The 57671-nt window shown below is 47.9% G+C and carries 54 protein-coding genes (2 of these 54 only partly in view); 13 read left to right on the plus strand and 41 right to left on the minus strand.

The genetic code is table 11. From position 1 onward, the window contains the following. Positions 1-307 carry the 5' portion of an aldehyde dehydrogenase gene (locus FS628_RS10930; protein ID WP_145321830.1) on the minus strand. 1097 nt of this gene lie to the left of the window's left edge, so only the first 307 of its 1404 coding nucleotides appear in the window; it begins with the start codon at positions 305-307; the stop codon falls past the left edge of the window. 91 nt (positions 308-398) lie between these two features. Beyond that, the gene (locus FS628_RS10935; RefSeq protein WP_076331658.1) at positions 399-701 is read right to left on the minus strand and encodes an ArsR/SmtB family transcription factor; all 303 of its coding nucleotides are present in this window, start codon (positions 699-701) and stop codon (positions 399-401) included. Positions 702-969: 268 nt separating this feature from the next. On the opposite strand from FS628_RS10935, the gene FS628_RS10940 reads away from it, so the two are divergent. The 5 genes from FS628_RS10940 to FS628_RS10960 all read left to right on the plus strand — a co-directional run bounded on the left by FS628_RS10940 (position 970) and on the right by FS628_RS10960 (position 4872). Next, positions 970-1635 carry a GntR family transcriptional regulator gene (locus FS628_RS10940; protein WP_145324081.1) on the plus strand — a complete coding sequence of 222 codons (666 nt, stop codon included), beginning with the start codon at positions 970-972 and terminating at the stop codon, positions 1633-1635. Between the two features lie 40 nt (positions 1636-1675). Next, complete coding sequence (gene uxuA / locus FS628_RS10945; protein ID WP_145321832.1) at positions 1676-2743, plus strand: mannonate dehydratase; 1068 nt, start codon at positions 1676-1678, stop codon at positions 2741-2743. Further along, entirely contained in the window at positions 2740-3603 is an 864-nt protein-coding gene (locus FS628_RS10950; protein WP_145321834.1) for an SDR family oxidoreductase, read from the plus strand. The genes uxuA and FS628_RS10950 overlap by 4 nt, the downstream gene beginning before the upstream one ends. Before the next feature lie 142 nt (positions 3604-3745). Next, the gene (locus FS628_RS10955) at positions 3746-4474 is read left to right on the plus strand and encodes a DUF421 domain-containing protein (RefSeq protein ID WP_145321836.1); all 729 of its coding nucleotides are present in this window, start codon (positions 3746-3748) and stop codon (positions 4472-4474) included. 26 nt (positions 4475-4500) lie between these two features. Beyond that, positions 4501-4872, plus strand: coding sequence for a DUF4363 family protein (locus tag FS628_RS10960; RefSeq protein WP_145321838.1), 372 nt, complete (start codon positions 4501-4503; stop codon positions 4870-4872). A 62-nt stretch (positions 4873-4934) separates the two neighbouring features. Here the strand turns inward: FS628_RS10960 and FS628_RS10965 are convergent, their stop codons facing one another. The 6 genes from FS628_RS10965 to rpmG form a co-directional block, all read right to left on the minus strand. Beyond that, a complete protein-coding gene (locus tag FS628_RS10965) occupies positions 4935-5636 on the minus strand; it encodes a M50 family metallopeptidase (RefSeq protein ID WP_145321840.1) in 702 nt (233 codons plus the stop codon). Positions 5637-5679: 43 nt separating this feature from the next. Further along, on the minus strand, positions 5680-6162 hold the full coding sequence (locus FS628_RS10970; protein ID WP_145321842.1) for a hypothetical protein: 483 nt from the start codon (positions 6160-6162) through the stop codon (positions 5680-5682). Positions 6163-6325: 163 nt separating this feature from the next. Then, entirely contained in the window at positions 6326-7447 is a 1122-nt protein-coding gene (locus FS628_RS10975) for a metal ABC transporter substrate-binding protein (RefSeq protein ID WP_145321844.1), read from the minus strand. Further along, a complete protein-coding gene (locus FS628_RS10980; RefSeq protein WP_145321846.1) occupies positions 7434-8333 on the minus strand; it encodes a metal ABC transporter permease in 900 nt (299 codons plus the stop codon). The genes FS628_RS10975 and FS628_RS10980 overlap by 14 nt, the downstream gene beginning before the upstream one ends. Continuing rightward, a complete protein-coding gene (locus FS628_RS10985; protein WP_145321849.1) occupies positions 8279-8986 on the minus strand; it encodes a metal ABC transporter ATP-binding protein in 708 nt (235 codons plus the stop codon). The genes FS628_RS10980 and FS628_RS10985 overlap by 55 nt, the downstream gene beginning before the upstream one ends. Positions 8987-9035: 49 nt before the next feature. Further along, positions 9036-9185: a 50S ribosomal protein L33 gene (gene rpmG, locus FS628_RS10990; protein WP_036613813.1), complete on the minus strand. Its 150-nt coding sequence runs from the start codon at positions 9183-9185 to the stop codon at positions 9036-9038. Between the two features lie 169 nt (positions 9186-9354). On the opposite strand from rpmG, the gene FS628_RS10995 reads away from it, so the two are divergent. Then, a complete protein-coding gene (locus tag FS628_RS10995) occupies positions 9355-10200 on the plus strand; it encodes a hypothetical protein (RefSeq protein WP_145321850.1) in 846 nt (281 codons plus the stop codon). Between the two features lie 70 nt (positions 10201-10270). Here the strand turns inward: FS628_RS10995 and FS628_RS11000 are convergent, their stop codons facing one another. Further along, positions 10271-11470: a GTP-binding protein gene (locus tag FS628_RS11000; RefSeq protein ID WP_145321852.1), complete on the minus strand. Its 1200-nt coding sequence runs from the start codon at positions 11468-11470 to the stop codon at positions 10271-10273. Between the two features lie 273 nt (positions 11471-11743). Here FS628_RS11000 and FS628_RS11005 point away from each other — a divergent pair, with 273 nt between their 5' ends. Together FS628_RS11005 and FS628_RS11010 are read left to right on the plus strand one after the other, a co-directional pair. Then, on the plus strand, positions 11744-12778 hold the full coding sequence (locus tag FS628_RS11005; RefSeq protein ID WP_145321854.1) for a permease: 1035 nt from the start codon (positions 11744-11746) through the stop codon (positions 12776-12778). Positions 12779-12860: 82 nt separating this feature from the next. Further along, complete coding sequence (locus tag FS628_RS11010; RefSeq protein ID WP_145321856.1) at positions 12861-13844, plus strand: TIGR03943 family putative permease subunit; 984 nt, start codon at positions 12861-12863, stop codon at positions 13842-13844. Between the two features lie 120 nt (positions 13845-13964). Here FS628_RS11010 and FS628_RS11015 read toward each other — a convergent pair whose 3' ends face one another. From FS628_RS11015 to FS628_RS11040, 6 genes are all read right to left on the minus strand, one after another. Then, entirely contained in the window at positions 13965-15266 is a 1302-nt protein-coding gene (locus tag FS628_RS11015; RefSeq protein ID WP_076250401.1) for a pyrimidine-nucleoside phosphorylase, read from the minus strand. A gap of 403 nt (positions 15267-15669) precedes the next feature. Next, a complete protein-coding gene (deoD, locus tag FS628_RS11020) occupies positions 15670-16377 on the minus strand; it encodes a purine-nucleoside phosphorylase (RefSeq protein ID WP_017688193.1) in 708 nt (235 codons plus the stop codon). Positions 16378-16475: 98 nt separating this feature from the next. After that, on the minus strand, positions 16476-17654 hold the full coding sequence (gene deoB, locus FS628_RS11025) for a phosphopentomutase (protein WP_017688192.1): 1179 nt from the start codon (positions 17652-17654) through the stop codon (positions 16476-16478). A gap of 30 nt (positions 17655-17684) precedes the next feature. Further along, positions 17685-18875, minus strand: coding sequence for a NupC/NupG family nucleoside CNT transporter (locus tag FS628_RS11030; RefSeq protein WP_145321858.1), 1191 nt, complete (start codon positions 18873-18875; stop codon positions 17685-17687). 212 nt (positions 18876-19087) lie between these two features. Next, the gene (gene deoC / locus FS628_RS11035; protein ID WP_145324083.1) at positions 19088-19738 is read right to left on the minus strand and encodes a deoxyribose-phosphate aldolase; all 651 of its coding nucleotides are present in this window, start codon (positions 19736-19738) and stop codon (positions 19088-19090) included. A 218-nt stretch (positions 19739-19956) separates the two neighbouring features. After that, entirely contained in the window at positions 19957-20895 is a 939-nt protein-coding gene (locus FS628_RS11040) for a sugar-binding transcriptional regulator (protein WP_062836066.1), read from the minus strand. A gap of 236 nt (positions 20896-21131) precedes the next feature. Here FS628_RS11040 and FS628_RS11045 point away from each other — a divergent pair, with 236 nt between their 5' ends. After that, the gene (locus FS628_RS11045; protein ID WP_145321860.1) at positions 21132-21758 is read left to right on the plus strand and encodes an FMN-dependent NADH-azoreductase; all 627 of its coding nucleotides are present in this window, start codon (positions 21132-21134) and stop codon (positions 21756-21758) included. A gap of 141 nt (positions 21759-21899) precedes the next feature. Here FS628_RS11045 and FS628_RS11050 read toward each other — a convergent pair whose 3' ends face one another. The 4 genes from FS628_RS11050 to FS628_RS11065 form a co-directional block, all read right to left on the minus strand. Beyond that, positions 21900-22250: a hypothetical protein gene (locus FS628_RS11050; RefSeq protein ID WP_145321862.1), complete on the minus strand. Its 351-nt coding sequence runs from the start codon at positions 22248-22250 to the stop codon at positions 21900-21902. A gap of 131 nt (positions 22251-22381) precedes the next feature. Beyond that, complete coding sequence (locus tag FS628_RS11055; RefSeq protein ID WP_145321863.1) at positions 22382-23044, minus strand: class II aldolase/adducin family protein; 663 nt, start codon at positions 23042-23044, stop codon at positions 22382-22384. An 8-nt stretch (positions 23045-23052) separates the two neighbouring features. Further along, a complete protein-coding gene (locus tag FS628_RS11060) occupies positions 23053-24552 on the minus strand; it encodes a rhamnulokinase (protein ID WP_145321865.1) in 1500 nt (499 codons plus the stop codon). A gap of 19 nt (positions 24553-24571) precedes the next feature. After that, the gene (locus FS628_RS11065) at positions 24572-26362 is read right to left on the minus strand and encodes an L-fucose isomerase (protein WP_145321867.1); all 1791 of its coding nucleotides are present in this window, start codon (positions 26360-26362) and stop codon (positions 24572-24574) included. Between the two features lie 413 nt (positions 26363-26775). Here FS628_RS11065 and FS628_RS11070 point away from each other — a divergent pair, with 413 nt between their 5' ends. Further along, entirely contained in the window at positions 26776-27792 is a 1017-nt protein-coding gene (locus FS628_RS11070) for a LacI family DNA-binding transcriptional regulator (protein ID WP_145321869.1), read from the plus strand. 411 nt (positions 27793-28203) lie between these two features. Here the strand turns inward: FS628_RS11070 and FS628_RS11075 are convergent, their stop codons facing one another. Genes FS628_RS11075 through FS628_RS11085 form a run of 3 tightly spaced genes read right to left on the minus strand, consistent with a single transcriptional unit; the run spans position 28204 to position 30891 of the window. Then, a complete protein-coding gene (locus FS628_RS11075; protein WP_145321871.1) occupies positions 28204-29097 on the minus strand; it encodes an NAD-dependent epimerase/dehydratase family protein in 894 nt (297 codons plus the stop codon). A 12-nt stretch (positions 29098-29109) separates the two neighbouring features. After that, positions 29110-29880 (minus strand): SAM-dependent methyltransferase, encoded by a 771-nt coding sequence (locus FS628_RS11080; RefSeq protein ID WP_260871010.1) that lies wholly within the window; start codon positions 29878-29880, stop codon positions 29110-29112. A 30-nt stretch (positions 29881-29910) separates the two neighbouring features. Next, complete coding sequence (locus tag FS628_RS11085) at positions 29911-30891, minus strand: Gfo/Idh/MocA family protein (RefSeq protein WP_145321872.1); 981 nt, start codon at positions 30889-30891, stop codon at positions 29911-29913. Positions 30892-31312: 421 nt separating this feature from the next. Between FS628_RS11085 and FS628_RS11090 the strand changes: the two genes are divergently transcribed. After that, entirely contained in the window at positions 31313-31897 is a 585-nt protein-coding gene (locus FS628_RS11090) for a bifunctional transcriptional activator/DNA repair enzyme AdaA (protein ID WP_145321874.1), read from the plus strand. After that, positions 31894-32712: an SPL family radical SAM protein gene (locus FS628_RS11095; RefSeq protein ID WP_145321876.1), complete on the plus strand. Its 819-nt coding sequence runs from the start codon at positions 31894-31896 to the stop codon at positions 32710-32712. Before FS628_RS11090 ends, FS628_RS11095 begins: the two co-directional genes overlap by 4 nt. Positions 32713-32825: 113 nt before the next feature. Here FS628_RS11095 and FS628_RS11100 read toward each other — a convergent pair whose 3' ends face one another. The 6 genes from FS628_RS11100 to FS628_RS11125 all read right to left on the minus strand — a co-directional run bounded on the left by FS628_RS11100 (position 32826) and on the right by FS628_RS11125 (position 39853). Next, positions 32826-33932 (minus strand): Gfo/Idh/MocA family protein, encoded by a 1107-nt coding sequence (locus FS628_RS11100; protein ID WP_145321878.1) that lies wholly within the window; start codon positions 33930-33932, stop codon positions 32826-32828. Positions 33933-34028: 96 nt separating this feature from the next. After that, complete coding sequence (locus FS628_RS11105; RefSeq protein ID WP_145321880.1) at positions 34029-34754, minus strand: ThuA domain-containing protein; 726 nt, start codon at positions 34752-34754, stop codon at positions 34029-34031. A 62-nt stretch (positions 34755-34816) separates the two neighbouring features. Next, entirely contained in the window at positions 34817-35989 is a 1173-nt protein-coding gene (locus FS628_RS11110) for a Gfo/Idh/MocA family protein (RefSeq protein ID WP_145321882.1), read from the minus strand. Positions 35990-36043: 54 nt separating this feature from the next. Beyond that, a complete protein-coding gene (locus FS628_RS11115) occupies positions 36044-37093 on the minus strand; it encodes a LacI family DNA-binding transcriptional regulator (protein ID WP_440131276.1) in 1050 nt (349 codons plus the stop codon). Between the two features lie 466 nt (positions 37094-37559). After that, positions 37560-38642 carry a class II fructose-bisphosphatase gene (glpX, locus tag FS628_RS11120; RefSeq protein ID WP_145321886.1) on the minus strand — a complete coding sequence of 361 codons (1083 nt, stop codon included), beginning with the start codon at positions 38640-38642 and terminating at the stop codon, positions 37560-37562. Between the two features lie 692 nt (positions 38643-39334). Further along, complete coding sequence (locus tag FS628_RS11125) at positions 39335-39853, minus strand: GNAT family N-acetyltransferase (RefSeq protein ID WP_145321888.1); 519 nt, start codon at positions 39851-39853, stop codon at positions 39335-39337. Positions 39854-39975: 122 nt separating this feature from the next. Between FS628_RS11125 and FS628_RS11130 the strand changes: the two genes are divergently transcribed. Then, complete coding sequence (locus FS628_RS11130; protein WP_145321890.1) at positions 39976-40620, plus strand: YczE/YyaS/YitT family protein; 645 nt, start codon at positions 39976-39978, stop codon at positions 40618-40620. Between the two features lie 81 nt (positions 40621-40701). On the opposite strand, the gene FS628_RS11135 is transcribed toward FS628_RS11130, so the two are convergent. The 13 genes from FS628_RS11135 to pucL all read right to left on the minus strand — a co-directional run. Then, positions 40702-43281, minus strand: a complete 2580-nt coding sequence (locus tag FS628_RS11135; protein ID WP_145321892.1) for a X2-like carbohydrate binding domain-containing protein — start codon at positions 43279-43281, stop codon at positions 40702-40704. A 359-nt stretch (positions 43282-43640) separates the two neighbouring features. Continuing rightward, a complete protein-coding gene (locus tag FS628_RS11140) occupies positions 43641-44159 on the minus strand; it encodes a (2Fe-2S)-binding protein (protein WP_145321894.1) in 519 nt (172 codons plus the stop codon). Then, positions 44156-46588, minus strand: coding sequence for a molybdopterin cofactor-binding domain-containing protein (locus FS628_RS11145; RefSeq protein ID WP_145321896.1), 2433 nt, complete (start codon positions 46586-46588; stop codon positions 44156-44158). The genes FS628_RS11140 and FS628_RS11145 overlap by 4 nt, the downstream gene beginning before the upstream one ends. Before the next feature lie 33 nt (positions 46589-46621). Then, entirely contained in the window at positions 46622-47536 is a 915-nt protein-coding gene (locus FS628_RS11150; RefSeq protein ID WP_145321898.1) for an FAD binding domain-containing protein, read from the minus strand. 287 nt (positions 47537-47823) lie between these two features. Continuing rightward, complete coding sequence (locus FS628_RS11155; protein WP_145321899.1) at positions 47824-48474, minus strand: nucleotidyltransferase family protein; 651 nt, start codon at positions 48472-48474, stop codon at positions 47824-47826. Continuing rightward, the gene (locus FS628_RS11160; protein ID WP_186327794.1) at positions 48440-49714 is read right to left on the minus strand and encodes an XdhC family protein; all 1275 of its coding nucleotides are present in this window, start codon (positions 49712-49714) and stop codon (positions 48440-48442) included. Before FS628_RS11160 ends, FS628_RS11155 begins: the two co-directional genes overlap by 35 nt. A gap of 42 nt (positions 49715-49756) precedes the next feature. Beyond that, entirely contained in the window at positions 49757-51079 is a 1323-nt protein-coding gene (locus FS628_RS11165) for a 5'-deoxyadenosine deaminase (protein ID WP_145321903.1), read from the minus strand. 95 nt (positions 51080-51174) lie between these two features. Beyond that, on the minus strand, positions 51175-52770 hold the full coding sequence (ggt, locus tag FS628_RS11170) for a gamma-glutamyltransferase (RefSeq protein ID WP_145321905.1): 1596 nt from the start codon (positions 52768-52770) through the stop codon (positions 51175-51177). Beyond that, complete coding sequence (locus FS628_RS11175; protein ID WP_145321907.1) at positions 52764-54005, minus strand: pyridoxal-phosphate-dependent aminotransferase family protein; 1242 nt, start codon at positions 54003-54005, stop codon at positions 52764-52766. The genes ggt and FS628_RS11175 overlap by 7 nt, the downstream gene beginning before the upstream one ends. 6 nt (positions 54006-54011) lie before the next feature. Further along, complete coding sequence (locus FS628_RS11180) at positions 54012-55319, minus strand: Zn-dependent hydrolase (RefSeq protein ID WP_145321909.1); 1308 nt, start codon at positions 55317-55319, stop codon at positions 54012-54014. Beyond that, entirely contained in the window at positions 55316-56719 is a 1404-nt protein-coding gene (gene allB / locus FS628_RS11185) for an allantoinase AllB (RefSeq protein ID WP_145321911.1), read from the minus strand. The genes FS628_RS11180 and allB overlap by 4 nt, the downstream gene beginning before the upstream one ends. 42 nt (positions 56720-56761) lie before the next feature. After that, positions 56762-57139 carry a hydroxyisourate hydrolase gene (uraH, locus tag FS628_RS11190; RefSeq protein ID WP_145321913.1) on the minus strand — a complete coding sequence of 126 codons (378 nt, stop codon included), beginning with the start codon at positions 57137-57139 and terminating at the stop codon, positions 56762-56764. Next, on the minus strand, positions 57139-57671 hold the 3' end of the coding sequence (gene pucL / locus FS628_RS11195) for a factor-independent urate hydroxylase (RefSeq protein ID WP_145321915.1). Its footprint extends 973 nt past the window's final position; 533 of the gene's 1506 nt are visible here — the last part of the coding sequence; its start codon lies off the right edge, out of view; it ends in the stop codon at positions 57139-57141. The genes uraH and pucL overlap by 1 nt, the downstream gene beginning before the upstream one ends.

Consider the following 57671-nt stretch of genomic DNA (forward strand, 5'->3'; position numbering starts at 1 on the left):
GGAGTGCCATTTGCGTTTTGACTTTAACGGGTTTTACCCACTTCTTCACTTTACGAATGGTGTGTGTGATGCTGTCCATCATGAATCCGATCTCGGTCGTATACGATTCGAACTCACTTTTCCCCAAATCCTGATAGAGAGCTTCTGTCAGTCGGGTCTCGTACTTTTGAATCGCCTGCTTCAGCTGGGTCAGTCGGGCAATTCGGGCTTCTGCCGATCGTGTGGCCCCCGAACGAAAGAATTGTCGTTGCTGCTCCAAAATCTGTTCAACTTCCTGACGAGTTACTTCCTGCATAGTTGTTATCATATAAGCATACTCCTCTACTTATTATAGATTAAGCGTTTAAACTTACGAACCTATAAGGCACATGCAAAAAGCATGTTGTATCACCATTAATCTACAGACATTCTTCTTCCAAAGCAGCTACCAGCTCCTTCAGCAGTTCCACCGATGCATTCAATGAAGCCGAATAATAGCGCTGTGTGCCCTTCTGTTCGACAGATATGAGCCCCTTCTCTAACAACAGCTTGAGATGATGAGATATGGCTGGCCGGGATAGGCTGGATTGCTCGGTAATTTCATTTACCGTCATTCTTCCCTTCTCGGTGAGTGTCAGCAAAATGGCTTGACGATGGTTGTCACTTAATACTTGAAATAACGGGATACAGGTTTGAAAAACGCTGATCGCTTTTTGTCCCATGGTGTTCACCTCTACACTATTCTTCGTATATTGTTTTCTGTCTGATGTCTGTTGGTTTAAACTTTCGAACCTAATGATTGAATTGTACTCTCTACTCACTAGAACTGCAAGTGAATCATTAAACAAATTCAAAATAATGTTGATAAAGCGCTTCCATACTACCATACAAGTATGGTAGTATGTCAAAGAAGGAGTTGAAGTTGTGGAATATACCCCGAAGTTATCATCCAAATCCGGTTTGTTGCCTGCTGCGAACAGTCTGTCTTCCATGAACAAGCAGTCTTACTCCGCCCGGGACGCGGTGTACGTCACGCTTAAAAAGCTGATTTTGAGTCTGAAGCTGCCTCCGGGAACAGCCATTTCAGAGAAAGAAATTTCGTTGGAATTTCAGGTCAGCCGGACACCCGTTCGAGAAAGTTTCGTAAGACTGGCTCAGGAAGGTCTGCTGGAAGTGTATCCACAGCGTGGTACCTACGTCTCTCTGATCCAGGTCGATCTCGTTGAGGAAGCACGATTCATGCGTGAACAGCTTGAACGTGCTGTAATCAGGCTCGCTTGCGAGACCTTTCCAGACGAACAGATGATTGCACTTGAACAGAATCTTGCGCGTCAACAGGAATGTAAGATCAAACCGGATGATGAACGAATGTTCCAATTGGATGAGGAATTCCATAGCACTCTTTTTGCAGGCTGCAACAAAAGCAACACCTGGACTGTCATCCAGCAGATGAATGTGCATTTGAATCGAAGCCGCATGCTTCGTCTGTCCTCGGATCACCAGTGGGACCATCTGATTGAACAGCACAGGTCCATGGTTCTGGCTATACAGCAGCATGATGCCCAGACGGCAGAACGACTGATGCAGGAACATCTGCATTTAACTGTCACCGATTTGGCTGTCCTGCAGGATACATATCCTTCCTATTTTCAATGACTGAATTCTTCTTACTACTATTCATGATGAGGTGAACGTGATGAGAATGGTTTTTCGCTGGTTCGGCGAAGGCAATGATACGGTAACGCTGGATCATATCCGGCAGATTCCGGGTGTTGAAGGTATTGTGTGGGCACTGCACGATGTTCCTGCTGGCGAGGAATGGCCGATGGACAAAATACTCGCTGTAAAAACAGCAGCGGACAAGGCCGGGTTACATCTGGATGTCGTCGAGAGTGTGAACATCCATGAGGATATCAAATTGGGCCTGCCATCAAGGGATAAATACATTGCGAACTATATTAAAACGATGGAGAAACTGGCTCAGGTGGGTGTGAAGGTCATCTGTTACAACTTTATGCCGATCTTCGACTGGCTTCGCACGGATATGCACAAGGAAATGGAGGATGGCTCAACTGCCCTCTTCTATGAGCACAGTAAACTCGCAGATATAGAACCTCTAGAACTCGTTCGACGCATTACGGAAAACTCCGCACTCACCATGCCAGGTTGGGAACCGGAACGATTGCAGTATTTAACAGGTCTGTTCGAAGCCTACAAGGATGTAACCGAGGATCATATGTGGGAGCACGCACGTTATTTCCTGCAAGAGATTATGCCTACAGCCGAACGGCTGGGGATTCGAATGGCCATCCATCCGGATGACCCGCCATGGCCAATCTTTGGATTACCAAAGATTATTACAAGTCAGGAGAATATTCGGAAATATTTGAATCTTTTTGATAGCCCTTACAACAGCGTGACACTATGCAGTGGCTCTCTGGGAGCGAATGCTGATAATGACATTATCGGGATGATACACGAGTTCAAGGATCGGATTCCATTTGCCCACATTCGTAATGTCAAAATCTACGAAAACGGCGACTTTATTGAAACGTCACACCGCAGTCAAGATGGAAGCGTCGATATTGCGGGGGTTGTTGAGGCTTATCACGATATCGGTTATGAAGGTTATGCAAGACCTGACCACGGTCGTCATCTCTGGGGGGAACAGTGCCGACCTGGTTATGGACTCTATGACCGGGCTTTGGGGATCATGTATCTCTGGGGCGTTTGGGATTCCCTGCAAAGGAGGGCAAAAGCATGATTGAAAACCAACATGAACGCTCATCTCGTCTTGAAGGCAGAACAGCTGTAATCACCGGAGGTGCTGGAGTATTATGCCGCTCCATGGCGGAAGAACTTGCTCGGCACGGTGCAAGTGTAGCCATACTGAACCGCACCGTGTCCAAGGGTCAGGAAGTTGTAGCTGCCATTGAAGCTGCCGGTGGCAGAGCAATTGCTGTAGCCTGTGATGTAACCCAAGCCGATAGCGTGCAAGCGGCAGCAGATGCGGTGCTGGAACAGCTGGGACCCTGTGATATTCTGATTAACGGTGCCGGTGGCAATAATGCCCGTGCCAATACTACGAATGAAATATTCAGACTGGAAGATCTGGAACAGCAGGACGTCACGACGTTTTTTGATGTAAGCGTAGAGGGATTTCGTCAGGTGATGGATCTGAATTTTGTCGGTTCCCTCATTCCTACTCAGATCTTTGCAAGACATATGATTGAACGTGATGTTCCGGCGACTGTCATCAATATTTCTTCCATGAGCGCCCCGTCGCCCATGACCAAAGTTCCAGCGTATAGTGCTGCCAAGGCAGCGATTAACAACTTCACGCAGTGGCTCGCTGTGCATCTGGCTGAATCCGGTATTCGTGTGAATGCCATTGCACCCGGATTCTTCCTGACAGAGCAAAACCGTAATCTGTTGCTGCAACCAGACGGTTCTCCTACGGAACGTTCGAGTAAAATCATTGCGCATACTCCTATGCGCCGCTTCGGCAAACCGGAAGATCTGCTTGGCACATTAATGTGGCTTGCGGATGAAAGACAATCCGGCTTTGTCACAGGTACAGTTATCCCTGTAGATGGCGGGTTTATGGCGTATTCCGGTGTTTAACGATTAGATAGTTTATTGAAACCGAAGCTTGGGACACTTATCCAGGTTTCGGTTTTTTGCGTTCAAGCATAAGATCCTCTAGCCTAGGAAAAGCTTGTTATAGAGAATTGGAGAAGTGAAGTAAAGGAAGGTGATACATATTATGATGGAAGAAACTTTGGTTGTTGCCGTACGGTCTATTATTGCCTTTCTGACTCTGATCATCTACACAAGGGTGCTGGGCAAACAACAGATGGGTAACTTGACGTATTTCGATTACATTAACGGCATCACAATCGGTTCCATTGCGGGGACTTTTGCAACCGATCTCTCCTCCAAGGCGTGGATTCATTTTGTGGCCTTGACCATTTTCACAATCATTACGATCATCTTTCAATATATAACGCTAAAAAATCGCACCATCTCCAAATTAATGGACTCTGATCCCACATTGATCATCCAGAACGGTAAAATTCTTGAACAGAACCTGAGTAAAATGCGAGTCAAATTTGACGAATTGACCATGATGCTACGGCAAAAGGATGTATTTGATATTACGACTCTGGATTATGCGATTCTTGAACCGGACGGCAGCCTCTCGGTTGTTTTGAAACCTGAGAATCAGCCTGTAACCGCGAAAGACATGCATATGCACCCACCCAAGAGCAAGCTGATGACTGAGATTATTATTGATGGCCTTCTGATTAAGCAAAATCTGGAGGAAAGAAACAAAGATATTAACTGGCTCAGTGAACAGCTGAAAAAGCAAAACATCACAATTCAGGATATCGCTTTTGCCGCCATATTACCTAATGACAAATTGTATGTTGACCTGTTCAAGGATAAGATCACCGAAAAAATCGATATGGGCGATTATGAGGGACCTTTCTAAACTCTTTACATGAAGGAGGCGGTTGAATGAAAACGCGTTTCTGGTTGCTGTATGTGCTTCCGATCTTCCTCATTCTTGTATTCGTTGCGATTATGGCCAGCGGATCGTTTCTCAAAAAGCCCTTTGGTACCGAAGATCGCTTGCTCGAATCGGTGCAAACGCTGGAAAAGAACGTTGAGGACAAACAGTGGACGGCAGCCAAGTCACAGATTGATTATGCGATGCAGGCTTGGGAACGAATCGTAGACCGAATTCAATTCAGTGTCGAACGTGAGACGATATACGATATTTTGGGTACTCTCGCCCGAATCAAGGGCGGCGTTGCTGCAGAGGAAGACAAGGAAATTATGGAGGAAATCTATTACTTCTACGCGTTATGGGAAAACTTGGGGGATTGATTGGCCCCATCAAAAAGCACCTCCTTTGTCTAAAAAGGAAGTGCCTTTTAGCGTTCTATCCGTTACGCTCTTCTTACTCGGCGAGCTCTTGGTGCACGTGACGTGCTTTCTTTGCGGAAAAAGAGAGTGAGTGCTCTGTTCGCACACCACAGTGCAAACAGAGCAAACAGCGTGCCCCAGAACAGCGCGGGAAGGAATGTCTGCTGAGCGAGATTCGCTGCATCCCCTGCCCGTGAAGGCTGCGTCCAAGACATCAATCCAACGTATACAGCACTAACAACAGACTCTTCCAACGTAAGAAACGCCAGTATCAGATAATAGAACTTCACGATCTTGGCGCCAAAAATCATAATGACAACGTTCAAAACGATGAACCCGGTCAGCCATAACATGCCGAACTCCCCTCTTACATATAACAGGAGTGACACCAGAGCTACAGCTGTCATGATCCCCAGTCCCCACATATGCAAGCCTTTGCGGTATAAGTAGAACAACAGCCAGGCAAACAATGATGCACTGATATATCCCGCCAGAGAAACCAGGATTGATCTGCCTGGCGTCAGCATGGATGAATACGTTACACCGCTATGATCAGCGTACAATTCAATTCGCAGCACTTTACCGGACAATAACAGCGTCATCAATGCATGACCGAATTCGTGAATCATCGTATCCAGGTTACGGAACAAGGACGAGAATGGGATGAATCGTGTAAGAAAGACGGAGCCTAGTAGAAAAAGTATCGTTTTGACCCACTTATTCAATCGTGTCATACCTCCTTTACCTTCAAGTAAACAAGCCTATCCTTTATACTACGCTTTTTTCACTCGATTCGTTTCGGCTTCCAAACTGTAAGGCGCAGTGCTCCATCCAACAGCAGAAGCTCCGATTGTGTCCAATGAAAAAAGAAGACAGATCATAGCGGCCTTTTTCGGCCTCTAGTGTAACGAGCAGTCGATACCGCATCCGACTAAGCGCGTAGTGCACGAATTGATCAGCAACTTCACTTTGTATCAGAGTAACATAAGCATAAAGGGAATGATCGACAGGTTCATCGAGCGGACTCACCCCTGCACATGAAAATTCCGTCTTGACTCCCGCATTCTGAAGTATAGACAATGCGTTCACGAGCTCGGCATCCACTTCAACGCCATTCCATATCTCCGTTTTCTTCGCAGATACTGTATGTTTGTCACGCTCCGTCCAGTTCATCAGCTCCAGCTTGCGCCGTCTCCACAGATGGGCTGGCTGTTCACTTAACAGCACTTCATGTTCCTCATTTAAATTCATCTACTGCTTCCTCCTGTTCTCCTCAATCCGGTCACCTTAAACGAAGCAGAGAGCACATCACTGTGCTCTCTGCTTCGCAAAAAGGCAAAGGAATGGCACTCCATTCCTCAGCATGTTGTATTATTGTACCTTTTTCGGTGACAGGCATCAAATTGATCTTTTATTATTCGTTCAGTGCCAGTTTCAGTGCCTCCAGATTCTGTCTCATCACGCTAATGTAGTCCATTCCCGCCGCAATTTCTTCCTCGGAGAGTCCCTCAATTGGGTTCAATACAGCCGTCTTGGCTCCCACTTCACTTGCAATCGTCTCAGACACTTTGGATGAAACCAGTGTTTCGAAGAAAATCGTCTTCACCTGATGCTCTTTCGCAAAATCAATGACGGATGCCATCTGTGCTGCCGAAGGTTCCTGCTCAGGGGATAGCCCGGCAATAGGTACCTGCTGCAGATCATATTCTTTCGCCAGATAACCAAATGCAGCGTGTTGTGTGATGAAATCCTTGCGTTTGCTATCTGTCACAGCCGCCTTGAAGTCCTGATCCAGTGACTCCAATTGAGCAATGTAAGCATCTGCATTTTGCTTGAACTGTGCGGCGTGTTCTGGAGCAGCCTGTGCCAATCCCGCTTCAATATTGCGCACTTCCGTTACAGCCAGTGCAGGCGACAGCCATACGTGGGGATCCAGTCCACCGTGATCATGCCCCTGTCCTTCTTCTTCCTCGGCGCCATGATCATGGTCGTGTTCTTCAGTAGTCGCTTTATCTGCATGATCGTGGTCGTGATCATGTTCTTCTGTAGTCGCTTCATTCGCATGGTCATGATCGTGTTCATGTTCTGTTGCCTCTGAATCTTCATGATGGTGATCATGCTCTCCACCTTCAAGCAGGTTGATGCCCTTGCTTGCTTCCACTTGAATGAGTGAAGTGTTACTCAGACTTCCGGTGACCTGATCAATCCATGATTCCATACCCGCACCATTGTATACAAGTACATCCGCTTTCTCAATACTGGCAATGTCCTGTGGTGTTGGTTCCCAATCATGAGGCTCCATACCCGCTGGAACGAGCGTATGTACATCCGCTAGGTCGCCTGCTACATTTTTAGTGAATTCGTACATGGGATAGAAACTAACCTGCACGTTTAATTTTGCGGTTTCCGTCTCGGCTGGAACGGGAGCGCCCGTCGGAGCTGCGCTGGTATCGGAAGCGGATTTCTGTCCGCAACCTGCGACGATAAGTGTCAGACTGAATAACAGTCCGAGTGCTGTTTTTTTACTGAATTTCATGTGATGTATTCCTCCTTGAATGGATAACTAACGTTGCTCGTTGTTCTTGTTGATTTCTCTCTTTACGGTGACGCTTGCGGTTGTATCGTGCAATCAGCTTTTGCGCTGATATTCCAGTCAATAGGAAGACCAACAGGATGAGAGCAATCGTTCCTCCCGGTGGTGTATTTAGATGGTAAGATGTTGTCAGTCCGCTAAAAATACCGATTACCCCCGTGATTACCGCGACGATCATCGCTGCTGTAAAACTGCGAGATACTCGGAGTGCCAAGGCAGCGGGCAATACGATGAGAGCAGACACCAGTAGCACACCGACGATCGGCATGGCTGATGCTACAGTCATTCCTGTCAGAATGGCAAATGCAAACGATAATCCTCTCACTTGAACGCCTCCAATGGAAGCTGTCTCTTCATCAAACGTAAAGCTATAGAGCGGTCTTCGGAGAATGATGAAAAAAAGTAACCCAATGACACATACGCCTGCCATCATCCACAACTGCATATCGCTAACCGCGACAATAGATCCAAATAAGTATGAACTGAACGTCTTGGACAGGTTCGTTTTCAGGCTCATTAACACCACCGCAAGAGCCAGTCCAGAAGTCATAATGATTGCCACGGGTACCTCGCTATAGGTTCGGTAACTTCTACGCAGTTGTTCAACCAGTAATGCACCGATAATGGCAATGGCGAATCCGCAGATGACCGGGTTAAGATTCATGACCGAACCTAGCGCCACCCCTGCGAGTGAGACATGGGATAACGTGTCTGCCATAAGGACCTGCCTTCTGAGCATCAGATAGACACCCAGAATCGGAGCTATGACCCCAATCAGTCCACCTGCCCAGAAGGCACGTTGCATGAATTCGTACTCAAACACTGCCATTCCTCACTTTCTTGCCGCTCCAGGGTAATGGTGCGGTCCAATCGATCTCCCATTTCTTCCAGCCCGTGAGTAACCATAATAATCGTTAATCCATGAACATCCGCATAATGGCGCATCAGATCGTAGAAGCCCTCTCGGCTGCGTCGGTCCATTCCCGTTGTCGGCTCATCCAGTACCAGAACCTGCGGTTGCCCAGCCATGGCTCTGGCAATACAGATCCGCTGTTTCTGTCCACCGGACAGCTCACCAACACGTGTATTCCGATATTCCCACATGCCGACCTCACGCAAACTGCGTTCAACGATGGCATCCTGCTCCGATGTAAATCTGCGAAAAAGTCCCAGTCTGGTATAACATCCGGATCGGACCAGTTCGTTCACCGTGCTGGGAAATCCACTATTAAACGATGCCACCTGCTGGGGCACATAACCGATATTGGATGTGTTCCCACGTTTCAACTGCGGACTCATATGTATCGTGCCGCTCCAGGGCTTCAACAGCCCCAGCAGCAGCTTTAACAGGGTTGTTTTGGCAGAACCATTAGGGCCAGTAATGCCTATGAACTCTCCCACATGGATATCCAGCGACAGTTGATCAATGACCGGCTCTTTGCCATATCCGAATACAACATCACGCATGGAAGATAGTAACATGCCACTCCCTCTTTTCGTAAATATTACGATTTAAAATGAACAAAAAAATTTAGCGTGTTTCCCGGTGAATCGTCATCTTCTTCAAACGAGGTGAGTACTTCTTCATCTCCAGACGCTCTGGATGGTTACGCTTGTTCTTGGTTGTTGTGTAGTTGCGGTCCCCGCACTCGGTGCAGGCTAAGGTTACAATGACTCTCATGATTGTTGCCTCCTCTTATTTAATCGTAATTATTACTATTTAATGATATTAGCCTATGCTTTTTCTTTTGTCAACTCCGTATCTGCTACAGTAATAATTGTATGCACATTATAATTTCATATGATATACTGCTTTGGTATCATTATACTTTTACCTACGGAGGAACTAGATGAAGATCAAAAAATCAACTTTTATTGGGTCATTGGTAGCATGCAGTTTGGCTTTCGGTGCCCTGGGTGTAGCAGCTTCAAACGGAATTCAGGATATTGAAGCAGCACTCGACAGTAATATTAGCTTCAAAGTGAATGGTTTGTCCTGGACGCCTAAAAGCGAAGCTGGAGACAAACTGACTGCACTGGTGTATGAAGGTGATGTGTACTTGCCTGTCAGTACCACAGCAGAAGCATTGGGAGCCAATGTATCTCTGAATGTTAGCAACAAAGTTGTAAGTATCACCAATTCAGGTGGCGGTAAGTCTAGCAGTTCAAATAGTAATAGTAGTACGGGTACCAAAAGTTCTGAAGATTCAAGTAGTTCAAGTAACTCAAGCACTTCAGGTTCAATCAAAATGACTGGAACTGACGCTCAGATGATAGTCAAATTGCAAAAAGAATCTATAGCACTGATTAAAATGTATGGTAAAGCACTTAAAACAGGCAGCACTAGTGAATTTGATAAATACATAGATGCCAAAGTTATTGAAAATGCTGAGATCGACTTCTTTGATCGTGGCAAACAATATCAAAAAGATAAATTCAAGACCAAAGTCAAAGGTCTAATTGCAGCAAATGATAAAAAAACATTGACTAAATATGCGGATCAATTGATTAACATCAAATCAGCTGATTTTAAAGTTATTTCAATGAATGACAAAACTAAAATAAGTAAAAGCTACAAAGCTGTTTATTATCCTCAAGGATGGACGGGTTCCTTTGGAGTGAACCTTTCGTTTGTGTTTAGTCCACAAAAAGACGGCAACGGCGATTTTTATCTCGGTGATTTGTACTTTAACTAAGATGCTTTAAGCAGTACTATCTTTATCTTCAGGTGCATACGTGCACTTGAAGATTTTTTTTATTTAACTGTCAACTCCATGCCGGAAAAGGATCTTTCAGTTCACGCCAGTTCATCAACATCTCTTCTTCCGTAAGAAGGGTCTCATCCAGCGTACGTTCAATCTCTGCCCGGTCCATGTCAATGCCGATAAATACCAATTTCGTCACCCGATCGCCCCACTTATCATCCCAATCCGGTATGCTTGGCAATGTATCACCAAAGTGAAGTTGTCTTTCCTCCTCACTCATCGCACCTACCCATATTCCTGCTGGCGCAAGCTGCTTGGATGTACCTGCATGACTGAAAGAAATCGCCATATGGTTTCTTGTCGCCAGCCACATCAGACCTTTGGATCGCACGATGCTATCTGGATATTTCGCAATCCAACGCAGCAACCGTTCCGGGTGGAATGGACGTTTTCGATGATAGACAAATGAATGAATTCCATATTCTTCAGTCTCCGGGGTATGTTCTTCTTTCATCAATTCGCGGATCCAACCCGCGGACTGGCTTGCTTTTTCAAAATCAAAACGTCCTGTATTCAATACCTCTCTTGGATCAATCTGCCCATGTGTTGTTCGAATAAGCTTGGCTTCCGGTTGCATGGCGTGCAGGGCCTTCTCAAGCTTCGTCAGTTCTTCCTCTGACACCAGATCACATTTATTCAGAATCAGCACATCACAGAATTCCACCTGATCCGTCAGCAGATGAACGATTCCGCGAACATCGTCTTCCCCCGCTTGCTGTCCACGGTCCTTCAATGTTTCTTTGGAATAAAAGTCACGCCAGAACTGAGCAGCATCGACTACCGTAACCATCGTGTCGAGTCGGGTGAATTTCGTCAAATCAATGCCAAGTTCCTCGTCGATATACGTAAACGTCTGCGCAACAGGTACCGGCTCACCAATACCCGTCGATTCAATCAATATGTAGTCAAAAGAACCATCCAGCGCCAGCCGCTCGACTTCTTTCAGCAGATCCTCCCGTAAGGTGCAGCAGATGCAACCATTGGACATCTCTACCAACTTCTCATCAATACGCGATAATCCTCCACCATCTCGTATTAAGCCTGCATCGATATTAACCTCACTGAGATCATTGACGATGACAGCAACACGCATCCCCTCACGGTTATGAAGCACATGATTAAGCAGTGTGGTTTTGCCTGCACCCAAATATCCACTAAGTACGGTTACCGGAACCCGATGTTGAACCTGTTGATCTGACATTTCTGCTTCCTCCATTCTGCTTAAGTTGGATTGACTAATCTTATTTCTGAGCCTATGAGAGAGCAAAAATAGACTCCCTTTCCTTAATCGTAATAATTACTATTAAGGATGATCAATCCGAACTATACCGCAGTTTTCTTTGGGTTGTCAACTCTAATATGATGAAGAATCTTGATTAATCGTAAAAATGTTGATTAGAACATAGGAATGATGTATGTTGCTGCACGTACAAGCATATATTTTAGCAAAGTCCTAGTTGTGGAGGTCTGTTTCATGAAAATGGCAGCCAATCTGAAGCTCCTTTCCTTCCTGATCCCTTGTGCATTTCTTGTTCCCGTGTTGATCACGATGGCTCCAGACCTGAAGGAAGCATGGAACAGTGAAGCTTTGCAAAATATGAAAACGGTATTCATAGGTATCTTTCTTGAAGCTGCACCTTTTCTGCTCATGGGTGTGCTATTGTCCTCGCTCATGCAGTGGTTCGTATCCGAAGAAATGGTCCGCAAACTCACGCCCAAGAATCCGATCGGCGGTGTGCTGGTTGCAGGGTTGCTCGGTATTATTTTTCCCATCTGCGAATGTGGCATGATCCCGGTAGTGAGACGGTTAATGCACAAAGGCATGCCTGCCTATATCGCAGTGACGTTCATCTTGAGTGGTCCCGTAGTCAATCCCATCGTATTTACCGCAACCTTGCTCGCCTTTCCCTCCCATCCTGAGATTACCATTGCCCGAATGGGACTGGCCTTTGCCGTAGCAGCTTCCATAGGCATGCTTGTGTATGTGTTCGTTCGTCGAAATCCCCTTCGGATGCCGAAAGTCGCAGTGACAGAGGTCAAAACACATCCTGGTTTTAAAATGGCGAAACCTCACGCGCACGCAAATGCACATGATCATAACCATGTAAAAAACTGGCGTAGCTTCTTCATTCATGCCGGAGATGAATTTGTCGATATGAGCAAATATCTGGTGATCGGTGCCCTGATTACAGCCTGCATCCAGACATTCATTAGCCGCAGCGATCTGATCTCACTTGGCAATGGTCCTGTCGCCTCCTATGTGTTCATGATGGGATTTGCTTATGTATTGTCCCTCTGCTCCACTTCTGATGCTTTTGTGGCTTCTGCGTTCTCACATACGTTTGCACTGGGGCCGCTGGTATCCTTCCTTGTGCTTGGTCCAATGCTGGATTTCAAAAGCACTCTGATGCTGCTCTCGACCTTCCGTACTCGGTTTGTTATTGGTTTAAGTCTAGCCATTATTACGCTCGTCTTCGCTGGCTCCTGGTTGATTAACCTGCTGGTATAAAGGTTGAGCCAAATACTTCATGACCTGAATGGTTAATCCCATGAACTTCCATACTGACTATGAATAGAGATGAGGTGATGATATGAATCACACGGTCTATACGATGACCAAACCTCCCGTTCCAAGATCACACATCATTCAATGGCATAATCTGATCCGTGCGGGCTGGGTCGGCGGGGTGGCAGTGTACATTATTCACTTGAATTCAAGTGATTCGCTTCATTATTATCTGGCACCCACGATGCAAAAACTGCTGCTATGCTGTCCTGTTCCCTTATTGTTTATTGCTGTTATCATGGCCTGGCATGGACTGTTCAGTAGTAACGAGGTTCATTGCGATTGTGAACATCCACCTCCTTCCGGTTTCCTACGCAGCACGTTGGTATATGGTCTGATTGCCATACCCTTATTGCTGGGGTTTCTGTTACCTGACCGGGCTCTCGGCAGCTCCATGGCTAGCCAAAAAGGCATGTCTCTCACCTATGCCCCTCCCGAGATTCGTCGCAAAGAACCCTTACCAGATCCTGTAACGCAATTAAATGTACAAGATCTCACACAACAAACAACGTCTGTTCAGTCTGCATCAGCTACCAAAGTACAATTCGTCCCTCCAGATGAGTACAGCCGCGAATTCGCTGAGTTGGCAGAGAAATTGTATGTTGAGCCCGTCATTAAAGTTTATCCCGAGATTTTCTCTGAAACACTCGGCACAATCGACATGTTCCAGCGACAATTTGCAGGCAAAGATATCTCGTTAACCGGGTTTGTCTACCGTGACAAAAGCATGGATCATGAATCACATTTTGCACTGGGACGATTTCTCGTCATGTGCTGCCCCGCTGATGCGGCCCCCTTCGGTGTAATGATTCACATGCCCGACGCGGATAGCATTCCTACAGACAGTTGGGTACAAATCGATGGCAGCATAGGCTCTGCACAGGTGAACGGTAAGGATACGATTGAGATTCGGGCCACAAAGGTGACACCTGTATCTGAGCCATCCACGCCTTATATTTATACCAATGCAGACTCGTTGATGGCGTATGAGAAAATAAAGAGCCAGTAGTTGCTAGTAGTAGTAACAACGTGCACCTCAACGACAAAAAGCCCCAAAGCGATGGATTACATCGCTTCGGGGCTTTCATATTCAGTCAGACATGAGATTACATCTCGTCTGCTCGATTTATTATTCCGTTACGATATCATGAACCAATACAGGAGCATCGGCATGATCCGCAATCGTAATGTTTTCTTTGATCTTCGCGATGACATCTGCTACGTCTTCACGATTGGCATGGATCGTAACGAGGGACTCACCAGCTTTGACTGGATCACCGACTTTTTTGTTCAGCATCAGACCAACCGCGAGATCGATCTCGGACTCTTTCGTTGCACGGCCTGCTCCGAGTAGCATTGCTGCAGTTCCGATTTCGTCAGCGACGATTCCGGCAACATAGCCGTCTTTATCTGCTGGAACTTCAACCAGATACTGTGCTTGAGGCAAGCGCTCTGGATGATCCACAACCGAAGCGTCTCCGCCTTGGTTTGCCAGGAAATCTTTGAATTTCTCCAGGGCTTTACCGTTCTGGATCACTTCTTTCAATTTCTCCTCAGCGTGCTCCAAGGAATCTGCCTTGCCAGCAAGGAATACCATCTGACGTCCAAGTGCCAGACACAGTTCTTCCAGATCTTTTGGACCTTTACCTTGCAGTGTGAGGATGGCTTCTTTCACTTCAAGTGCGTTACCAATCGCCAGACCCAGTGGTTGGGACATATCGGAGATAACAGCCATCGTTTTACGGCCAACATTGTTACCGATGCTTACCATGGCATGCGCCAATTCTTTGGCATCTTCTGTTGTTTTCATGAATGCACCAGCACCCGTTTTAACATCCAAAACGATTGCATCTGCACCTGCTGCAATTTTCTTGCTCATGATGGAGCTGGCGATCAGTGGAATGGAGTTAACGGTAGCTGTTACGTCACGCAGTGCATAGAGCTTTTTGTCTGCAGGCGTAAGATTACCACTTTGTCCAATAACTGCAACCTTGTGTTCGTTTACGAGACGAATGAACTCTTCTTTTTCAAGTTCTACGTGGAAGCCAGCAACGGATTCCAGCTTGTCTGTTGTGCCGCCCGTATGTCCAAGTCCACGTCCGGACATTTTGGCAACAGGAACATCCAGCGCAGCAACGAGCGGAGCAAGTACCAATGTCGTCGTATCGCCCACACCTCCTGTGGAGTGCTTGTCTACTTTGATGCCTTCGATAGCGGACAGGTCGATCGTTTCACCGGAATTCACCATCGACATCGTCAGATCAGCGCGTTCCTTGTCTGTCATATCTTTGAAGAATACCGCCATCGCCCATGCGCTGACTTGATAGTCCGGGATTTCTCCTTGTGTGTATCCTTGAACAACAAAATCAATCTCAGCCGTTGTCAGTTCTTTTCCGTCGCGTTTCTTGGCAATAATGTCTACCATTCTCATGATGATCTCTCCTTGTGTGTGTATTGATTGTATAGAACACTTTGTGCGGCATTCGTTCCGGCTCCGGATCGTTCTTTTGATCGCTGTTGTCTCCAAGTTTTTTTGATCCATTTTGCAATGGGGAAAACTCGGAGACAAAGGCGAACGCTAACGCTTCTTCAGAATCGATTCCGGTTCCTTCACTCCGTGCTTAAAACAAAAGTTTCGATTAAAATCAAATGATTATGAATATAAAATGCAACAGCATCTTGTTGTCATCTTATAGAACACTTTGTGCAACATTCGTTCGGGCTCCGGATCGTTCCTGCGATCGCTTCGCTTCTTCAGAATCGTTTCCGGTTCCTTCACTTCATGCTTGAAACAAAAGTTTCGATCCAAATCAATTGATTATTGAATAACAAAATTACAGTGTGATTGCTGTATCCAGGGCAACTACCATCATGTCATTGAACGTTTTTTGACGCTCTTCGGCAGATGTTTCTTCGCCTGTCAGCAAGTGGTCACTTACCGTCAGGATGGTCAGTGCGTTAACACCAAACTTGGCAGCGATGGTGTATAGTGCTGTTGTTTCCATCTCTACGCCCAGTACACCGTGCTTCATCAACTTCTCGGTTACGGAACGGTCATCGCGATAGAAAGAATCGGAGCTGAATACGTTACCTACGTGAATCTTCATGCCTTTGGCTGTTGCACGGTCATACGCTTCTTTCAGCAGGGAGAAGGTAGCGATTGGCGAGAAGTCATAACCACCGAATACGTGTTTGTTCATGCTGGAATCTGTACATGCTGCTTGTGCAAGGATGACGTCACGTACACGTACATGCTCCTGCATACCGCCACAAGTTCCTACACGAATCAGGTTTTTTACGCCATATTCGCTGATCAATTCGTTAGCATAGATGGCGAAGGACGGGATACCCATCCCTGAACCTTGCACCGAAATCCGGTGTCCTTGATATGTACCTGTGTAACCGAGCATTCCACGAACCTCGTTGTAACATACAACATCTTCAAGGTACGTATCTGCGATATACTTCGCGCGCAAAGGGTCTCCTGGCAATAGGATCGTTTCTGCGATATCCCCGGGTTTTGCTCCAATATGTGTACTCATGAATGAATCTCCTCCAGTTATACAAATTAGTCTATTATGATGGCAGGACCGGAGCAGCCCAAACTACTCCGACCTCCCCTATCCAGTTTTTGAAAAACTTATTTCAAATCCTTCAGGAAGCTGGTACCATATTCCGGCATTTTTACTCCAAAGTTCTCAGCTACGGTTGCGCCAAGGTCAGCAAATGTGCTGCGCAGATCAAGCTTTTTACCCTCGCTGAAGCGCGGAGAGTAGGCAAGCAGTGGTACATATTCACGTGTATGATCTGTACCACGATAGGTTGGATCGTTACCATGGTCAGCTGTGATCAGCAGCAGGTCATCATTGGTCATTTTGGCAAAAATCTCTGGCAGCCGTGCATCATAGTCTTCAAGTGCCTGAGCGTAACCTTGCGGATCACGACGGTGACCATATAGCGCATCAAAATCAACCAGGTTCAGGAAGCTGAGTCCAGTGAACTCTTCATCCATCGTTTCAGACAACTTGTCCATGCCATCCATGTTGGAGACGGTACGAACGGCCTTGGTTACCCCTTCGCCATCGTAGATATCCGCGATTTTACCCAAGGCGATCACATCAAATCCACCATCTTGCAGTTCATTCATGACCGTACGACCAAAAGGTTTGAGTGCATAGTCATGACGATTCGCAGTACGTTTCCAGTTACCCGCTTCACCTACAAATGGACGTGCAATAATGCGGCCCAGCATGTATGGATCTTCAAGTGTAATTTCACGGCAGAACTCACAGATCTCATACAGTTCTTTCAGTGGAACAACGTCCTCATGTGCTGCAATTTGTAGAACCGAATCCGCGGATGTATAGACGATGAGCGCGCCAGTTTCGACATGCTCTGCACCCAGCTCATCCAGAATTTCCGTACCGCTGGCCGGTTTGTTACCGATCACCTTGCGGCCCGTTTTCTCTTCAATGCGCTGAATCAACTCATCGGGAAAACCGTTCTCGAACACACGGAAAGGTGTATCAATGTAAAGACCCATCAGCTCCCAGTGACCTGTCATCGTGTCTTTGCCTCTGGATGCTTCCTGCATCTTGGTGTAATACGCTTTGGGTGCATCTGCTACAGGAACACCCTCGATTTCTTTGATGTTGGACAGTCCGAGACTGGCCATATGAGGCATTTTCAAACCTCCACGTTCACGTGCAATGTGACCAAAAGTATCCACATCAAAGTCATCAAATTCTGCTGCATCCGGCGCCTCGCCGATTCCTACAGAATCCATAACGATCAGATGTACTCTTTTAAATGTTGACATAATCTAAGCACTCCTTCCAATAATCCGGTTTTACAAGAACAGTCCGGCGATGATCGCAGACAATACACTGACAAGCGATGCACCGTAAAGCAGTTTCAGACCGAAGCGGGCTACCACATTACCTTGTTTCTCATGAAGTCCCTTCACCGCACCGGCAATGATACCAATGGAGGAGAAGTTAGCGAACGATACGAGGAAGACGGATACGATCCCTGTTGTTCTGGCAGACAATAAGGTCTCCTTCGCTAGAGCAAGCATGGCAACGAATTCGTTGGATACCATTTTGGTTGCCATAATACTTCCCGCCTGAATCGCTTCCTTCCAAGGAACACCCATAATAAAGGCTAATGGTGCAAACACATAACCAAGCAGCTCCTGGAACGAAATGCCAAGCACCGCGCTGAAAATTCCGTTAACAAGTGCAATCAAAGCAACAAAACCGATTAACATCGCAGCTACGATGATGGCGACTTTGAATCCATCCAGAATGTATTCGCCGAGCATTTCGAAGAAGGACTGTTTCTCCTCTTCCTGTACTTCCAATATATCTTCTTCCTCTGTAACCTCATAAGGATTCACAATGGAAGCAATGATAAAACCGCCAAACAGGTTCAGCACAAGTGCCGTAACCACATATTTCGGATCAATCATGGACATATAGGCACCGACAATCGACATCGATACCGTGGACATCGCCGAAGCACACAAGGTGTACAGCCGATGTTTTGGCAACAACCCAATTTGTTTTTTCACTGAAATGAACACTTCAGATTGCCCCAATACAGCCGAAGCAACCGCGTTATATGATTCCAGTTTGCCCATTCCGTTGATTTTGCTTAATACCAGACCAATATATTTTATAACAAAAGGTAAGATTCGGATATACTGCAATATCCCAATGAGGGCAGAGATGACAACAATCGGCATCAGGACGTTCAGGAAGAACGGAACACCGCCAGTTGCGTCTTCAACCTTCGTCAAATCACCAAATACAAACGCAATCCCTTCATTTGCATAATCAAGCAAACTTTTAAATACGGTCGCGAATCCACCAATCAGCCATGTCCCGACCCCTGTATTCAGCAAGGCATACGCCAGGATCACCTGTAAAACAATCATAACGACGAGCGGTCGGTAGCGAATCTTCTTTTTACCATTGCTTGCGATGTAAGCCAGTCCAAAAACAACGAGCAAGCCAATAAGGGCAATTAAAAATTTCATTTGATCTCTCCTTTGAAGGTAGTTAAGCCGGATGTAAAATTCAGCTCAAAGGGTTCTTAAGGATTCTAAATCAGTATCCTTTCAGAAAACTTATGAAGCGCTTACAATAAGTTCAGTTATTTAAATTCTAAGTGTAAGAGTATCCTCTGTACCTGAGTTGAATACCCAAGTACAGAGAATATACCACTACATTTTAATGCATAAGCTTTTGCTTAATACGAAGATGTAGACTGACCGCCCTGCATGATCTTAACACCGGAGCTTGCACCGATCCGAGTCGCACCCGCTTCGATCATTTTCTGCATATCTTCCAGGCTACGTACGCCACCGGAAGCTTTAACGCCAATATCAGGGCCTACAGTACGACGCATCAAAGCGATATCTTCTGGCGTTGCTCCACCTGTGGAGAAACCTGTAGAAGTTTTAACAAAATCAGCTCCAGCTCGCACAACTGCCTGACAAGCACGTACTTTCTCTTCATCCGTCAACAGACAAGTTTCAATAATGACTTTCACCAAAGCTTTACCCGCAGCCGCTTCAACAACAGCACGAATATCTTGTTCAACGTAATCATCTTTGCCATCTTTCAAAGCACTGATGTTGATGACCATATCGACTTCAGTTGCACCTTTAGCAATCGCATCTTTAGTTTCGAAAGCTTTTGTCTCCGATGTGGACGCTCCCAGAGGGAAACCAATAACGGTGCAGATATCTACGCCAGAACCCTGCAACTGCTCAGCAGCATAAGCAACCCAGCCGGGGTTAACACATACAGAAGCAAACTGGTATTGTTTCGCTTCTTCGGTTAACTTGGCCATTTCACTTTGTGTTGCGTCCGCACGAAGCAACGTATGATCGATCATTTTAGCTAATTGTGGTGTAGTCAATTGAATCTCTCCCTTATCTGAACTAGTTATTTTCTATACCCTTACACTAACATGAACATATGTAAAAATCAACTTGAACTTTTGTTCAAAAGTCCATTTGTCGTTCTTGCTTCGTTATATTATATTTTCTGCCTAAAAAAGCAAAACATCCGCCTTTTTGTCGTGGCAGATGTTGTCATCATTTTCATTTGAAATTAGAATCGCAGTAATGCCTGAGCTGTGTACTGATCCGTAACCAGAATATTCGCATAATGACCTTTAAGCGCGGCGTGAATAGCTTCAATTTTACGTTGTCCACCGGCGACCAGGATTGATTTTTCCTTATTTCTCAATTCAGCCAGATCAATCCCGACGGTTCTGCTGTTAATCTCTTCACTGATCAACTGACCTTCCGCATCGAAAAAGCGTGAACAAATGTCGCCTGCACCTGAGTTCATCAGCAATTGTTGCTCTTCTTCATTGAAGTAACCGAGCCTGAATAATAATGCATCTTCCTTCACAGTACCTACGGTAAATAAGGCGATATTCGCCTGTCTGCCCAGTTCCACGATTCTGCCGATATGCCGATCCGCTTCCACCATGTTTTTTACTTCAATGTTGTCGAAAATAACAGGCAGCGGCAGATACCTTGGTACCGTGTGGAATGCCTCAGCGAACAAATGTACAATCTCAGCGGCATACGTGTTGACATGGGAGTGGCTTACGCCCCCCTTCAATTGCACGACTTCGACACCTTTGACCTGCTTGGGACGAAGCTGGCGTGCTACGGCATGCATGGTTGTTCCCCAGGTCACTCCGATGATATCTGCATCCTGAACCGTCTCCTGAAGATAATCCGCTGCTCGTTTGCTGATATGTTTCTGGATTTCCTCATCACTCTTCAAAGGGGCAAAACACACTAGTGCCGTATCGAGATCATATTTCGACTTGAGCTCTCCGGCAATGATGTCGATATCCTCGAGCGGGTCCATAATCTCAATGCGGACATACCCTCGATCCTTGGCGTACTGAAGTAATCGGGACACCGTTGGACGCGATACGCCCAACCTTGCGGCAATATCCTGTTGGCTGTAATCGGACTGATAATACAATTTCGCTGCTTCAATGCTTAATCGTTGCTTCTCCAGGTCCATTCCCATGTGCGCTCATCTCACTCATCCTATTGTCTTTGGAAAATAAATACTCGTCCTGTATATTATACATGGATTGAGTATCTGTCACTATATAGCATCCAATTCAGTATCAAGATCATTCCATATGGTTCCCTTTCTAACGTATAAGATGGGGCAAACGGTGCATACTACTGCGGTCGCTTCATTACTACCAACATCGGTTCACCCCCATGAATTGCATAGAGAGGAAGAACAACATGTCTACCTTATTGTATATTACTGCCCATCCTCATGATCATGAAACCTCATTTAGCATGGCTACAGGTAAAGCATTTATTGACGCGTATCGTGAAAGTCACCCTTCTGATGAAGTTGTTCACCTCGATCTGTATCGCTCGGACATTCCCCATATCGATGCGGATGTCTTCAGTGGATGGGGCAAACTGCAATCGGGCAGTGACCTGACTGCCGAAGAGCAGACGAAAGTAAGTCGTTTGAATGAACTGTCGGATCAATTTGCCGCAGCAGATAAATATGTTTTTGTAACCCCGATGTGGAACTTCTCGTTCCCTCCGATCCTAAAGGCTTATGTTGACTCCATCTGCGTAGCTGGCAAAACATTTCGTTATACCGAACAAGGTCCAGTTGGACTGCTGTCTGACAAAAAAGCGCTGCATATTCAGGCCCGCGGTGGCATTTATTCCGAAGGCCCAGCGGCCCAGATGGAATCCGGTCACCGTTACCTGAGCATTATCATGTCTTTCCTCGGAGTGCCTAAGCTTGATGGCATTTTTGTAGAGGGGCATAATCAATATAAAGATCGTGCGGATGAGATCAAGCAACAAGCTATAGATCAAGCACGCACTTTCGCAGAACAATTTTAAGAGAAGTAGTTCAAAAAGTCCGATTTTGAACATACACTTTAAGGTAGCATAACAAACACAGCAAAAAACAAAACCCGCGTGCGACCCAGGGATTACTCCCAGGAAACACGCGGGTTTTCGATGTATGATTAACCTTAGAGCTTATTGATGTCCAGCGCTGGCACGGCTCATGGTTTCAAGTTTACGTGTGATGGCATGACGGTCCACTTTCAATCCCCAGATCATTTCAATAATCTGCTCTTTCTCTTCTGGATTGTCAGCATGCTTCAGCTGCATTAACAGATCATGCATCTGTTCATTAATCCCTTCAAATTGACTCCATAAATCCTGTCTTACTTCCTTTGAATCCAGATGATGATTCGCATCGACTTCTTCCTTCAATGCTTGGAGAATAGCATCTTTCCATTCCTCATCACCTAGCTGTTTCGCTATGTTCAGGAGATCCAGATAATCGTCAACAAGAAGTGAGTTCAATTCAGCATGTGTTTTCATCGTTTATTGCATCCCCTTTTCATCTATTTACCCAGTATTATACTCGGTATTTCAGGTTATGCAATAGTTGTCGAGAAAAATAGTGGATTATCCGGTTTCGTGTCAGGTTTTGACGAATGATTAATCTTCGTTTAAGACTTGAGTTGTTGCAACAGCTGCACACGGTAAGCTTCACTTTCAAGGGACTGAATTTCCTTGTATTCTTCAGCAGTAAGCACTTTGGGTTCCCCGGCCGCCTTTGCAATCATATACACCTTGGCGCTTTCTTCCACTACCTGGGTGCGATAATAGGCTTCACGGAGGTTTTTGCCCGTCGTGACCAATCCGTGATTGACGAGAATAAGTGCCGTATGTTCTTCTACCTTTGCAGAGACTGCATCGGCAAGTAGTTTCGTCGTTGGCAGAACATAGGGAACGAACCCAATATCGCCCACCAATGCCGACTGATCAGGGAACAAATGTGGCAACTCATCGAAAACGAGACTGAGTGCAATGGTGTATGCCGGATGCGTATGCACAATAGCCTGAATATCCGGATTCACACGATAGCTGTACAGATGCATCAATACTTCAGAAGAAGGACGGGGCGAGCCGGCACGAGTCTCCCCTGTCTCGATATCAATCGCGATCCACTCTTCTGGCTCCAGATCCTCAAGTGCATAACCACTTGGAGACAACAGCATCGTCCCCTCGGATCGGGCGCTCAGATTCCCACCAGGTCCTACCACAAGCCCTTGAGCAACCGCTCTGCGTGCATATTTCGTTAACTCTTCCCTTACTTGCTGTTCAGACACGTGCCTCATCACTCCTTTAATGCGTTAGTTTGATTCATACGTTGGTACGTATCGTAAGCTTCCTGCCACTGCTCTGTATCCTCAGGCACATAGGTTTCGGGGGAAAAGGAAGCAGCCATGACCTCTCGAACCTCAGTTAAGCTGTTCACTTCACCATGCGCCATATATTGCAGCATGCAATTTCCGGCTGAAGTCGCCTCGGTTGGACCCGCAATTACCGGAACCCCAGCCGCATTTGCTGTGAATTGGCATAATAGTCGATTGTGCACACCGCCACCGACCATATGAATTACACGAGGTCTTGTACCTGTGATCAACTGCAATTCATCCAGCGTCTGCCTGAATTCCAGCGCCAGGCTTTCCAGAATACAACGCACAATCGCTCCAGTCGTTTCCGGTACAATCTGTCCGCTGGCACTGCACTGTTGCCGTATTCGTTCAGCCATATTCCCTGGCGCCAAGTACACTCCATCCCCAGGAGATACGTAACATTGATGTGCTTTTGAGGCAGCGGCCAGCAGAACCAGTTCTTCGTGTGTGTGCATATGATTCTCCCGCTCCCATTGCCGCTTGCATTCCTGCAGCAGCCACAGGCCTGAACGATTTTTCAAGGTGCGGACTTTGCCGCTGACCGTCCCTTCATTCGTGAATCCCAATGCACGGCTTCGTTCATCCAACACAGGTGCATCACGCTCTACACCCATAAGAGACCAGGTTCCACAGCTTATAAACGCGAAATTTGAATCCATCGCAGGGATCGCTGCCAAGGCAGAGGCGGTATCATGTGATCCCACTGAGATTATCTGCATCGGTCCAGTCCGTAGTTCCGCGCACAAGTCATCCGTTAACTGCCCCAACACGGTACCGGGCTGAACGAGCATTGGAAATAATGTTTCCGGTATACCGAGACGCCCGATCAGTTGTTCATTCCAACGGGCCTCGCCTGCATGCAACAGCCCGCTGGTACTGGCAATCGTATACTCACAAGCCTGCTGACCGGATAGATAATAATGAAATAAGTCAGACATGAATAACATGCGCACTTCCGGACGTATACCTTCAGCATGCTCTCGTACACTGCCTAGTAATTGAAATACCGTATTGATCTGCTGTGGCAGGACGCCGGACATGGAGTACAGTTCTTCTTCATTTACAATGTGCAGAACTTCTCTCATCCACTGCGCATTGCGTGCCTCCCGATAATGGCGCGGGTTTCCGCATAATCTTCCCGTCCCATCCACCAGTCCGAAGTCAACTCCCCACGTATCTACCGCAATGGAACGGATCGCATACGCGTCGCCTTGCGTCCCTTTCACAATGCCTTGTTTTAGTTCATGAAAAAGTCGCAGGAAATCCCAGTACAATCCATCCCCCAGCTGCACGGGTTCATTGCTGAAACGGTGCACTTCTTGTAAAGACAGTCTGTTGCCATCAAAAGAACCCCGGACTACCCGCCCACTTCCAGCGCCGTAATCTGCAGCAAGTACATGTGTTGCTTGATTTCCCATTCTCCCATGCCTCCTTGCTTTAACGATACAGCGGGCCGAACACACTGCAAGCACGGTAGTCTGCGCTCTCTGGCTCACTTGTGCCGAATAATCCCCATGCACGTGGACGGAAAATCTCCGATTCAGGGACATTATGCATGTTGACCGGGATGCGAAGCATGGAAGCCAGCGTAATCAGATCAGCACCGATATGACCATACGAAATGGAGCCATGGTTCGCACCCCATTGGTTCATGACCTCGTATACCGAAGTAAACGCTCCCGATCCGGTTAGAACAGGTGCAAACCAGGTGGATGGCCAGGTTGGATCTGTCCGCTGATCCAGCGTATCATGTACATCTTCAGGCAGATCGACCGTGTAACCCTGAGCGATTTGCAACACTGGACCCAGTCCTTTGACCAGATTCAGACGTGTCATCGTTACAGGCATGCCACCTTTGGTCAGGAAATCCGCTGAATAGCCGCCCCCGCGGAAATACTCTACGGATGCCGGTCTCCACGATGTTGCTTTCAGGCAGTCCTGAACTTCCTCATCTGTAATTTCCCAGAATGGCTTGAGTACAGGCTTACCATCTCTGGACTGTTGCCCAGTGCCATCCAAAGCTGCGGAACCGGAGTTAATCAGATGAAGGATGCCATCTTTCGCGTTTCCTTCCAACTGGTGCCCCGTCACACGCTGTACCGAATCCGGACTCCAATACGTGCGCACATCAGCGAAGATCTGAGCCGTATGCGTGAGTAACGAACCAAATAACATGGACACACCGTTCAAGCTATCATTCTCCGTTGCAACGAGATAAGGCGCACGTTTGCCATTCCAGTCAAAGGAAGAATTCAGTATCGACTCCAGAAAATCTCCGTTAGGTGAATGGTCTGTCCATTGCCGTTGTCCCTGAAAGCCGGATACAATCGCGTGATGGCCCATCGATTCTTCTGTAAACCCAAGCTCTGCCAACCTTGGATTGCCCGCCATCAAGTCACGCACGATTTGTGTCATTTTCACAACCGTTTCCCATTCGTACTCTTTACGTTTACGAGCCGTTTGCAGATGGGCAGCGTTGTTGTCCGGACCTTCGCTACAATTCTCCTTCACCCAGGCCAGCGCGAGCTTATACTCCTCCGGGTCGTAGATTTCTTCTTCAATACGGCGAGTGAGTTCGCTCATATCCACATATTCATTCCGCATGCCCAGATACTCCTGGAAAAATGAGTCGTTCACAATCGAGCCAGCAATCCCCATGGATACCGATCCAATCGACAGATAGGCTTGCCCTTTCAAGGTAGCGGCTGCAAGACCCGCGCGGCTGAAACGGAGCAACTTCTCACGTACGTCATCGGGAATCGTTGTATCTCCTCCATCCTGAACATCCTCTCCATAGATCCCAAAGGCAGGAATGCCCTTCTGTGCATGGGCTGAGAGAACTGCCGCCAGATATACAGCACCCGGACGTTCAGTTCCGTTAAAACCCCAGATGGCTGTTGGAGTGGATGGCGTCATATCCATCGTTTCCGTACCGTAACACCAGCACGGTGTCACCGTAATTGTTACACCCACGTTCGAACGGCTGAACAGTTCCGCTGCTGCGGCCGCTTCAGCTACCCCTCCAATGCAGGTCTCAGCAACAACACACTCTACCGCGGAGCCGTCAGGATACCGTAGTTCGGCTGCAAGCAGCTCGGCCACAGACGTCGCCATCCGCATCGTTTGTTCTTCCAGTGACTCCCGAACGCCTTTGCGTCTTCCATCAATCGTGGGACGAATACCAATCTTGGGAAAAGCCTGCTTATAACGATAATCCTGATGTGTCATACGAGAATGTCCTCCTTCAATTCGCTTCATAGAATTTGGTATGAATTGAGAAACCTTCTGTCTGATCCATATGCATTGATTAGAATGAGATAATGACGGAATTACAACCGATACCCGAGTTACACGCAAGACCTGCCTACACAAATGAACAAGAGCAGCTCTTCGCTATTTGAATACGTTTACATAATTTTAAAAAAACAATAAATCATTTCATTAATCAGCCTTGTATGTAGTTCCTCTATTCAAGAAGATGGAACATGCATGAGCGAATTTAACGAAATGGTTTATGTAGTAAGGACGTTCAGAACCCATTAGGGTTATCGGTAACCCTAACATAGCATGAGCCTATCTTGCTGTCAATTGGCATTATCCTATAGAATGGTAAGACTATGTTGCGGAAAGGTTAGATTCTATTGATTACGATTTACGATATTGCCAAAAAAGCCAACGTCTCCGCCATGACGGTATCCAAGGTTATTAATCATACAGGCCGCATAAGTTCTGCGACACGCGAACGTGTGCAACAGGTGATCGACGAACTTGGATATATTCCAAACTCCAATGCACGCAGCCTTGTGCTTCAACGAACCCAGATGCTGTCATTACTCATTACGGATATTACCAACCCCTTTTATACAACACTGGCCCGTGGTGCTGAAGATGCAGCCCATCTTCGTGGGTACCGTCTCTTATTCGGCAACAGTGACGAGGATTACGACAAGGAAAAGGATTACGTGGATGCTATTCTGTCTACTCGCGTGGATGGTGTACTATATGCCCCAGCGGGAGATCGTTCTCTCACTCATCTGAAACAGTTGCAGGAACGTAACATTCCATTTGTCTTTCTGGATCGGACGGTACCTGGCATTATGTCAGATATCATTGCTGGAGATAGCCGGGAAGGTGCAATTGAATTGATCCGTTACTTGGTGAAATTAGGGCATCGGCGCATTGCACTGGTCAATGGTTCTTCTGAGGTCTCTACTGCCAGACTGCGGGAGGAAGGTTATGTAGAGGGCTTGCGTGAGGCTGGAGCTGCTATCGATCCCGAACTTGTTCTTCGAACCGGGTACCGAGATTTTAGTGATGTAGAGGGACTGGATCGACTGCTCTCTCAACCGGAGCCACCAACAGCCATTTTTGCAGCTAATAATATGTTGGCGATCGGAGTCATTCGACTTTTGCGCAGGCGGGGACTACGTGTGCCAGAAGACATCTCTGTCGTGTGCTTCGACGATCTGGATCTGGCTTCGGCCTTTGACCCTTTTCTGACCGTAGCTGCACAGCCCGCATATGATTTTGGATTTCGGGGGGTACAGATGCTGATTGACCGGATTGAGGGCAAGGCCCCTTCCGAGGCCCAAACCGTCATTCTACCATCAGAACTGCGCATTCGAGCTTCGGCTGCTGCTCCACGTGAGCAAAAATAGAGTTAAGCTCAAGATTTGACTAAATAAGTGGACCAAAAATTATTTACACTGACACTACGATAACAGAACAACCTTCCAATCGCTGTTATCCCCAGATTTTTTCATTCCCTTTTAAAGGGGAAATCCGGAGATAGCGTATGCTTCCGATGCAGCTTTCTTATCAGAAAGCTTTTAGGCCAACGCTTCGCTTTTTCAGGTTTTTTCTGTCCTCTCCGTTATCGTGTAAATGATTAGTCCCACTTATCTAGATTAAGTCTCTTACAGATTCGAGAAAATATAAAACATCAAACAGGGTGCACCGGAGATTACGCTCTGGCTGCACCCTGTTTTACATTCATTCGTTGAAAAGATCCGTTCGTTCGAACCGATTGGCCCATCAGGTTTATTTCAATTCCAACCAATCCGATATTTCTATCGCTCAGACTGTAATGCGAGAGCGACCTCACGAACGAGTCCCGGGAACCAGTCCATCAGAGCTTCGAACGTATATCCCGCTTGCTCTGCCTTGGTTGTCTCCATCGTCCATGATTGCTCGATCCCGAAGGGTGACATGTCTTCTTTCACAGTTTCCTTAAGGATCTGTGACTGCATGCCAGTGACGGTCTCGATCAGATGCATCATGGCTGACAGCGTAATCGCACCCTTGGAAGCTGCATTCACCGGACCAGTAATGGACGAATGTCCAAGCCACGCGAGAAATCTTGCCGCTTCTGTGGAATTGATGAATCCAATCTCTGCTTCCGGATTCGGCATGCCAATCGGTTTTCCTTTTTGTACATGTTCAATATGAAAATGAAGTCTTCTCGTATAATCATCAATCCCGAGTACAATGGGAATACGCATCGCCACAACCGGGAAATTCGCTTCCTGGAAGAATACAGCCTCTGCAAGCCGTTTACCTTCTCCATACGAAAAATCCTCCGCACTCCCATACTGTAATGGATATGTATACGGGTCAAAATCCGTTTCCGCAAATCCCGGTTTGGGATCACCGTACACAGACAATGTAGATGTCAAAACGTACCTTTTGGTGCGCCCTGCAAAAGCTTCACATGCCGCTTTCGCCGCATCTGGGGAATAACAGATATTGTCGTACACGACATCCCACATGTCTGTCTGCGCAACCTCGGCCAGAGATTCCGGGTCTTCACGATCCATCTTGATGCGGTTCACTTCGGGTCCGAAGTCTACATCCGTTTTACCGCGGGTAGCGACTGTGATCTGTGACTTCCCTTCCCACAGCAAGTGATCCACGAGACGTTTGCCGAAGAAACGTGTACCCCCAAGTATAAGTACTTTATTCATCCGAATAACCTCCTACCTCGTTCGATTAGGTTTAACAATTTGAAGCATGGTGTGCGCATTCCGTTGAAACTCATATGATGTTGGTTCTTCGGATACGATGCACCCACGCTCTTCGAGTATAAATTTTAATCCATCCATGTGCTTGTAACGTTCACCAGACATATCCACTGTCGGAAAAATGCGAACCTCTCGTTTGGTCACACGCAGCAGCTCCATTACGGTTGAAACATGAAAATCAACATCCAATCGATCCGCATACGTAAACAGAAAATGGGCCGATAATGTTAGATCGAATTGTTCATCGGAAAAAGGAAGTTCCGGTAGCATAGACGCCACATAACGTTCAGGAAACATTCGCATATCTGCTATGCAGTCTGTGACGGCACGAGTTCGCTCTTCCTTCAAACCCTGGATTGATCCAAATTGATCCCACACATATATCCCTTGCACGGGTTCCATCTGTTTCATCGTATGCTCAATGTCCTGGAATCCCTTTATTTCAAGCTCGTCGATCTCGTATTTGTAGGCCATATCCACGGCCATAGGGTCTGCACTCCACTTGCGCGCTTGGCTACTGAACGAACACGCTCCACCTGGACAATCCAGAATGGACTTGCCCGTAAGTTCCTTCACCGTCAGATTAAACATCTTCATATATTCTTCGAAGGTTCTTCCTATGAAAACGATCCGTTTCAGTTCCAAACCTTCAGAATCATTGGACTGCTGATCTTCTCTGTGGTTCTTCTTCTCTTCTCGACTGTTGCTCTCCTCATCTCTGCTCATCTCGTCTCAGCTTCCTTTCCTGTTCATGAATCAATCGTTAGGGAACACAAGCCCAATCTGCTTCCGAATCTGATCCATGACCTGCATCGTCACATAGGAGCGTTCATACGTGTTCATGTCAGACTCCTTTTGGCCTTGCTGAACCAGATTCACGAACTCCTCGACTTCATAATACATTGCCGGATGGGTTTGTTCGACTGTGAGCTGCTCCACTGTACCGTCATTGTAACGTATCTCTGCGTGTTCAGGTGAACCAATCTTGTCAATGATGATGCTACCCAGCTCCCCCATGATTTCGCTTGGGACATGAGAGTTGGAGATTTTGGAGTACGTAACGACCGCGTCCATCCCATCATAATCCAGGAGCACACTGCCTTGTCCATCCACACCAGATTCCAGCATCATCGCTTGGGATTGAACCCGGTTAGGTGCACCGAACAATGTAATCAACGGATAGAGACAATACACACCGAGATCCATTAACGCACCATTGGCGAGTTCAGGCTTGAACGCATTCAGGACGATCCCCTCTTTGTACTTGTCGTAACGCGAAGAATACTGAGAGTACCCTGCTACGTATTTACGGACAGGACCGATTTTATGCAGGTTGGACTGCACCATTTTGAACTGGGGAACAAGGGTAGACTTCATCGCTTCCATGAGCAACACTTCGTGTTCACGTGCTGTATCGATCATGCTCCGAACTTCCGCGCTATTTGCAGCCAGAGGCTTCTCGCACAATACATGTTTGCCGTTTCTCAGAAAAAGCTCCGCTTGCTCTGCATGAACCGTATTCGGTGTTGCAATGTAGACTGCGTCGATCACATCACTTGCCGCCATGTCTTCCAGATTGGTGAAACGATGTTCAACCTCATATTTATCTGCAAATGCGTTAGCCTTATCTTCAGTTCTTGAATACACGGCAGTCAATTGGAATCCTTCAACCTGTGCTGCGGCTTCCAGAAGCCTTTCTGTAATCCAGTTAGTACCCACTACGCCAAAACGAACCATGCCTACCTACCTCTTTCGTCTATAAATTTCATTTGAGTTCTATATAAGTTCAACTAAAGAATATTTACACTTACCACTCCGATGACAGAATAACCTTCCGATCGCTGTTATCCCCAGATTTTTTTAATTCCCTTCTTCAATGGGAAAATCCGGGGATAGCGTATGCTTCCGAAGCAGCTTTCTTTCAGAAAGCTTTTAGGCGAACGCTTCGCTTTCTTCACGTTATTTCTGTCCTCTCCGTTCTCGTGTAGAAAGTTTAGTTGAACCTATATAACCTGTATACCATCCTGTATATTGTAGCTCATATTTCGTTCAGATTGAAGGAAGGTACTTTATCCAAGATATTGATATCTTGCTTTTCAAGTCGAAACTTCGTCACTCCCTTGGAATCAGGGGTATAATTAGAGATGAGGTGATCACCGTGGAAAGTCGAGATCGAGATCGCGCACTGCCCGAATCTATAGAGGAAAAATACTGGCATGCCATCATCCACAACGATAGTTCCTATGATGGAATATTCTATTACGGCGTGCAAACAACGGGTATTTTCTGTCGACCTTCCTGTAAATCCAGAGCACCCAAAGTTGAAAATGTGCTGATATTTCACCATGTTGAAGAAGCGTTAGCACGAAAGTTCAGACCCTGCAAACGTTGCAAGCCCACAGGCGAGCGGGTACCGGATCAGGAGTGGATTTACGGGATTACGGAATATATTGACCAACATTATGTGCAACCTCTGACCCTCGATGCTCTCGCCACCGCAAGTCATGGCAGCCCATATCATTTGCATCGCGTGTTCAAGCGGATTACAGGCCGCACACCGGTTCAATATATTCAGGAAAAACGAATTACTGAAGCTCGGAAATTGCTTGAATATACCAGACTTACGGTCACCGAGATTGGCCGCCATGTCGGTATATCCAACCCGGCTTATTTCATTACTGTATTTCGCAAACACACAGGTCTCACACCTGCACATTACCGCGAAAGGCATGACAGCTCATGAAGACGAATCTTACTTACAAAGTACCCAAAACGTTACTCAACAAGGGAACAGGATTCCTTAATGGATATACACATACACTGAATCCTTACACAGGCTGCGCCTTCGCTTGTTCCTATTGTTATGTCAGACAGATGCCTGTCTCCCTCTTTCGCAAAGAAGATTGGGGAACGTGGGTTGATGTGAAACAAGAGGCCTCCCGAGTGTTCGCCAAAGAATTGCAGCGTGCCCTGATGAAAGGGAAAGTCACTCTGTTCATGTCATCCAGTACCGACCCGTATCAGCCTGCCGAGTACAAGGAGCTTATCACGCGTTCATTGCTTGAAACGATGGTACAGTATCCACCAGATTTCGTCTTAGTCCAGACCCGCAGTCCACTCGTTACCCGCGATATAGACCTGCTACAGCAGTTAGGTGACCGGGTTCGGGTCAGTATAACCGTGGAGACGGATCTGGACGATATGCGCAAGCATTTTAGTCCTTCCGCTCCCCCGATTGCAGGCCGATTACGTGCATTGGAACAGATGCGGGATGCCGGAATACCTACACAGGTGGCGATTGCCCCTGTGTTACCCAGCAGTGAACAATTTGCAGCTATCCTGAGACCTCTGGTTCAGCGTGTATGCATTGACGATTACTTCATGGGCGATGGTAGCGAAGGCAAGCGAACCCGTCGACTCGGTATGGAGTCACTCTATCAAGAAGTGGGGATGGAGCACTGGTATCATCCGGACGCCTATCAGATTGTCGCTCAGCGGATGAAAGACTATTTTGCAGAGGATGAGATCTGGATCAGTCAGGCTGGATTTGAGCCTTAAATGTCTAGCTTTATATAGATATTGATTACAAGTCTCCATTTAATAAGAAAAAGCCCCTTTCCTTGTTCGAAGGAAAAGGGCTTTTCGTTATGACATATACAATAATGGCTATCTTACTTATCCAAGGTATATAATGGCAGATCTGCTGGCAATGCAGCTGGGCGCTGACACGAGCTTTTCATCTGGTAGAATGTCTGTTCATCTGATGAATCGTGGAATGCCCACATGGCCTCAAGTACGTGGTATGCCAGTTCCCCGCTCGCACGGTGTGCACGTCCACTATGTGCTGCATAGGCCATATCGGCCACACCGATGCCGCGTGTATTCTCCTGATAGCCTGGGAGAAGCGGAACTTCCGTCCATTCCTGTTCACCCAGCAAGCGGTAACGAACCGGACCACCGAAAGTATTGGGGTCAGGTACCTGCAATGTACCGTGCGTGCCATATATCTCAATCGGTGGCAGTGCACTTCCGCCAAATACATCAAAGCTCGTAATCAGCGTGCCAATGGCTCCCTGTTCAAACTGCAACAGACCCGTGACGTGAGTTGGAATTTCGACGGGAACCGTCTGTCCTCTCTTTTTCTCACTCGTAATCGTCCGTTCTTCCATGGCTTTACCTGTCATACCTGCAATCGACTTGATCGGGCCCATCAGTTGGACCAATGCGGTGAGATAGTATGGACCCATATCAAACATCGGCCCACCGCCTGACGCGTAATAAAACTCCGGATCTGGATGCCAGTGCTCATGACCACGGCTCATCATAAATGCGGTCGCCGCCACCGGCTTGCCGATCACTCCCTCCTCCACCAATTGAAGTGAAGTCTGGATGCCTGAACCGAAGAACGTCTCTGGCGCGCAGCCCACGAGCAGTCCTTTACGCTTCGCCGTTTCGAGCACGGCCTGACCTTCCTCACGGGTAACCGCGAGCGGTTTTTCTACATAGACATGTTTGCCTGCTTCAAGTGCACGTAAGCATACATCCGCGTGAACGGAAGGAATCGTCAGGTTGATGATCAGCTCAATCTCGGGATCAGCCAAGATTTCGTCGACGCTGTATACGTTAGGCACATTATAGGCTGCTGCCTGCTCCTCGGCACGCTTCCGGTCGAGATCCGCAACCGCAACAAGTTCCAGCACCTCGAACCGGTGACAGTTTTCCATATAGATGCCGCTGATTTTACCGCAGCCAATAATACCTACTTTCATTGTTTTCATACCTGGGGCTCCCTTCGCCGTGGATCAGAAATGGTTTATCCATTGAGGATGAAACGTTGAAACTGACATTACGTTTGCAATAAAACTACAATCTCATTAGTTCTGATTATCCGCCATACCTGTGTACACTTCATGTACTGCACTTGCCCGGGTCTTCGCAAGCTCTTTGCCTGCTGCCGTCCATTTGAAGCCACTGCGCATCATTTCAGTTACGGGTTTCATGTCCACAATGTCCGCATGGTGTCCCAGCGAGTTATAGAATACCCGTCCTGCGCCCCAGCGTTTTGTCCAGACTACAGGCATATCTACGGGTCCATTCGCCGCATGCGGCCCAGTCACCACTGGAAAACGAGTCGTTGCCAGCACTTCCACGGCCGGGTCTACGTGCAGGTAGTACTGTTCACTTTTCACCTGAAAATCTTCAATATGGTCCAATAACGGGCTTGAGCCGCGCTTTATGTTCACCATATACTCCACGCCATCGTTACCTGGATGAGCTACCCATTGTCCACCCGTCATAAACTGCCAGTCCACGTTATTTCGGAAGGCATCACACATGCCACCATGAATACCAGCCAATCCCACGCCGCTCTGAACAGCCGCTGATACGTTATTGACCAGTTCCTGTTCAATCTGTCCCATTGTCCACAACGGCACGATCAGATCCAGACCCAGTAGCTTCTCGGCATCCGCATAAGACTCCAACGTATTCGAGACTTCAACCTCAAACTGTTCTTCCTTCAAAATGCGTTCAAAAATCGCCGCTACCTGCTCCGGTTCATGTCCATCCCAGCCGCCCCATACAATTAGTGCTTTACTCATCGTTCAATCACTCGCTTTCGGATAGTTTAGTTGTGGTTCCATCCCTCGCTTGCCTTACTTGCTTACATCTCTTCAAGCGTTACCCAGCGCCGCTCCGTCACCGAACGTTCTACGGCTTCCAGTACAGCCTGACAGGCGACCCCGTCGTGGAAACTCGGTGATGGTTGTCGTCCTTCAGAGATCGCTGTCACCAGCTCCAGCATTTCATGTGTGAACGTGTGCTCGAATCCAATCGTATGTCCGGCAGGCCACCAGGCTTCGGAATATTTGTGTGCCGGATCAGTCGCCAGTACACGGCGGAATCCCTGTACGTCCTCTTCATCCTTTGTAAAATACACTTCCAGTTCATTCATCCGTTCAAAATCAAATCGTACGCTACCGAGACTACCGTTAATCTCAAACGAGTTCGTACTGCGATGACCTGCTGCAAAGCGTGTAGCTTCGAAGCTTCCTAGCGCACCTCCTGCGAATCGTGCCAAGAAAAGCGTGGCATCATCAACAGTTACTTCTCCCTTCGGTGCATCTGCATTGGAACTGCCCTTGGCACTTAGTCCGGTCATCTCAGATGCAAGCGGTCGTTCTTTGATGAAGGTTTCGCTCATGCCGATGACTTCCTGGAATTCACCGACGAGAAAACGCGCCAGATCGATTAAGTGCGCACCCAAGTCCCCATGGGATCCGGAGCCAGCCACTTCTTTTTGCAGACGCCATACCAGCGGGAACGAAGGGTCCATGATCCAGTCCTGAAGGAAGAACGCACGGAAATGATAGATCTTACCCAGTCGTCCGCTCTCGACCAGATCCTTGGCTAATTGCACGGCTGGTGAGAAACGATAATTGAATCCGACCATATGAGCGACTCCAGCATCTTCAGCTGCCTGAAGCATCTCACGCGAATCCGCGAGCGACAGGGCAAGTGGTTTCTCACAGAACAGATGCTTGCCTTGACGGGCTGCCTCCAGTGCAATTTCCTTATGGGCATCACTTGGCGCGTTAATATCAATCAGATCGATATCATCTCGTTTCACAAGCTCGCGCCAATCCGTAACACTTTCAGACCAACCAAATTGGTTCGCTGCCTCTTGTACTCCCTGCTCGTTACGACCACAGATGACAGACATCTCAGGCTGCAGTGGAGCAGAAGGGAAGAACATTGGCAGACTGCGATATGCGTTGCTGTGGGCCTTCCCCATAAACTTGTATCCAACCATTCCGACACGAAGACGATTTGACATGGTCATTTCCTCCTTTTGGAATATAAGTAGTCTTTCAATATGTGCACCATTTAACTATTGACGAATAGAAGAAGCACGGATGATCAGTTCAGTAGGCAATAACGCTCTTGCTGATTCGGTTACAGCTACAACAGAGTTATTCGCTTCAGTCGTTCCACCCGCCAATCCATACATAAGCTTCGATGCAGCAAGCTCACCCATTTCAAAAAATGGAACCCTGACGCTGCTCAGTGGCGGAACCGCCATCTCGGCCGCATCGGAGTCGTCATAACCGACAAATGCCGGAAAATCCGCAGGCCCTATTCCCCGTTCACGCAAACCATGCATGACTCCAATTGCCATCCGGTCATTGGCTGCGAATACAGCGTCGATCTCATGTAACCGATCTGCTACAATCGCTGCCGCCTCAATGCCACTTCGTCTGCTGTAATTTCCCTCAAGAAACAGGCTCGGGTCCAGCTCCATCCCCGCTTCTTGCAGACCTAGACGGACACCTTCCATGCGCTCCTGGCTGTTAGAATAGCTATCCGGACCATTGAGAAAAGCAATTTGGCTATATCCTTGATCCGTCAAATGACGTATGGCGAGCCTGCTACCTTCCACGTGATCCGCATCCACTTCCGTGAACGATTGGCCCTCAAAGTGCTGATTCATAACGCAGAATGGGTGACCTTCCTGGTGAAGCTGCTGTATGGCTGCCAGTTCTTCGTGATCATCTCTGGCACCGAGGATGATGCAAGCATCCACTTTCTGCCGCCGAAACAGATCCGTATAATTCATCACCTCTCCCGGTGTCCGGAACATAACCAACAGGTCCATGCCATTGTCTCTCGCTTTGCTGCCAATCCCACTCAGCATTTCCGAGAAAAAATACGCCGAGAACAGGTGCGCTTTCGGAACATAAGGCAACACTACACCAAGGTTACCGCTCTTACTTCTGGCAAAACTGCGAGCAAGTGCGCTGGGCACATAGCCTAACTGTTCCGAAGCTTCAAGGACCTTGCGCCGCGTCTCTTCTTTAATAGGTCCTACCCCATTGAGCACCCGGGATACCGTTGCCTCGGAAACACCCGCAAGATCAGCCACTTCTCTACGAGATGCCACTAACTTCACCCCCTTTATAAAAGTTGAACTAAAGATTATTTACACTGACACTACGATGACAGAACAACCTTCCAATCGCTGTTATCCCCAGATTTTTTTCGATCCCCTTTTTCTAAAGGGGAAAATCCGGGGATAAAGGCGAACGCTTTGCTTTTACAGGTTTTTTCTGTCCTCTCCGTTATCGTGTAAATGATTAGTTCAACTTACATAGTTCATCAATAATAATATAATGGTTAAAAATTTATGTACGCGCGTACATTTTCTCATGCCATGTAACCGTTGTCAATGCTTTTAACATAAATATAATGAGGGCTTGGTTTAACTCCAAGCCCTCATTATTAACTTGCCAGAGAAGGTACATTTATTGAATTTATGCACCCTGTAACCCTATCGCCTCGAGTGACTTATCAGACTGACTACACCGACGATAGTGATGCTATATGGTCCATTACTAATGAGAACCAGTTTACAACGTCGTTGTTACGCCATGATCAACGGAGGATTGGCTAAACTCAGCCTGTTCCATCGTTTTTACATGACTCGGAATGCGATCTGAAGGTTCTGGCGTGGATTGGAGTTGTCTTACTTTATGCAGCACTTCTTTGTTAGGCAGGAAATGTTGGGAACGAATGAAACGAATCGTTTTGGTTTTGGCCCGCATAACTATCGAATCGGTCTCAGCCCGATCATCCGCCAAATACCTTACCCCTCCCAGAATCTCGCCTGGCGTCACACCTGTTGCGGCAAAAATGACATCCTCTGTTCCGATCATATCCTGCATCGTTAACACTTTGTAAGGATTGTCGATTCCCATCTGCAGGCAGCGCTGGAATTCGTCCGCGTTGGCTGGCATCAGGCGTCCTTGAATCTCACCTCCGAGGCAAGACAAGGCAGCTGCAGCCAGCACACCTTCTGGTGCTCCTCCTGATCCGACATAGAGATCGATACCCGCCTCAGGGAAGGCCGGTGCCATCGCCCCAGCAACATCGCCGTCACTGAGGAACTTAATCCTTACGCCAACCTTGCGCAGCGTCTTGATTGTGCTCTCATGTCGTACACGATCCAGAATCATCACTGTCAGATCCGAGATGTTTTTGTTCAATGCGGCAGCAGCTTTCTCCAGCGTAACTTCAACCGGGTCTTCAATGCTGACCTTGCCTACAAGCGCAGGACCTACCGCCAGTTTCTCCATGTACATGTCCGGTGCGTGGAGCAGGTTACCTTTTCCCGCCACTGCAATAACCGATAGAGCGTTGTTCAGTCCTTTGGCCACGATTTCTGTACCTTCGAGCGGGTCTACAGCCACGTCAACCTCAGGGCCCTCAGCATTGCCCACTTCCTCGCCGATGTACAACATGGGTGCTTCATCCATTTCTCCTTCACCGATTACCACCGTGCCGCGAATAGACACGGAATCGAACATGGCGCGCATGGCCAAAGTAGCCGCTTCATCTGCACTGTTCTTGTCGCCTCGCCCCATCCAGGGTGCTGAAGCTAACGCAGCCAATTCTGTTACTCTGACAATTTCCAACGCCAGTTCGCGTTCCATTTTTCCCACTTCCTTTCCAGTTTCCAAAAGCATAACGTGAAAGCGGTACTAAATCCATCGCAAATCCATATGAAATTGATCTAAAATCAGCGTAGCAGCGCCTTTTTCGCGATTTTTCCCTTGTTTTTCCAATTTATAATCCGGTTGATTTTGTAGCTTTTTTCGGATGGTTTTAGGAATCCAATTTAGCTAATTTCTCAACTGAAATATTAATCTTAATTCCCACTTACCTTACAAAAATCCATATTGTTCAATTTAGTGATTTTGGGTATTCATTTCACACCTAATAAGTCTGTTAACATAGGGTATATACAACTTTTATAGTGAATATTAAGAACGTAAAGGTCTCCGACTGACTACGAGCGAAAACGATTTTCGGTAGGCTCTGCAAACGCAGAAATACACTAATAAATTGTAATGATATGTGCCGAGATCAATCTGCTTCCTTCAATGTTATCAAGCTAAATTTGGATGTCATTTATGTATTAATCAGACCTTTAGCTCTTACAAATGCTATAGATGCAGCTTATGAAGGTCATCGAAAATAATAAGTTTACATAATATTTGTTATGTAATATTATCCTTCACTTTCTTCATTTTATTATTCAACGGTTCTAGCAAAAGATAAAAAAGCCCGAAAGAATTCTGCATTTAGCATTTTTTCTCCCCAGGCTTTTCCCTCTATGAACTCGTTACAGTATCGTTTTGGTCATTATCAAATCAATCTGTTCCTCATCTCCCATAACAAAGGCATGGGCTCCGGTCTGAACAAACCCCATCTTTTCATAAAATGCGATGGCATTTTCATTTTTCTCCCACACGCCTAACCAAATATTCGTCTTGTGATGTTCAGTTGCCATCTCTATGGCTTTTTGGAGCATCACTTTACCAAGCCCATGTTTTTGGAACTCTTTCTTGATGTATACCCGCTCGATCTCAAGGGATTCCTCCCCCATCTTCTCAGATTGAGCATCATTGATATTCACCTTCATATAACCAGCAACTTGATTGTCGACATAAATAAAAAGAAATTGTGAATCCGCAATGGATAGCTCACTCTCTAATTGTTCCCGATTAAACGCCTTGTTCAGATAAGCATTCATATTTTCAGGCGAATTCTGCGCTTTAAACGTTTCATTAAACGTCTCATAACTAATCTCCTGCAGTTCACACACCTGTTCGATGGTACATATCCCTATACGAATCGTCATCTATAATCACATCCCTTTATCAAGTTAATCATTTGTTGCAAATGCAATAAAAAAGTATTACATTGAATTTAACTCAATTTTGTTGTATTTGCAACATAATATAGAAGAAGAGGTTGAATGAATTGAAATATGTTCTTTTTGTCGCAGGTATTCTAATCTTAACGCTTGGTATTTCCCTTACCATTCAATCTGAACTGGGTACTTCACCGTTTGACGCACTGTTGGTAGGGTTGTCACAACAAGTAGGCCTAAGTGTAGGAAGCTGGGAAGTCATCCTTGCTTTCCTGTTAATCGGATGCAATTCGCTGTTGAAGCAGCAAAAACCCGAACTTCTGGGGCTCATCACCGCATTCATTACAGGTGTCGGGATTGATATCTGGCTTTATGTATCTGATTTCTTGATTACGCCCGAAGTTTGGTACACCAAATTAATGATTTTTATCATTGGTTTAGTGATCATCAGTATCGGCACAGCAATCTACTTACAGACTAATTTCGCACCCATTCCGATTGACCGCTTAACATTAATCCTGCATGAACTCACTCGAACTCCTTTATTTATATCGAGAACATTCATTTACCTTGTATTTTTGATTCTGGCGTTTCTGCTCAGTGGGCCGATCGGGCTTGGAACGTTGCTAACCGTATGTTTTGCAGGTCTTCTCCTTCAGTTCATCATGGGCCATACGAAAAAGATAATAGATCGCATATTAACAGACATGGTTACATCGTCGAGCACTGAGCATGAGAAAGAACATTCGATCTAACGAGTGTTCACCGTCTACAAAATAAAAAGCTGGATCAGAGGTTTCAACCCTGGTCCAGCTCACTAAACGTTCTTTCTACCTTTACGGCTCAATTCCCCATATCAGCTGACCATTCACATACCCGGTGACCTTATCATGGTTTGCGAACTGACTGCCAGATGCCTTAAACGAGTAATCGTTAGTCTGGGTGTAATTCGACCAATTGTTTTTGGAAAAACGAGCTTGAATCTCTGCGCTCTGGCCTGCATTCAGCGTCCCCGCAGCACTTGTAAAGCCCACTTCCAGATAATGATCGGCACCGGCTACTGGAGTCGCAAGTTTAACGAATTGACTCGTTACATTCGCACTGCCCATACTGGCCCAGTCGGACCAGAAACTCTGGGCTTCCTCCCCGTCAATGGTATAGTAATACCGGAGTTTTACATCACTTAACGGAATAGCCGAATTGCCTGAGTTGACCAATTTGAACTTGGGTGAGACGCCGTTGGTGGATGCACTCGTATTGCCGTTAAACGCTTGGATCGTCAAATCCCCGGCAGGTACAATAACCGTACTGTCTACTACATTCACTGTAAGTACAGCGTTATTGCCTCCATTAAAGTGAAAGGTTAATACGTTCTCGCCCAGCGGCAGTGTAGCAAGGTAGGATTGGTTCAGAACAACAGCAGAGCTGGACGCTGTATAATTCTGACCTGATACAAGCGTAGCATTCCCCTTCGTGATGCTTGTAAGCTGACGGCCATTTAGGGTGAGAGAGACGTTAATATCCTGCGCGGGATTCGTCGCTTTATCAAATGTTGCATTCACAGGAGAAATCACAGCATTCGTACCCGGTGTCGAATCCACAATTTTGACTTTTAACACAGGGTCCTGACCTTGATTAAAATCCAGAACAATCGAATGCTCTCCAACTGGCAATGTCGCCAGATATGCCTTTTTCAGCAGCAATGTGCTTCCGTTCAAGGTATAGTCCGTCGTTTCGGTCAACGCACTGTTGCCTGCCCGAAGAGCAGTCAGCGTATTGCCGTTCGCATTCACGGTTACGGTTTTGTCGCTTTGATTGGGTGTGTATTTGTCAAATTCAACGTTTACAGGTGTGATGGATGCACTAGGGTTAGGATTGTTAACTTTTAGATTCGGCAGCTCATCCAAAGTAATGACATAATCGCTTTGATAAAGCGTTTTCAAGGTTGCCGGGTAATTGAACGCAGAACTCATCAGATGCTCGCCATACCAAGGGCAGAAGTACAGCCATCCTGATTTCTCTTCGGTCAGATTCTTCACACTTGGAATGGTATCGTTCTCCGTCATGGCTACCATTTTCGTACCGTTCGTCAACTCAACAAGCTTATAGAAAATCGAGGTAATCGCATCCTCATTCGGTACGCCAGACAAACCGTCATAACGGTTGTAGATCGTATTGTATTTATCGTATCCAACGAGATCTACCTGGTCATCGCCTGGATACCAGGCAGGAGAAGTACTGTATACATAACTGTTGTAGGTCCAGATCAGATTGTGCAAGCCATACGTCTCGGTAAGTTCGGTATACAGCAGATCCCATAGCTCTTTGTACACTTCTGCGCCTGCCGAAGCCCACCAGAACCATGCCCCTTCCCCGTTCAGCCCGCCGTTGCCTTCTGCTTCATGATATGGACGGAACAGAACCGGCACGTTGTTGTCTTGCAAAATCAGCAATTGTTCTGCCAGATCCTCGATAGTCATCATCACGTATTGATACTCTTTGGTACCGGGAATTACCGCATTCGCTGTATTAAAATTCGTTTCTGTCGGTTTGTAGGTAGCCTCTTTCCAATCCACAAAGTCCCCGAGCTCATACGTATTGAAATTACGAGGTACATTGATATGCCAGGAAGCTGTTGCGATGCCTTCACGGTTATTCACCCAATCAATCATGCGATCGGTTGTACCGTCCTCCCAACCATACAACGGATTATAGTTCATCAAATCAAAGCCGCGGATAGCCGGATACTTTCCGGTAAGATCATGAATCCACTCGAATTCAAGCTCTGTATCTCCGTCATTCCCTCCTCCGTAGATTTCTTGCTGACCAGAAATAATGTTGTTTCCGTATACCTCCGTTAAATAATTCATCAAAATTTGAGTTTCCGGTGTAGCTTCAGGATCAGTGAGAACTGGTTGCACATTCAGGGGATCCAGATCAGCATGATCCACCGTGAAGGTGTCAAAATAAGCGAAGCCCCAACCAGCCTTTAGCTCAATCGTGTTGGTACCCTGGTTCAGCTTATGAAAACCAAAATCAAAATTCGACCACGTTGTTGTGTAAGGTAGCATATACGCCCCCTTGGTAACACCATTCACGTTTAAATTTTGTGACCTGCCATCGGCACTGAGCTCCTGCATATATCGAGTGGAGATCGCGTACATGCCGGTTTCCGGGACAGTAACTGTGAAGGTTAATGTGCCAGAGTTCTGCATCCAGACAAATCCATCCCCCGAGAATCCGGGCTTGGGTTGTCCATAGATTGAAGTAACCACTTGAAGATCCGGGGTGAGCTGCGCATTTTCGCTTTCGATGGTGAACAGTGGGGTGTCTGCATGAACGGGCGCTGTCATTAATCCAAGCAGTAGGGCCAATGCCAGCATCATTGCGGTTGCCTTTTTGAGCAAATTTTTCATCAATTCCATCTTCCTTCCCAAGTGAAATATGATAATGAAATGTCAATGAACCCATTCATGATGGCGCTTTCATAGTAAACATAGCATGTGCATCAATATTTGTAAATATATGGTGAATGTAAATGTTGAAACTTCTTTTATACCAGTACTTTAAACACTTATTCCCTAATTTCAGTGGACTTATGGTTTTTGACGAAAACGGTTCAAAATCTAACAAAATCGGCTATGAACTTAAACATATCATTGATTGTGTGTTTGGCAGAAACCCTGATAAAAGCAAAAAAAGCATTCCGGTTCGGATGCTTTTTCAAGTACTTTCTACAATTGCCCTTACTTATGTCTTCGGTCTATATCTCGGCTTAACTTGCGGTTCCCTCGGCAGATGTTTCCGTTAGTGAACAACGTTCTCCTGCCTTGCGTACCGCACGAATAATGCCCCCGTATCCCGTACATCGACACAGGTTCCCACACAGTCCTGCTTCAATCTGTTCTTGTGACGGCTCTGGATGTGCATCCAGCAATGCTTTAGTGGAGATCACCATGCCGGGAGTACAGTACCCACACTGGAAACCACCTTCCTCCACAAAAGCCTGTTGAATCGGATGCAGAGCGCCTTTCTCTTCGCCGTGTAGGCCTTCAATGGTCGTGATGTCACTGCCTTCACATTGATAAGCCATCATTAGACAGGAATTCACGGGCTCCCCATCGATCAGCACCATACATGCACCACAGCGACCAACTTCGCAGGATACTTTGGTACCCGTCAGCTGCAAATGAGTCCGGAGCACGTCGACAAGTCGGGTTGTTTGGGCGATCTCCAGATGTTTCTGTTCACCATTCACAACGGCTGTCCAGTTGTTTTCAAGTGGTTTACTCATGATGGACTCACTCCCTCCTGCAAAGGTACATTTAAAGGTCTGACCAGTTGTTCCCTCGGTACAGGAAGACGGTTAATCCATACGCCTGTCGCCTGATGAATTGCGGCTGTAATGGCCGGCGCAAGCGCTACGGAACCAATCTCACCGATGCCTCTCGGGCCGAATGAATCACCCTCGGGCAAATCTTCAATAGCCTCAACCTCCAGATTCGTATGGATATCCTGAATGGTTGGGATCAGATAGGTGTCGAGATTCGTGGTTACATAGCGGCTGTCCTGCATGACCGCATCCTCGCTCAACGTAAATCCAAGGGCCATGACACTGCCGCCTTCAATCTGTCCAATGAAGCCCATAGGGTTGATAACCGGGCCTGCCGCCACAACATGGCGTGTATCCAGCAGCTTGGTTTCGCCGGTCAAGGTATTCACTTCCACCTCTGCCGCAACAGCCGCGTACGTATACAAATAATGACCGCCTACCACGTTGTCCGGTGTAGTTGGGTAATCAAACTTTGTATCGAAAATCCATTCATCGGCATCGCCCTGCATGACAAGCTCCGCATACGAAACCACAACACATGAGCGAACTCCTTCTTTTGCTACAGAATCGAACCCAGCTTCAGAATCTTGATCCATTCCCTTCAGCGCCTGCATTTCCTCCTTCTCGCTCGTTCCTTCCCCTTGCCCAGCTGTTTCCACTTCAGGAGTTTCACCAGGAAGCTGGTCTTTACGCCATACACCGCCAGGTCCTGTCACCAGTTGCTCCGCCGGAATGCCCGACATTTCAGACGCGACAGTGAGAACACGGGAACGAAACGGAGTCTGCAACCGCTGCAGAGCCATCCAGGCCATGGTTGTTGAACGCGAAGCGGTACTTGAACCGCTGTGTGGCACACGATCCGTGTCTCCAATGATGATACTGAGATCCGACGTACTGCATTGGAACAGATCACATAGCATAATTTCCAGCGTTGCAACGAGCCCCTGCCCAAATTCCTCGTAGCTGAACGCCACCTCAATCTTGCCTTCGTTATTCAGGGACAGACGCCCTCCCGCAGGGTCCGGAATACCGTAACCGAGCCCTGCACCGTGCATCGCGATGGCTGCTCCCACACCACGTTTGATCCAGGGCGGCAGAGAAGGATCTGCCGGGGGACTTTGATGTTTTTGCCATAATTCGGAACGATCCAATGCCTCCCATACTTGGGACAGTCCATCCGTGACCAGAATCCGTTGATTTAGCGGCCCGGGATCATTCTTTTCCCTCATATTGCGTCTGCGGAATTCCCAAGGGTCCATGTTCATGATTGCTGCAAGCCGATCCATCTGACCTTCCATGGCAAAAATCGCCTGGTTCCCGCCAAATCCGCGAAACTCACCTGACAGCCCATTATTCGTGTATACAGATACGCCTTCCACATCCACATTCGGAATGGCGTATGGTCCAAGGCAATGCTCGGTGCAGAAGTTCAGCACGGGTGCACCAAGTGTGGCATACGCTCCGGTATCTGCTGTAATGCGGACTCGATGCGCCTGTATGATGCCTTCTCGACTCATGCCGGTCTGCATTTCAATTTTCATCGGATGCCGCTTCAGTCCTGCACGGACGGATTCTTTGCGTGAATTATGCATTTTCACAGGACCTCCGCATCTTAAGGCCAGCAATGCACCATAAGGCTGTACGTTTAGTTCATCTTTTCCGCCAAATGACCCACCAATCGGTGAAGACACCACCCGGATCTCTTCTTCAGGACAGCCAATGATGCGCGCAAGCTGCATCCGGTCTTTATAGCCATGTTGCGTTGCCGCGTACACATTCAGCCGCCCCTCTTCGTCCGGGACAAACAGGCCACCTTCTGTCTCCATGTATGCATGCATCTGGCGAGGCGTATAATACGTCTCTTTCACGATATGATCACATGTCGCAAAGGCTTCCTCGGCGTCTCCACGTTTGATCTCCGTGCGATGCAGCACATTACCTGGACCATGCTCATGCAACTCTGGTGCGCCGGGAGCCAATGCAGCATCTGTACTATCCAGTGGCGTGAGTTCTTCATACACTACCCGGATCGCGTCCAGTGCGAGGGCCGCACGTTCCGGAGAATCCGCAGCAACCGCTGCAATGGCGTCACCGACATAACGCACGATATCCTCACAGAACACAGGCTGGTCCGGGGTCGCAATGCCAAAACGATTCAGACCAGGCACATCTTTGGAAGTCAGGACCGCGTACACACCTTCCAACGCCTCAGCTTCCGAAGTATCTATAGACAATAGGCGAGCATGAGGATATTCGCTTCGCAATACTCTGCCATGAATCATGTCAGGTAGCGTCATATCCGTCAGATATTGAAGCTGGCCAGTTACTTTGGGTGCCCCATCTGGCCGCAGGTGCCAGCGTTTCCCGCTCTGTTCCCGATTCAGCAGCATGATCCCTCTCCCCCTTTGTTTGATCGAATTCTTCTATTCGTGAAGTGCTTCCCATAGCCCGGCGCCAAGCATGTTGCCCGCGGTCTGCTTGCGATAATATTCTGTTGCAAATGCATCGCCATACGTCGTAAATTCACTAGCTACAGCAGCTGCGAGAGTCGCCGCTTGCATTACAGAAGCTTTGCCACGAAGAAGCTGTTGTTCAGACTCCAGAAGTCGCATCGCCATGCCTGAGCCCCCACCAGCTGCAATCGCAATCTTGGTCCAGCGATTATCCGAGTCCATCTCTCCATACAACGCAACCGTCACCAGCGATGCACTGAACGTCTCCCGTCGACCCAGCTTGCGGTAAAAGGAAACTTCTCGTGTAGCAGGTATATGCTCACCCACCACATCGAACATAGATGACGGTCTCATCGGAATATGAATGGAAATCAACACATCACCTGGATTCCGACTTCCATCCCGTCCACCTCGAAGCCAGGATGACACACTGCGGATCTCGATGCCGTTGTCAGTCAACCAGTGCAGCTCCGCATCATATACAAGCAAAGCAGGCAACGTATCTCCTACTCCGGATACAATATTCCCGCCAATAGTTGCCACATTGCGAATGGAAGGAGCAGCAATTGCATTCACCGCTTCTTGCAGGATGGGTAGTTGATGCAGCAAGGCTTCTGTAGCACATTCCTTTAATCGGGTCATTGCGCCAATGACCATCTCATCTCCCTGACTTGATATACCGCTCATTTCAGGAATACGAGCCAGGCTAATCATGTGTTCAGGTGCAGGAACCAAGCCGCCCTCCCACTGGGTTCGCAGTAATGTCCCGCCTGCCGTGTAACAACATATTCCCTTCATTCTACTTCTCAACGTTTGCAGTTCTTGCAGATTCTCAGGCTGCCATACCGATGGCATGGCTCCAGAACCGTATGCCGGTGTTACCATCGCTGCATCCCCTTTCTCTCTCTTCCATGAGCAGGAAATTCAACCGTATGATCCAAATAATTCTTCAAATCATATGAGAGTTCAGCAACAACGTCAATTACCTTCACATCGTTTTGGATAAATGTATAAAACCCGTGTTTGAATTGTGCTCGATGCATCATGATCTATCGAAAGCTAACACAACCTTTCATTCATCACATGATAAAAGAAGGCAAACAGGCCAACCAGAATGCCTGGCTGACCTGTTCATGTCATTAAATTAAACATAATTATTCATCTTCTCCTATTCATGAGTCTGTCTTATTCGATTCAAATACATCATTCAAAATGCGTTCCAATTCCGGTTCCGTATCCGCATCCCAGAAACGCTTCTCAGGCAAAGGTACATGTATACCTGAATAGTTGGCACTGCGCATAATCTTGCGCGCCCCCTCATCTCCATGCAGAGACAACAGAGGCCCGAACATATGGGAGCGAAAAGCGACGGGCGGCTTGCCCCCCTCTCCGTCGGTAGCTGCGACATAGTCACATAGCTTGTGGCTAGCTAGTGCTGCAGCCACACGATTGATATCCTGTGCTTGTAATAAAGGCTGATCCCCCAGCAGCATGAGGATGCCCTCCGGTTTGTACTCCATGGCGGACAATACGCCAGAATGAAGAGAATTGGCCATACCACTGGCATAGTCAGCACAGACTACAATTCGAAGTCTGGCTGTAGGATGATACGTATATGTGGCAGAATCAAACCATTTTACTGGCAACCATGCCAACGAATCTTCCGGTTTGACCACACAGACCACTTGTTCCAGATCCGAATCCAGCGCAGCTTCCAGTGACCATGCAGCCAGGGACCTCCCGTCAGGCATGACAACCGAGAGTTTATCCCGACCAAGGCGAAGACTCTTACCTGCCGCCAGAACAATGCCCGTCATTCGCATGTGCAACGCTCCCTTTCTGTACCTCAGAACTCAAGGAAGAAACCTTATGTTTGCATGCGATCAATTCAGCTGCAATACTGATGGCGATCTCTTCTGGACCATCTGCACCGATACTCAAGCCGACGGGAGAATGAATATGTTTCAAGGATGGTAAACCATCGAGGAGGCGGGCCGTTCGTGTTTTCGAACCCATGATGCCAAGATACGCATACTCAGAGTCCACTAACATCACCAACAGTTCACGTTCGCGGGGGAAATTGTGACTCATTAAAATCAAATAATCCCCTTTGTTCACGTCTAACAGAGGCATGATCTCACGCGGGAATCCCACTACTAGCTCAGCTTCAGGGAATCGTTCCGAGGTGCATAAGGACTCTCGCCAATCCGCTACCACAACACGAAATCCTGCGGATCGGCTAAGTCTGGCAACAGGAATAACATCATTCCCGGCTCCGATGATAATCAGGCGAGGTTTAGGAGCGTACAGCGAAGTAAGTTGCTGCGGGAGGCCCCAGGGATTTTTTGAAACCGCATCGTTTGTCGGTATGTCAGCCTCAGAGAAATATTGTGAATCAGCGGACAGATGGGATGAATGAGATCCGTTTGACGTAGTTGGTACCACTTCAGGCACGAGTGTAAGGCGAGGTATGTCGGGAGAATGTGGTGTTACAGCCAAATGTTCATGCTTGGTATCCCCTCTGCTGTGCTGTTCTTCAGCCTGCATTGGCCCTAAATTATGATTCGCCACGCGATCATGACGAAGCACAAGCGAAGGGCGCAAAATTGGCTCGTGCCTCGTGTCCGCAGGCTCAGTCCGTTTCCAATCATATTCCACCCTCGTATAATCATCTTGGAACGTTCGGGTTAACGCTGTTGCAGCCCCGGATTGCAAACACTCATGCATCTCCTGCAAAGTAGATCGGAGTTCACCACATACAGGTTCAAGCAACACAACAACGAGTCCGCCGCAGCCAATTGTCTCCCCCCAGGACAGATCATCTTCGGGACGCATGTCGTACTCCGCGAATTCCATCTGCTTCGTATCCAACACATGGCTCACCCGGGCCTGAAGATCACTCTCTAGACATCCCGGACTGATACTGCCATACATTTTGCCATCCTCAGTCAACAGCATAGAGACTCCCTGCTTACGGTAAGCATGACCCTCTACCTTGATTGCTGTTGCGAGCACGCAGCGCGGTTCACCGGCTGCAATTGCACACAGATCATGCATTTCCATAGCGGTCTCCATCCTTTCTGGAATTGCATAAACTTCCTTCGATCAGATACGTTTCATCAATCTCGCAATACTCTTATCCGACTCACGCAGCACAATGCCACGATCAATCGTCTGAATCTTACGATTCTTGAGTACAATACTTCCGTCAATAATAACGGTATCCACACAGCTACGTGTTGCGGAATACACTACGCGGGAATAGACATCCGTCTCATAGGAAGGGTACGTGTGGAAATCATCCAGATCCAGCAGCAACATATCTGCCTTTTTGCCCACTTCGAGACTGCCGATTTCCTTCGACATGCCGAGCACCTCTGCACCACCCATGGTAGCCATACGCAATACAGTCCGGGCATCCATCACGGTTGGACCATGAGGAATCTTCTGCATCAGAGCTGTGAGGCGCATTTCCTGAAACATATCCAGATTGTTGTTGCACGCGGCACCATCGGCCCCAATCCCAACCGCGATCTGACGATTCAGCAGATCTGGAATATCAGCTACCCCGGAAGAAAGTTTCATATTCGATCCAGGGCAGTGAGTGACTTTCACACCGCGCTTGCGGATGATCTCCTTCTCTTCCTCACTCAGCCATACACAGTGTGCCAGCACCAATCTGGGGGTAGCCAGACCGATATGATCGAGGTATACGATGTTGCGCATCCCGCGTTCGTGTTCGACCAGTTCGATCTCTCCGCGATTCTCGGAAGCATGGGTGTGGACTTTGACATGATATTTATTGGACAGGTCGCGCACTTCTATCAGCAATTCCTCGGTACACGATACAACGAAGCGTGGACAGAAAGCATATTGAATGCGTCCGCCGCCAAAGCCGTTCCATTTCTCCAGCAGATCCACACTCTGTTGCAATGAAGTTGCTGTATTCTCACGCAGGGGTTCTGGAACCTCGTCTCCATGATCCATCATCACCTTGCCGGAGATGACCCGGATGCCGCTCTGTGCCATCGCCTGAAACGCCGAGTCCGTGTGATGTACCGTCTCCATATCCAGAATGGTCGTCGTTCCGCTGGAGATCAATTCGCCAAGTCCAAGCATCGCAGAATAATATACAGACTCCTCATCATGCGCTGCTTCCAGTGGCCAGATGCGCTGACGGAGCCAATCCATCAGTTCCAGATCATCCGCACGTCCACGGAACAAGGTCTGACACAGATGAATATGCGTCTGGATAAAGCCTGGCAATAACACTTTACCGCGAGCATCAATGACTTGATCAGCTTGAACGTCGATGTGTGTTGCAATCTCCTTGATTTTGTTATCCTCAATCAACAGATCTCCGATGAACACTTCCTCTTCTGCATTCATCGTCACAAGCTGTGCGCCCTTCAGCAGGATCGTTCCCATGCCAATCTCCCCTATCTGTGTCTGTCTGTATCGTTCAACTCATAGATATTTACACTTGCACTCCGATGACAGACTAACCTTCCGATCGCTGTCTGTTACCATCCGATAGCCATACCATCGCCTCTAGGATCTGCTGCGCCGCTAATCATGCCGTCCTCCCGAATGACAATGCCTTGCGACTGTCCCATTATCCCGTCCCACGGCGCTCTGGCTTCAACGTTATGTCCCCACTGGGCAAGGGTTGCACATACGTCATCATGATATCGGTTCTCCACACGCATCGTATCGCCTTCTTCACCCCAGGTACGTCCGTACACCCAACGTGGCAGGCTGATCGCTTCCTGGATGTTGAGCCCGTAATCAAGCACTCCGGTAAGCACCGATAATTGCGTCTGCGGCTGGCCTTCTCCGCCCTGCGTGCCCACGAGCATATAAGGTTTGCCATCTCGTGTAACGAGGCCCGGCATCAGGGTGTGGAATGAGCGTTTGTTCGGTTCCAGTACATTGGCATCTCTCGGATCTAAGGAGAAAAAGGACCCCCGGTTTTGCATAATGACTCCCGTATCTCCTGGAACATAGGCGGCACCGAAGTCGAAATACAGGCTTTGAATGAACGAAACGGCATGGCCTTCGCTATCGACAACCGCTGCATATGCCGTGTCCTGACCTATCGTTTTGGACAAAAATGGCTGTGCCACAGGTGGAGCAGCCTGAATCTCATTCCACAATTGGTCTCCATAACCCTTGGATAACAGATGATCCAGCGGAATGTCCCTGAAATCCGGGTCTGTCAGATAACGGTCACGATCCCGAAACGCCTTTTTCACCACTTCCGCCATCAGATGATAGAATTCAGGTGAGGTACGTGCTACAGAGGACAGATCCGTATGCTCCAGCATATTTAACATCATCAGCATCGAGAATCCCTGCGAGTTGGGCGGCATCTGATGAACTTCATAGCCACGATACCCCGTACTAACCGGTTTCACCCACTCGCCACGATGACCTGCAAAGTCCGCTGGTGCAAGCATGCCCCCATCCTCACGAATAGCCGAAGTCAGACGATCCGCAAGCTCTCCTGTATAAAAAGAGTCTCTTCCCCCCGTCTGAATCAGACGAATGGAGGCAGCGAGTTCAAGCTGAATCAGCAGATCGCCTTCCTGCAAAAGTGTACCCAACGGGGCAAATACCGCTCGCAGGGGTGTATGCCCCATAATGAGATCTTCATCCCTTTCCATCCACAGGCGGAGATTTCGGGATACAGGGCATCCTTTTTCCGCATACTGTGCTGCGGGTTCAAGCAGTTGCTCCCACGGTAACTTACCGTACCGGGACCAGACTTCCCACCAGGCATCCACCATTCCAGGGACCGTAATGGCACTAAGCACACCGCGCTGGGGGATGGCACTCATGCCCATCGCTTTGAACGTATCGGCATGAATGCCTGCGGATGAGCGGCCACTTCCGTTGTAGGCGGTAATCTCACCGCTGGCTCCATCATGAATCAGGAAGAAGGCATCCCCTCCAAGTCCGGTCATATGCGGATATACCACACCCAGAGCTGCACTGACCGCAACAGCAGCATCATAAGCATTCCCGCCCTGCTGGAGGATAGAGCTTCCAACTGCACTCGCCAGATAATGAGGAGAGGTGACCATAACCTCTCTGGAGATTGGCATCTGGTTTAACATAAGGCACCCTCCTTCCCTGCATACACATCCAATGCGGCCTGCACTGCTTCACCAGCAGGTAGTACATGACGATGACGTAATAGAACAGCTTCCAGCGCTCCGAGCACATGAAGTACGTTCTTGCGCTGGCAACTGAATCCCATTGTACCGATCCGCCAGATTTGCCCTTTTAACGGGCCGAATGAACTGGCAATCTCAATGCCGAAATCGCTCAGCAACATGCTGCGCACCGACTCACCATCGATCCCCTCCGGAATCGTGATACAAGTAACCACCGGAAGTTTACTGGACATATCCCCATACAATTGCAGTCCCATTCCCTCAATTCCGGCGACCAACGCACGTTCATTCACAAGATGTCTCTGGAATCTGGCCTCCAATCCTTCCTGCAGCAGAATGCGCAATCCTTCGTGAAGACCGTAGAGCATGGAGGTGGCCTCCGTATGGTGGTTCAACCGTGCTGAACTCCAGTAATCCTGCAATTGGCTCAGGTCAAAATAATTACTGGCAATCGTGCGGCCTTCTGCCAGCGCACTGGTTGCATCTCGCAGTCCGCGTTCAACTGTTTTACGGCTCATCAGTTTCTGCTCCACACGACTGTTGTACGTGAGAGGTGCCATCCCCGAAGGAACAGACAGGCATTTCTGGGTGCCGCCCATCACCGCATCCAGATGCCAGGCATCCGTCTTCACCGGCGTGCCACCGATGGTCGCCACAGCATCTACAACGAATAATATATCGAGTTCGCGACAGGCTTTGCCAATCTCGGCAAGGGGCTGCATCTGCCCCGTGGAAGTCTCACCGTGAACCATCGCAACCAGACTCGGTTTATGGGCATGGATCGCCTTGATCACTTCTTCCGGATCAAATACCGTTCCCCATTCCGTTTCGAAGAAGACGACCTCCGCACCACAGCGTTCCGAGATCTCAACCAACAGATGTCCGAATCGCCCGTAGATCGGGACGAGAACTTTGTCACCGGGCTGAATCAGACTGACCAACACAGCTTCAATGCCTGAACGGGATGTGCCATCTACTGGATAACACCACTCGTTATCTGTCATATATAGCTCACGCAGCATCGCCATCGTCTCATTCATCAAAGATGTGAACTCCGGGTCAAACTGCCCCAGGATCGGAAAGGATAGTGCTCTTAGCACACGCGGATCAACCTCAACGGGGCCCGGGGTCATAATGGTCCGCAAGGACGGAGATAACTCTTTATAGTTGGACATCTTCATTCAACTCCCGTAACCGTATTTATAGAGTAGCTGGACCAGAACCCGAAAACCGTGCATCAGGTCTGCTTCAGCTGTATATTCAAGTGGATTATGACTAATACCATCCTGGCTCGGTACAAAGATCATCGCTGTCGGACAAGCCGGCTGAAAAATCTGCGAATCATGTCCGGCACCGCTTGGCATGGGCCAGTAGGACAATTGCTCCTGCTCGCAGATGTTTTGAATGTCCGAGATCATCTGCGCATTCATGGGGATGGGTGTGACAGATAGATGTTCTTCCCAGTCCAGTCCGAGCTGCTGCTCGGCTGCGATTCGACTAAAAGCCTGGAGCATCTCCTGCCAGCAACGATCGATACTCTCCTGCCGAATATGACGAATATCCAGTGAAAATACCGCCCGGGCTGCAACCACGTTCCCAACACCCGGATCGGCCGTGATTCGCCCAACCGTGGCTACGAGCGGTTCGCCTGCATCCAATGCGATACCTCTTACCGCAGTAATCATCTCGGCAGCTCCGGCAAGTGCGTCTTTGCGCCAGGACATCGGTGTCGTTCCTGCGTGATTCGCTTCCCCGCTTACGGTGATACTGAACCGCTTCTGACCTACAATGTCGGATACGACCCCAATCGAATGTCCAAGACGTTCCAGAACCTGACCTTGCTCAATGTGAAGCTCAATAAAGGCACCGTAATTTTTCGCGGCAGGTCTATAGGCACTATCGGGTCCAAAGCCCGCATCGCGGATCGCTTGTGCAAAGGTAATGCCGTCTTGATCCTTCAAATGCTCTACGTCCTCGAGAACTGTCATTCCTGTTATACTGCGCGAACCCCAATACGCGAAAGGGAAACGACTTCCTTCTTCCTCACATAGGGATACCACTTGAAGTGTGCGTTTCGGTGCTCCAAAATGCTTCTGTAAATACTCCAATGCAAGGACTCCCGCCACCACACCGTAAGCACCATCATATTTACCACCGTATACCACGCTGTCAATATGTGATCCGGTCACAATCGGTAATGCTTCTGCACCAGTTGTTGTTTCATCCATTTCGCTCTTCAATGTGCCATACAGATTACCAGACTGGTCAAACTCGGGAGACAGCCCTTTCTCCTGCATCTTGGCTGCGAGGGCGTGTTGCGCTTCACACCAAGCCGAGTCATATAACAGTCTTGTAACGCCACCCTGTGCATCCGCACCATATGTCGAGAGCCAGTCAAGCATGGCTTGCAGCTCCACCTGTTCCACATTCGGCAAAGGAATAGGCGGATTATTCGTACCGGATGATCGGTATACTCCAGACTCTGTCATGGCGTCTCCTCCGTTCCCACCTCGATGGGACGTGAGGAGTAGGCTACGATGTGCCGCCCGATAGGTTCAGGAGATAATCCGAATTCCGAGTTATATACCTTCTGCCCACGGCAGAACACGTCTGTAATACAACAGTTAAATGTACGTCCCACATAGGGGCTCTGTTTATGCGTATAGAGCAGATCCTCCGTATTCAGGGTTGTGCTCTTCTCCCAGTCAATCAGGACCAGATCTGCATCCTTGCCGATCGCAATCTCTCCTTTGCTCTCCAGACCAAGCCTTCTGGCAGGTTGCAAGGAGAGCACTCTTCCGAGCAACGGGAGGTCGATATTTCGCTGAAGATGTCCGTCCTCCAGCATGATCAACAGTGTGCTTTGCGCTCCGGATATACCGCCCCAGATTTCAAAAAAATTATCGGATAGTTTCATGGATGGCGGGCATGGAGAATGGTCTGAAGCAATAACATCAATTAATCCTGACGTCAGTGCATCCCATAACTGCTCCTGTTCGGAGAAGCTGCGAAGAGGTGGAGCACATTTTGCTAAAGCTCCCAATCGGACCACATCCTGATCGGTCAGTGTCAGATAGTGAGGACATGTCTCCGAAGTGACGTCTTGCCCACGCCGTTTAGCCTCTGCAATCAAATCCAGTGCTTCCCGGGTGCTAATGTGCACAAAATGCAGCGCACACCCGGTCTGTTTGCCATATTGCAACGCCCGGGCAACCGCGACGACTTCGGCTTCCACAGGACGTGACTGGACATAGTCCATCGGTTCCGTCTTTCCCGCCGCAATGCTTTTAGTGCCGAGTTCGGCAACCATGCCTTCGTCCTCTGCATGAAGTGCCAGCACACGATTTAATTTTGCAATTTCATGCATCCCGTCCAGCAGTGTACGGTCATCAGCTCTCGCAAAAATGTCTTCCCCTTCTCCACCCGGCTCGGACATAAATGCCTTGAATCCGGCAGCACCCAACCCTGCCAGTGGAGCAAGTTCATCACGATTGCCGGGAACCAAGCCTCCCCAGAACGCATAATCGACATATGATTGGTCTGCAGCTGCTTTCTTTTTCATCTCCCATGCTTCCGGCCGTGTGGTTGGTGGTACGCCGTTAAGTGGCATATCGACGTAGGTCGTGATTCCCCCGGCAGCAAGAGATGCCGATCCAGACCTGAATCCCTCCCAACTGGCGAGTCCGGGTTCATTGAAATGCACATGAATGTCCACCACGCCCGGCATCGCCGTAAGGCCCTCAGCTTCAATGATCCGAGTCGCTTCGCCAGCGGCGAGCTGCGCGGATATAGCTGTTATTTTCTCACCAGTAATGCCGATATCCAGTTCTTCTACGCGATCTTTCAGCACCACCCGGGCCCCCCGAATGATGGTATCAAATGTTGTCATGTGGATGACCCTCCCCTGAATCAGAACCGGATGTGTGCATGTTCAGCTTCCCCGGTATGTACTGTAACCTCCTGGAGCAATCAATAACGGAATATGGTAATGGCTTGATGCATCAGATACGGCAAAACGAATTGGAACGACCGTCCACAGTGCCTGCCCCAACTCTTCCAACGAACGCTGTGCGTAATAACTTTCGACATGGAATTGAAGCTCATATATCGCTTGCTTTAGCTTGCCTCCATCCAGCAGTGGCGCCTCCAAACGCCCATCCGCATTTGTCACCGACTCAGCAACTTTTATCTTGGTTTCCTGCTCTCCATCCCTCTTCAGGATATACAGTTCGATCCGAACACCCGCAGCAGGGACGCCTTTGGATGTATCCAGCACATGTGTTGTAATTCGTCCGCCAGATATCGACATTAGACGTCACCTTCTTTCGAGGAATCACGGCCGTCTGCTCCCAGATCATCTCTTGTCATCGAGAAACCCTGGAATCCGTATGGCGGTCTCGGCTCGGTAAACACTTTGCCTTCCCCCTCTTTCACTTCCTCCAGCACCGTCTCCCAGGTCCGGTTGTTGGATTCAAATGAAACCTCACTTAACTGCTCAAATCGAATTAACAATCTTCGTCCAATCTGATAGATCAGATGTTGAATAGAAGCGGATCGACACTCATGAAATACAGCAGCAGCCAAATCTCTGACTTGTTCCGCCGCCACATACCGTCCGCGCTGATCGTCGATGCCATCCCTCGGATCTTCATAACGCCAATTAATGTTCAGGAAAATAAATAACGGTCGATCCCTTGTCTCTGGAAGAGTGGTATATTCATCTTGCATGAATCCGGCAAATTCACTGCCTTTGACCTTGATTAGTCTCAGATCGGCTACACCACTGAAATGGTTGCTCAGTTCAATCAAGCCATTGGTTCGTTCTGCTTCCACGGCAGCTG

This window comes from Paenibacillus xylanexedens (assembly GCF_007676705.1).
GTDB lineage: Bacteria > Bacillota > Bacilli > Paenibacillales > Paenibacillaceae > Paenibacillus > Paenibacillus xylanexedens_C.

Bases quoted from the DNA above. Each gene is read 5' to 3' on its own strand.
- FS628_RS11095 (WP_145321876.1), top strand. From the start codon at position 31,894: ATGAAGACGAATCTTACTTACAAAGTACCCAAAACGTTACTCAACAAG.
- FS628_RS11030 (WP_145321858.1), bottom strand. From the start codon at position 18,875: ATGAAATTTTTAATTGCCCTTATTGGCTTGCTCGTTGTTTTTGGACTG.
- FS628_RS11010 (WP_145321856.1), top strand. From the start codon at position 12,861: ATGAATCACACGGTCTATACGATGACCAAACCTCCCGTTCCAAGATCA.
- FS628_RS11180 (WP_145321909.1), bottom strand. From the start codon at position 55,319: ATGACAGAGTCTGGAGTATACCGATCATCCGGTACGAATAATCCGCCT.
- FS628_RS11160 (WP_186327794.1), bottom strand. From the start codon at position 49,714: ATGGAAATGCATGATCTGTGTGCAATTGCAGCCGGTGAACCGCGCTGC.
- FS628_RS11045 (WP_145321860.1), top strand. From the start codon at position 21,132: ATGTCTACCTTATTGTATATTACTGCCCATCCTCATGATCATGAAACC.
- FS628_RS10980 (WP_145321846.1), bottom strand. From the start codon at position 8,333: ATGGCAGTGTTTGAGTACGAATTCATGCAACGTGCCTTCTGGGCAGGT.
- FS628_RS11105 (WP_145321880.1), bottom strand. From the start codon at position 34,754: ATGAGTAAAGCACTAATTGTATGGGGCGGCTGGGATGGACATGAACCG.
- FS628_RS10940 (WP_145324081.1), top strand. From the start codon at position 970: ATGAACAAGCAGTCTTACTCCGCCCGGGACGCGGTGTACGTCACGCTT.
- FS628_RS11175 (WP_145321907.1), bottom strand. From the start codon at position 54,005: ATGTCCAACTATAAAGAGTTATCTCCGTCCTTGCGGACCATTATGACC.
- deoD (WP_017688193.1), bottom strand. From the start codon at position 16,377: ATGAGTACACATATTGGAGCAAAACCCGGGGATATCGCAGAAACGATC.
- FS628_RS11165 (WP_145321903.1), bottom strand. From the start codon at position 51,079: ATGGGAACGATCCTGCTGAAGGGCGCACAGCTTGTGACGATGAATGCA.
- FS628_RS11155 (WP_145321899.1), bottom strand. From the start codon at position 48,474: ATGCGAATGACGGGCATTGTTCTGGCGGCAGGTAAGAGTCTTCGCCTT.
- FS628_RS10950 (WP_145321834.1), top strand. From the start codon at position 2,740: ATGATTGAAAACCAACATGAACGCTCATCTCGTCTTGAAGGCAGAACA.
- uxuA (WP_145321832.1), top strand. From the start codon at position 1,676: ATGAGAATGGTTTTTCGCTGGTTCGGCGAAGGCAATGATACGGTAACG.
- ggt (WP_145321905.1), bottom strand. From the start codon at position 52,770: ATGTTAAACCAGATGCCAATCTCCAGAGAGGTTATGGTCACCTCTCCT.
- deoB (WP_017688192.1), bottom strand. From the start codon at position 17,654: ATGTCAACATTTAAAAGAGTACATCTGATCGTTATGGATTCTGTAGGA.
- FS628_RS11040 (WP_062836066.1), bottom strand. From the start codon at position 20,895: ATGGACCTGGAGAAGCAACGATTAAGCATTGAAGCAGCGAAATTGTAT.
- FS628_RS11005 (WP_145321854.1), top strand. From the start codon at position 11,744: ATGAAAATGGCAGCCAATCTGAAGCTCCTTTCCTTCCTGATCCCTTGT.
- FS628_RS10935 (WP_076331658.1), bottom strand. From the start codon at position 701: ATGGGACAAAAAGCGATCAGCGTTTTTCAAACCTGTATCCCGTTATTT.
- FS628_RS10960 (WP_145321838.1), top strand. From the start codon at position 4,501: ATGAAAACGCGTTTCTGGTTGCTGTATGTGCTTCCGATCTTCCTCATT.
- FS628_RS11000 (WP_145321852.1), bottom strand. From the start codon at position 11,470: ATGTCAGATCAACAGGTTCAACATCGGGTTCCGGTAACCGTACTTAGT.
- FS628_RS11125 (WP_145321888.1), bottom strand. From the start codon at position 39,853: ATGACGATTCGTATAGGGATATGTACCATCGAACAGGTGTGTGAACTG.
- FS628_RS10970 (WP_145321842.1), bottom strand. From the start codon at position 6,162: ATGAATTTAAATGAGGAACATGAAGTGCTGTTAAGTGAACAGCCAGCC.
- FS628_RS11110 (WP_145321882.1), bottom strand. From the start codon at position 35,989: ATGTCAAATCGTCTTCGTGTCGGAATGGTTGGATACAAGTTTATGGGG.
- FS628_RS11060 (WP_145321865.1), bottom strand. From the start codon at position 24,552: ATGGGAAATCAAGCAACACATGTACTTGCTGCAGATTACGGCGCTGGA.
- FS628_RS11150 (WP_145321898.1), bottom strand. From the start codon at position 47,536: ATGGTAACACCGGCATACGGTTCTGGAGCCATGCCATCGGTATGGCAG.
- FS628_RS10995 (WP_145321850.1), top strand. From the start codon at position 9,355: ATGAAGATCAAAAAATCAACTTTTATTGGGTCATTGGTAGCATGCAGT.
- FS628_RS11145 (WP_145321896.1), bottom strand. From the start codon at position 46,588: ATGCTGCTGAATCGGGAACAGAGCGGGAAACGCTGGCACCTGCGGCCA.
- glpX (WP_145321886.1), bottom strand. From the start codon at position 38,642: ATGGAACGCGAACTGGCGTTGGAAATTGTCAGAGTAACAGAATTGGCT.
- FS628_RS10955 (WP_145321836.1), top strand. From the start codon at position 3,746: ATGATGGAAGAAACTTTGGTTGTTGCCGTACGGTCTATTATTGCCTTT.
- rpmG (WP_036613813.1), bottom strand. From the start codon at position 9,185: ATGAGAGTCATTGTAACCTTAGCCTGCACCGAGTGCGGGGACCGCAAC.
- deoC (WP_145324083.1), bottom strand. From the start codon at position 19,738: ATGATCGATCATACGTTGCTTCGTGCGGACGCAACACAAAGTGAAATG.
- FS628_RS11135 (WP_145321892.1), bottom strand. From the start codon at position 43,281: ATGAAAAATTTGCTCAAAAAGGCAACCGCAATGATGCTGGCATTGGCC.
- FS628_RS11075 (WP_145321871.1), bottom strand. From the start codon at position 29,097: ATGAATAAAGTACTTATACTTGGGGGTACACGTTTCTTCGGCAAACGT.
- uraH (WP_145321913.1), bottom strand. From the start codon at position 57,139: ATGTCGATATCTGGCGGACGAATTACAACACATGTGCTGGATACATCC.
- FS628_RS11140 (WP_145321894.1), bottom strand. From the start codon at position 44,159: ATGAGTAAACCACTTGAAAACAACTGGACAGCCGTTGTGAATGGTGAA.
- FS628_RS11085 (WP_145321872.1), bottom strand. From the start codon at position 30,891: ATGGTTCGTTTTGGCGTAGTGGGTACTAACTGGATTACAGAAAGGCTT.
- FS628_RS10985 (WP_145321849.1), bottom strand. From the start codon at position 8,986: ATGTTACTATCTTCCATGCGTGATGTTGTATTCGGATATGGCAAAGAG.
- FS628_RS11050 (WP_145321862.1), bottom strand. From the start codon at position 22,250: ATGAAAACACATGCTGAATTGAACTCACTTCTTGTTGACGATTATCTG.
- FS628_RS10975 (WP_145321844.1), bottom strand. From the start codon at position 7,447: ATGAAATTCAGTAAAAAAACAGCACTCGGACTGTTATTCAGTCTGACA.
- allB (WP_145321911.1), bottom strand. From the start codon at position 56,719: ATGACAACATTTGATACCATCATTCGGGGGGCCCGGGTGGTGCTGAAA.
- FS628_RS11100 (WP_145321878.1), bottom strand. From the start codon at position 33,932: ATGAAAACAATGAAAGTAGGTATTATTGGCTGCGGTAAAATCAGCGGC.
- FS628_RS11080 (WP_260871010.1), bottom strand. From the start codon at position 29,880: ATGAGCAGAGATGAGGAGAGCAACAGTCGAGAAGAGAAGAAGAACCAC.
- FS628_RS11015 (WP_076250401.1), bottom strand. From the start codon at position 15,266: ATGAGAATGGTAGACATTATTGCCAAGAAACGCGACGGAAAAGAACTG.
- FS628_RS11065 (WP_145321867.1), bottom strand. From the start codon at position 26,362: ATGACACATCAGGATTATCGTTATAAGCAGGCTTTTCCCAAGATTGGT.